The 55,814-nt window shown below is 60.1% G+C and carries 57 protein-coding genes; 26 read left to right on the forward strand and 31 right to left on the reverse strand.

Annotation, left to right across the window (positions count from 1 at the left end; all coding sequences use genetic code 11):
• Positions 1–391: 391 nt before the first annotated feature.
• Positions 392–1,585 carry a Zn-dependent hydrolase gene (locus ACR0I8_RS18280; RefSeq protein WP_480703478.1) on the reverse strand — a complete coding sequence of 398 codons (1,194 nt, stop codon included), beginning with the start codon at positions 1,583–1,585 and terminating at the stop codon, positions 392–394.
• A 135-nt stretch (positions 1,586–1,720) separates the two neighbouring features.
• Here ACR0I8_RS18280 and ACR0I8_RS18285 point away from each other — a divergent pair, with 135 nt between their 5' ends.
• From ACR0I8_RS18285 to ACR0I8_RS18300, 4 genes are read left to right on the forward strand one after another with little or no spacing between them, the layout of a single operon-like run.
• Positions 1,721–2,371, forward strand: a complete 651-nt coding sequence (locus tag ACR0I8_RS18285) for a histidine phosphatase family protein (protein WP_170643633.1) — start codon at positions 1,721–1,723, stop codon at positions 2,369–2,371.
• Between the two features lie 10 nt (positions 2,372–2,381).
• Entirely contained in the window at positions 2,382–2,996 is a 615-nt protein-coding gene (locus tag ACR0I8_RS18290; protein WP_170643634.1) for a glutathione S-transferase family protein, read from the forward strand.
• Positions 2,997–3,010: 14 nt separating this feature from the next.
• Positions 3,011–4,063 carry a saccharopine dehydrogenase gene (locus ACR0I8_RS18295; RefSeq protein WP_170692045.1) on the forward strand — a complete coding sequence of 351 codons (1,053 nt, stop codon included), beginning with the start codon at positions 3,011–3,013 and terminating at the stop codon, positions 4,061–4,063.
• A 3-nt stretch (positions 4,064–4,066) separates the two neighbouring features.
• Complete coding sequence (locus tag ACR0I8_RS18300) at positions 4,067–5,209, forward strand: saccharopine dehydrogenase C-terminal domain-containing protein (RefSeq protein ID WP_170692046.1); 1,143 nt, start codon at positions 4,067–4,069, stop codon at positions 5,207–5,209.
• A gap of 103 nt (positions 5,210–5,312) precedes the next feature.
• Here the strand turns inward: ACR0I8_RS18300 and ACR0I8_RS18305 are convergent, their stop codons facing one another.
• The 4 genes from ACR0I8_RS18305 to ACR0I8_RS18320 form a co-directional block, all read right to left on the reverse strand.
• Positions 5,313–5,516, reverse strand: coding sequence for a DUF1127 domain-containing protein (locus tag ACR0I8_RS18305; RefSeq protein WP_170473219.1), 204 nt, complete (start codon positions 5,514–5,516; stop codon positions 5,313–5,315).
• Between the two features lie 56 nt (positions 5,517–5,572).
• Complete coding sequence (locus ACR0I8_RS18310; protein ID WP_170692048.1) at positions 5,573–5,800, reverse strand: DUF1127 domain-containing protein; 228 nt, start codon at positions 5,798–5,800, stop codon at positions 5,573–5,575.
• Positions 5,801–5,939: 139 nt separating this feature from the next.
• Positions 5,940–6,257 (reverse strand): DUF3775 domain-containing protein, encoded by a 318-nt coding sequence (locus tag ACR0I8_RS18315; protein WP_170692050.1) that lies wholly within the window; start codon positions 6,255–6,257, stop codon positions 5,940–5,942.
• Between the two features lie 87 nt (positions 6,258–6,344).
• The gene (locus ACR0I8_RS18320; RefSeq protein WP_170692052.1) at positions 6,345–7,115 is read right to left on the reverse strand and encodes a DUF1365 domain-containing protein; all 771 of its coding nucleotides are present in this window, start codon (positions 7,113–7,115) and stop codon (positions 6,345–6,347) included.
• 291 nt (positions 7,116–7,406) lie between these two features.
• Here ACR0I8_RS18320 and ACR0I8_RS18325 point away from each other — a divergent pair, with 291 nt between their 5' ends.
• The 3 genes from ACR0I8_RS18325 to ACR0I8_RS18335 are packed head-to-tail and all read left to right on the forward strand — an operon-like array spanning position 7,407 to position 9,033.
• A complete protein-coding gene (locus ACR0I8_RS18325) occupies positions 7,407–7,922 on the forward strand; it encodes a sigma-70 family RNA polymerase sigma factor (RefSeq protein ID WP_475220036.1) in 516 nt (171 codons plus the stop codon).
• 10 nt (positions 7,923–7,932) lie between these two features.
• Positions 7,933–8,583 (forward strand): ChrR family anti-sigma-E factor, encoded by a 651-nt coding sequence (locus tag ACR0I8_RS18330; protein ID WP_170692054.1) that lies wholly within the window; start codon positions 7,933–7,935, stop codon positions 8,581–8,583.
• A 45-nt stretch (positions 8,584–8,628) separates the two neighbouring features.
• Complete coding sequence (locus tag ACR0I8_RS18335) at positions 8,629–9,033, forward strand: hypothetical protein (protein ID WP_170379296.1); 405 nt, start codon at positions 8,629–8,631, stop codon at positions 9,031–9,033.
• 4 nt (positions 9,034–9,037) lie between these two features.
• On the opposite strand, the gene ACR0I8_RS18340 is transcribed toward ACR0I8_RS18335, so the two are convergent.
• The 7 genes from ACR0I8_RS18340 to ACR0I8_RS18370 form a co-directional block, all read right to left on the reverse strand.
• Positions 9,038–10,363 (reverse strand): adenylate/guanylate cyclase domain-containing protein, encoded by a 1,326-nt coding sequence (locus ACR0I8_RS18340; protein ID WP_170379298.1) that lies wholly within the window; start codon positions 10,361–10,363, stop codon positions 9,038–9,040.
• 28 nt (positions 10,364–10,391) lie between these two features.
• Entirely contained in the window at positions 10,392–11,621 is a 1,230-nt protein-coding gene (locus ACR0I8_RS18345; protein ID WP_170379300.1) for a DNA recombination protein RmuC, read from the reverse strand.
• Positions 11,622–11,678: 57 nt separating this feature from the next.
• Positions 11,679–13,541: a DNA mismatch repair endonuclease MutL gene (gene mutL / locus ACR0I8_RS18350; RefSeq protein ID WP_170692055.1), complete on the reverse strand. Its 1,863-nt coding sequence runs from the start codon at positions 13,539–13,541 to the stop codon at positions 11,679–11,681.
• A gap of 288 nt (positions 13,542–13,829) precedes the next feature.
• Positions 13,830–14,759: a metal ABC transporter permease gene (locus ACR0I8_RS18355; protein ID WP_170692059.1), complete on the reverse strand. Its 930-nt coding sequence runs from the start codon at positions 14,757–14,759 to the stop codon at positions 13,830–13,832.
• Positions 14,756–15,961 carry a metal ABC transporter permease gene (locus tag ACR0I8_RS18360; RefSeq protein WP_480703484.1) on the reverse strand — a complete coding sequence of 402 codons (1,206 nt, stop codon included), beginning with the start codon at positions 15,959–15,961 and terminating at the stop codon, positions 14,756–14,758. Before ACR0I8_RS18360 ends, ACR0I8_RS18355 begins: the two co-directional genes overlap by 4 nt.
• A 3-nt stretch (positions 15,962–15,964) precedes the next feature.
• Positions 15,965–16,768 (reverse strand): metal ABC transporter ATP-binding protein, encoded by an 804-nt coding sequence (locus tag ACR0I8_RS18365; protein ID WP_170692065.1) that lies wholly within the window; start codon positions 16,766–16,768, stop codon positions 15,965–15,967.
• A 3-nt stretch (positions 16,769–16,771) separates the two neighbouring features.
• On the reverse strand, positions 16,772–17,725 hold the full coding sequence (locus ACR0I8_RS18370; RefSeq protein WP_170692068.1) for a metal ABC transporter solute-binding protein, Zn/Mn family: 954 nt from the start codon (positions 17,723–17,725) through the stop codon (positions 16,772–16,774).
• Between the two features lie 202 nt (positions 17,726–17,927).
• Between ACR0I8_RS18370 and deoC the strand changes: the two genes are divergently transcribed.
• Genes deoC through ACR0I8_RS18385 form a run of 3 tightly spaced genes read left to right on the forward strand, consistent with a single transcriptional unit; the run spans position 17,928 to position 22,106 of the window.
• Entirely contained in the window at positions 17,928–18,926 is a 999-nt protein-coding gene (deoC, locus tag ACR0I8_RS18375; protein WP_170667431.1) for a deoxyribose-phosphate aldolase, read from the forward strand.
• A gap of 11 nt (positions 18,927–18,937) precedes the next feature.
• Positions 18,938–21,271, forward strand: coding sequence for an aldehyde dehydrogenase family protein (locus ACR0I8_RS18380; RefSeq protein WP_170692071.1), 2,334 nt, complete (start codon positions 18,938–18,940; stop codon positions 21,269–21,271).
• 25 nt (positions 21,272–21,296) lie between these two features.
• Entirely contained in the window at positions 21,297–22,106 is an 810-nt protein-coding gene (locus tag ACR0I8_RS18385; RefSeq protein ID WP_170692073.1) for an SDR family oxidoreductase, read from the forward strand.
• Between the two features lie 52 nt (positions 22,107–22,158).
• On the opposite strand, the gene ACR0I8_RS18390 is transcribed toward ACR0I8_RS18385, so the two are convergent.
• The 8 genes from ACR0I8_RS18390 to ACR0I8_RS18425 all read right to left on the reverse strand — a co-directional run bounded on the left by ACR0I8_RS18390 (position 22,159) and on the right by ACR0I8_RS18425 (position 30,991).
• On the reverse strand, positions 22,159–22,323 hold the full coding sequence (locus ACR0I8_RS18390) for a hypothetical protein (protein ID WP_170379318.1): 165 nt from the start codon (positions 22,321–22,323) through the stop codon (positions 22,159–22,161).
• A gap of 209 nt (positions 22,324–22,532) precedes the next feature.
• Positions 22,533–23,837, reverse strand: coding sequence for a M16 family metallopeptidase (locus ACR0I8_RS18395; RefSeq protein WP_170692076.1), 1,305 nt, complete (start codon positions 23,835–23,837; stop codon positions 22,533–22,535).
• Positions 23,834–25,174: a M16 family metallopeptidase gene (locus ACR0I8_RS18400; protein WP_170667425.1), complete on the reverse strand. Its 1,341-nt coding sequence runs from the start codon at positions 25,172–25,174 to the stop codon at positions 23,834–23,836. The genes ACR0I8_RS18395 and ACR0I8_RS18400 overlap by 4 nt, the downstream gene beginning before the upstream one ends.
• Before the next feature lie 82 nt (positions 25,175–25,256).
• Entirely contained in the window at positions 25,257–25,772 is a 516-nt protein-coding gene (locus ACR0I8_RS18405) for a DUF3035 domain-containing protein (RefSeq protein WP_170555488.1), read from the reverse strand.
• Positions 25,773–25,822: 50 nt separating this feature from the next.
• The gene (gene lspA, locus ACR0I8_RS18410; RefSeq protein WP_480703488.1) at positions 25,823–26,293 is read right to left on the reverse strand and encodes a signal peptidase II; all 471 of its coding nucleotides are present in this window, start codon (positions 26,291–26,293) and stop codon (positions 25,823–25,825) included.
• The gene (gene purH, locus ACR0I8_RS18415; RefSeq protein ID WP_170692081.1) at positions 26,293–27,882 is read right to left on the reverse strand and encodes a bifunctional phosphoribosylaminoimidazolecarboxamide formyltransferase/IMP cyclohydrolase; all 1,590 of its coding nucleotides are present in this window, start codon (positions 27,880–27,882) and stop codon (positions 26,293–26,295) included. The genes lspA and purH overlap by 1 nt, the downstream gene beginning before the upstream one ends.
• Positions 27,883–27,904: 22 nt before the next feature.
• Positions 27,905–29,644, reverse strand: coding sequence for a heparinase II/III domain-containing protein (locus ACR0I8_RS18420; protein WP_170692084.1), 1,740 nt, complete (start codon positions 29,642–29,644; stop codon positions 27,905–27,907).
• 90 nt (positions 29,645–29,734) lie between these two features.
• Positions 29,735–30,991, reverse strand: a complete 1,257-nt coding sequence (locus tag ACR0I8_RS18425; protein WP_170692086.1) for a transcription antitermination factor NusB — start codon at positions 30,989–30,991, stop codon at positions 29,735–29,737.
• Between the two features lie 90 nt (positions 30,992–31,081).
• Between ACR0I8_RS18425 and ACR0I8_RS18430 the strand changes: the two genes are divergently transcribed.
• Positions 31,082–31,264, forward strand: a complete 183-nt coding sequence (locus ACR0I8_RS18430; RefSeq protein ID WP_170692089.1) for a DUF1674 domain-containing protein — start codon at positions 31,082–31,084, stop codon at positions 31,262–31,264.
• Positions 31,265–31,268: 4 nt separating this feature from the next.
• On the opposite strand, the gene ACR0I8_RS18435 is transcribed toward ACR0I8_RS18430, so the two are convergent.
• Entirely contained in the window at positions 31,269–32,123 is an 855-nt protein-coding gene (locus ACR0I8_RS18435; protein ID WP_170692091.1) for a LysR family transcriptional regulator, read from the reverse strand.
• A gap of 100 nt (positions 32,124–32,223) precedes the next feature.
• On the opposite strand from ACR0I8_RS18435, the gene tmpA reads away from it, so the two are divergent.
• The 3 genes from tmpA to ACR0I8_RS18450 are packed head-to-tail and all read left to right on the forward strand — an operon-like array spanning position 32,224 to position 34,612.
• Positions 32,224–33,360, forward strand: a complete 1,137-nt coding sequence (gene tmpA, locus ACR0I8_RS18440; RefSeq protein WP_170692093.1) for a 2-trimethylaminoethylphosphonate dioxygenase — start codon at positions 32,224–32,226, stop codon at positions 33,358–33,360.
• Positions 33,357–33,947 (forward strand): (R)-1-hydroxy-2-trimethylaminoethylphosphonate oxygenase, encoded by a 591-nt coding sequence (gene tmpB, locus ACR0I8_RS18445; protein ID WP_170692096.1) that lies wholly within the window; start codon positions 33,357–33,359, stop codon positions 33,945–33,947. The genes tmpA and tmpB overlap by 4 nt, the downstream gene beginning before the upstream one ends.
• A complete protein-coding gene (locus ACR0I8_RS18450) occupies positions 33,944–34,612 on the forward strand; it encodes an ureidoglycolate lyase (RefSeq protein ID WP_170692099.1) in 669 nt (222 codons plus the stop codon). Before tmpB ends, ACR0I8_RS18450 begins: the two co-directional genes overlap by 4 nt.
• Positions 34,613–34,615: 3 nt before the next feature.
• On the opposite strand, the gene ACR0I8_RS18455 is transcribed toward ACR0I8_RS18450, so the two are convergent.
• Both ACR0I8_RS18455 and dapB read right to left on the reverse strand, forming a co-directional pair.
• Entirely contained in the window at positions 34,616–35,725 is a 1,110-nt protein-coding gene (locus tag ACR0I8_RS18455) for an NADase-type glycan-binding domain-containing protein (protein ID WP_170692101.1), read from the reverse strand.
• A 94-nt stretch (positions 35,726–35,819) separates the two neighbouring features.
• Positions 35,820–36,629, reverse strand: a complete 810-nt coding sequence (gene dapB / locus ACR0I8_RS18460) for a 4-hydroxy-tetrahydrodipicolinate reductase (protein ID WP_170692104.1) — start codon at positions 36,627–36,629, stop codon at positions 35,820–35,822.
• 92 nt (positions 36,630–36,721) lie between these two features.
• On the opposite strand from dapB, the gene rbfA reads away from it, so the two are divergent.
• From rbfA to rpsO, 6 genes are all read left to right on the forward strand, one after another.
• Positions 36,722–37,117, forward strand: coding sequence for a 30S ribosome-binding factor RbfA (gene rbfA, locus ACR0I8_RS18465; RefSeq protein WP_170379347.1), 396 nt, complete (start codon positions 36,722–36,724; stop codon positions 37,115–37,117).
• Positions 37,114–37,848 carry a phosphodiester glycosidase family protein gene (locus ACR0I8_RS18470; protein ID WP_170692107.1) on the forward strand — a complete coding sequence of 245 codons (735 nt, stop codon included), beginning with the start codon at positions 37,114–37,116 and terminating at the stop codon, positions 37,846–37,848. Before rbfA ends, ACR0I8_RS18470 begins: the two co-directional genes overlap by 4 nt.
• 60 nt (positions 37,849–37,908) lie before the next feature.
• Complete coding sequence (truB, locus tag ACR0I8_RS18475) at positions 37,909–38,814, forward strand: tRNA pseudouridine(55) synthase TruB (RefSeq protein WP_170692108.1); 906 nt, start codon at positions 37,909–37,911, stop codon at positions 38,812–38,814.
• Positions 38,815–38,835: 21 nt separating this feature from the next.
• Positions 38,836–39,339, forward strand: coding sequence for a DUF1643 domain-containing protein (locus tag ACR0I8_RS18480; protein ID WP_170692110.1), 504 nt, complete (start codon positions 38,836–38,838; stop codon positions 39,337–39,339).
• 97 nt (positions 39,340–39,436) lie between these two features.
• Entirely contained in the window at positions 39,437–40,444 is a 1,008-nt protein-coding gene (locus tag ACR0I8_RS18485) for a calcium-binding protein (RefSeq protein ID WP_170692113.1), read from the forward strand.
• A gap of 143 nt (positions 40,445–40,587) precedes the next feature.
• A complete protein-coding gene (gene rpsO, locus ACR0I8_RS18490) occupies positions 40,588–40,857 on the forward strand; it encodes a 30S ribosomal protein S15 (protein WP_170379357.1) in 270 nt (89 codons plus the stop codon).
• A 106-nt stretch (positions 40,858–40,963) separates the two neighbouring features.
• Here the strand turns inward: rpsO and ACR0I8_RS18495 are convergent, their stop codons facing one another.
• A complete protein-coding gene (locus ACR0I8_RS18495; protein WP_170473108.1) occupies positions 40,964–42,565 on the reverse strand; it encodes a BCCT family transporter in 1,602 nt (533 codons plus the stop codon).
• Positions 42,566–42,991: 426 nt separating this feature from the next.
• Here ACR0I8_RS18495 and pnp point away from each other — a divergent pair, with 426 nt between their 5' ends.
• Both pnp and ACR0I8_RS18505 read left to right on the forward strand, forming a co-directional pair.
• Positions 42,992–45,139: a polyribonucleotide nucleotidyltransferase gene (pnp, locus tag ACR0I8_RS18500; RefSeq protein WP_170692116.1), complete on the forward strand. Its 2,148-nt coding sequence runs from the start codon at positions 42,992–42,994 to the stop codon at positions 45,137–45,139.
• Between the two features lie 87 nt (positions 45,140–45,226).
• Positions 45,227–45,616, forward strand: a complete 390-nt coding sequence (locus ACR0I8_RS18505) for a nuclear transport factor 2 family protein (protein WP_170679406.1) — start codon at positions 45,227–45,229, stop codon at positions 45,614–45,616.
• 3 nt (positions 45,617–45,619) lie between these two features.
• Here the strand turns inward: ACR0I8_RS18505 and ACR0I8_RS18510 are convergent, their stop codons facing one another.
• On the reverse strand, positions 45,620–46,255 hold the full coding sequence (locus ACR0I8_RS18510; protein ID WP_170692119.1) for a DUF1326 domain-containing protein: 636 nt from the start codon (positions 46,253–46,255) through the stop codon (positions 45,620–45,622).
• A 137-nt stretch (positions 46,256–46,392) separates the two neighbouring features.
• Here ACR0I8_RS18510 and ACR0I8_RS18515 point away from each other — a divergent pair, with 137 nt between their 5' ends.
• Entirely contained in the window at positions 46,393–47,187 is a 795-nt protein-coding gene (locus ACR0I8_RS18515; RefSeq protein ID WP_480703492.1) for a glycosyltransferase family 25 protein, read from the forward strand.
• A 69-nt stretch (positions 47,188–47,256) separates the two neighbouring features.
• On the opposite strand, the gene ACR0I8_RS18520 is transcribed toward ACR0I8_RS18515, so the two are convergent.
• The gene (locus ACR0I8_RS18520; RefSeq protein WP_170459651.1) at positions 47,257–47,907 is read right to left on the reverse strand and encodes a peroxiredoxin; all 651 of its coding nucleotides are present in this window, start codon (positions 47,905–47,907) and stop codon (positions 47,257–47,259) included.
• A 203-nt stretch (positions 47,908–48,110) separates the two neighbouring features.
• Here ACR0I8_RS18520 and ACR0I8_RS18525 point away from each other — a divergent pair, with 203 nt between their 5' ends.
• Positions 48,111–49,550: an aldehyde dehydrogenase family protein gene (locus ACR0I8_RS18525; protein WP_170692121.1), complete on the forward strand. Its 1,440-nt coding sequence runs from the start codon at positions 48,111–48,113 to the stop codon at positions 49,548–49,550.
• Between the two features lie 55 nt (positions 49,551–49,605).
• Here the strand turns inward: ACR0I8_RS18525 and ACR0I8_RS18530 are convergent, their stop codons facing one another.
• Together ACR0I8_RS18530 and ACR0I8_RS18535 are read right to left on the reverse strand one after the other, a co-directional pair.
• Positions 49,606–50,040 (reverse strand): glyoxalase superfamily protein, encoded by a 435-nt coding sequence (locus ACR0I8_RS18530; RefSeq protein WP_170379371.1) that lies wholly within the window; start codon positions 50,038–50,040, stop codon positions 49,606–49,608.
• A gap of 177 nt (positions 50,041–50,217) precedes the next feature.
• Positions 50,218–51,060 (reverse strand): bifunctional helix-turn-helix domain-containing protein/methylated-DNA--[protein]-cysteine S-methyltransferase, encoded by an 843-nt coding sequence (locus ACR0I8_RS18535; protein WP_170379373.1) that lies wholly within the window; start codon positions 51,058–51,060, stop codon positions 50,218–50,220.
• Positions 51,061–51,178: 118 nt separating this feature from the next.
• Here ACR0I8_RS18535 and nth point away from each other — a divergent pair, with 118 nt between their 5' ends.
• Together nth and ACR0I8_RS18545 are read left to right on the forward strand one after the other, a co-directional pair.
• Positions 51,179–51,823 (forward strand): endonuclease III, encoded by a 645-nt coding sequence (gene nth / locus ACR0I8_RS18540; protein WP_170379832.1) that lies wholly within the window; start codon positions 51,179–51,181, stop codon positions 51,821–51,823.
• Positions 51,820–52,809 carry an adenosine kinase gene (locus tag ACR0I8_RS18545; protein ID WP_170692124.1) on the forward strand — a complete coding sequence of 330 codons (990 nt, stop codon included), beginning with the start codon at positions 51,820–51,822 and terminating at the stop codon, positions 52,807–52,809. The genes nth and ACR0I8_RS18545 overlap by 4 nt, the downstream gene beginning before the upstream one ends.
• 173 nt (positions 52,810–52,982) lie before the next feature.
• Here the strand turns inward: ACR0I8_RS18545 and ACR0I8_RS18550 are convergent, their stop codons facing one another.
• From ACR0I8_RS18550 to ACR0I8_RS18560, 3 genes are all read right to left on the reverse strand, one after another.
• The gene (locus ACR0I8_RS18550) at positions 52,983–53,822 is read right to left on the reverse strand and encodes a DUF547 domain-containing protein (RefSeq protein WP_170692126.1); all 840 of its coding nucleotides are present in this window, start codon (positions 53,820–53,822) and stop codon (positions 52,983–52,985) included.
• The gene (locus tag ACR0I8_RS18555) at positions 53,819–55,192 is read right to left on the reverse strand and encodes a radical SAM protein (RefSeq protein WP_170692128.1); all 1,374 of its coding nucleotides are present in this window, start codon (positions 55,190–55,192) and stop codon (positions 53,819–53,821) included. Before ACR0I8_RS18555 ends, ACR0I8_RS18550 begins: the two co-directional genes overlap by 4 nt.
• A 66-nt stretch (positions 55,193–55,258) precedes the next feature.
• A complete protein-coding gene (locus ACR0I8_RS18560) occupies positions 55,259–55,744 on the reverse strand; it encodes an RNA pyrophosphohydrolase (RefSeq protein WP_170692130.1) in 486 nt (161 codons plus the stop codon).
• Between the last annotated feature and the right edge of the window lie 70 nt (positions 55,745–55,814).

Raw genomic sequence — 55,814 nt, forward strand, 5'->3', positions numbered from 1 at the left:
GGATACTGAACAGGCATCTCCCAGCCCGCAAAATCAACCATCTTTCCACCCAACTCAACGTGAAGAGAGTAAAGTGGAGTGCGATTCGGTGCGTCGGTCATGGCAGATACCTTTTCGTATCGAGTGGTCGGAACGCATACCCGTAAGTTTGCTCCAAGCTGGATCTAATGCAACGATTCAGCCTTGGTGTTTCGGCCCAGAACCGCAGCCAGAGCGGGCATGTATACGAGCGCATGCATCGGTAATGTTCCTATAGGAAACTTTTTTCCGTTAGGCAACAGACGATATTCCCAGCGCTGGTAACTGGCACATTTGCGAAGCTGCACTTTCAACTCGGAGTTTGGCTATGGTCATGCAGACAATTGAGAATTTGCGTATTCGCCACAGCTCACTACAGTTTTGGCTGCAGCCTGTGAACGGCGTGATCCAGCACATGAAGCCCGGCGATCAGGTCACTTTCGGCGGTATCCTCGGCAAAATCGTGACTGATTCCGTCAATAGACGGCACAAACAGCATGGCAACCGGCATCAGGCGCGAGACGTTGGTGGCGTCATGAAGCGCCCCCGAGGGCATCCTGCGCCATTTGCCGGGCGCGACCTGTTCCGCCCCATGCTCCAACGCGGCACGGAGCGAGGAGTCCATGGGCACCGGCTCCAGCCCCAGCATCCGGCCGTAGCTCAAGCCCATGCCCATCTCTGCGGCGATCTCGGCGGCTGTGGCGCGAATGACCTCCTCCATCCTTGCAAGACGGTCGGCATCTCCGTCACGCCATTGCATCGAAAACCGCACCCGCCCCGGTACAATGGACGAAGCGTTGGGGTGCAGATCTACATGCCCAATTGTCCAGACGGTTTGCGGCGTAACCACTTTTCGGAACCGGTCGTTCAGACGGGTGTTGAACACAGACAGAGCCTGAAACGCGTCGCGACGCAGGTGCATCGGGGTGGTTCCGGCGTGGTTCTGCTGACCGTCGAACTGAACCACCATATCGCGTATGCCGACGATGTCGGTGACAACGCCGATTTGCTCTTTCTGGGTATCAAGCGTTTGGCCTTGCTCGATATGCATCTCGACGAAGCCGGTGAAGCGGGTGGGATCGACAAAGCCATCGGTCAAATCGCCCATCGCACCCCGAGCCGCGGCAAAAGGCACGCCCGCGTGGTCGGTCAGCTTGTCCGCCTGATCCAAAGGCAGCCCGCCCGACCAGATGGCCGAACCTGTGGTGACGCCAAACCGTCCCTCTTCATCCTGAAAGCTGACGACCGAGACAGGCTGATCACTGCTGCGCGCAATCTCAAGCGCGGCGATCACGCCTAACGCACCGTCGAGCCAGCCGCCCTCGGGCTGGCTGTCGCTATGTGACCCCATCAACAACGACGGCCCGTCCGCCAAACCAAACAGATTCCCGACCGGATCGAAATGCGGGGTCAGGCCTGCATCCGCCATCCGGTTTGAAAGCCATGTCCGGGCGGCAATGTCGGCCTCGGAATAGGCGGGACGGATGACGCCTTTGCCCACGCCCGAGGCTCCAAATTCGCGCAGCTTGTGCAGATCGGCCAAAAAGCGGTTTTCGTTGATTGCCATGAACTCCCCCCAAACGTCTTGCGCGGCCAACCATAGCGCCCGGGCGGCAACCTGCAATCACCCTTCGATTTTTGCCGAACCCCTCTGGCCCCGGCCCGGAACCTGCCCTAAGACTTGCCAGCAAGAGGGACCGCCATGTCACATATCACATTGGTTCGTCACGGTCAGGCCAACACGGCAGCGCGGGACGAGGTTAACTATGACAAGCTCAGCGATCTGGGTCACCAGCAAGCGCGCTGGCTGGGCGCGCATCTGCGCGACACGCGGGCACATTATCCGCGCGTCTATTGCGGCACGCTGACCCGACATGTTGAAACCGCCGCCAGCATGGGTCTGCCTGAGCCGGTTCGCGATGCACGCCTGAATGAGATCGAGTATTTCACCCTGGCGCAACTGTTTCACGAACAGCACGGGGTGGCGATCCCGACAGATCGCGAAGGGTTTGTTGACCACCTGCCCCGCACATTCGCTGCCTGGGCCGCTGGCGACATCCAGGATGCGCCCGAAAGTTTCGAACAGTTTGAAACTCGCGTCAGTGATGCCCTGCATGAAATTGGAACCGAGGGTGGGCCGGCCATTGTTGTCACCTCAGGTGGGCTGATCTCGATGGTGGTCCGGCAGGCGATGGGTCTGGATATCCCGTCGATGGCGCGGGTGGCGCTTGCCATTATGAACACTTCGATGCACCGGCTGCATCCGATCGGAGCGCAGCTCAGCCCGGTTCTGTTCAACGCGACCCCGCATCTGGAAGCGCCAGACCGTCAGTTCGCCCAAACCCATCTGTAAGGAGGTCTCGATGCAGCTTTACTACGCTCCCCGCACCATCTCGGTCGCTGTCGCCATAGCGCTGGAGGAGGCCGGTCTGGACTATGAGGCGATCCGGTTGGACTTTGCCAATGGCGAACAGACCAAACCCGCCTACAAGCAGATCAACCCCAAGGGCCGGGTTCCGGCGCTGGCGGTGGATGGCGGTATTCTGACCGAAACCGGCGCGTTGCTGGACTATATCGCAACTATCGCCCCGCAGGCCGGGTTGGTCCCCGAAGACCCGGTCATGGCCGCGCGGATGCGCGAGGTGATGTACTACCTCGCCTCGACCATGCATGTGAACCATGCCCACAAAATGCGCGGGCACCGCTGGGCCGACAAGAAATCCAGCTGGAAGGATATGAAGGACAAGGTCGCGCAGACCATGACCGCGTCCTGCAAATACATCTCGTCGAACGGGCTGCGCGGGCCGTTTGTTCTAGGTGAGGCCTTCTCGCTCGCCGATGCCTACCTCTACGTGGTGTGCAGCTGGCTGGAGGGCGACGGCGTTGGCGTCTCGGCCTTCCCCAAAATCCTCGCCTTCCGCCAAGCGATGGAGGCACGCCCTTCGGTTCAGGCGGTCCATGCCGCCGGAATGCTCTGACAAAAGGAAATACGATGACACATCTCTGGGTCCGGGCAGAACAGCGCCCGAACGAGGAACGGGTCGGGTTGACCCCAGAAGGTGCTGCCGCGTTGATCGCGGCTGGCATCCTTGTGACGGTCGAGGAAAGCTCTGTCCGCGCTATCCCGCTGGACGGCTTTAGGGACGCGGGCTGCGAGATCGCGGCTGAAAACAGCTGGCCCGAGGCCCCGCAAGACGCAATCATCTTCGGCCTGAAAGAGCTGCCCGAGGACGGCACCCCCCTGCCGCATCGCCACATTATGTTCGGCCATGCCTACAAGGGCCAGCACTCCGGTCGGGCTTTGCTAGAGCGGTTCAAGGCGGGCGGCGGCACGCTCTATGATCTGGAATATCTGGTCGGTGAAGACGGCCGACGCGTCGCCGCCTTTGGCTATTGGGCTGGCTATGCCGGGGCCGCGGTCACGCTGAAAACATGGGCCGCACAGCAACGCGGACAGGAATGCCCGCCGGTTGGCGTCTATGCCAACAAAGACGCCCTGAACGCCGAATTGCTGGCCGAGTTGGACGCCATCGGCACCCGCCCTCGCGCCATCGTTATCGGCGCGTTGGGCCGGGTCGGCACGGGTGCCGCAGATATGTGCGAAGCCATGGGTGTCAGCGTCACCAAATGGGACATGGCCGAGACCGCCAGCGGAGGCCCATTCCCGGAAATCCTGGATCATGACCTGTTCCTGAACTGCATCTTCGCGCGCCCCGGCACGCCGGTCTTTGTCCCGCGTGAGGCGCTGACCGCACCGCGCAAGCTGACCGCCATCGGCGACGTGGCCTGCGACCCGGACAGCGACTATAACCCGGTCCCGGTCTATGATCGCGCCACCACGTGGGACGTCCCCGCCCTGCGCGTCGCCACCGACCCGGTGATGGACGTGATGGCCATCGACAACCTGCCCTCGATGCTGCCGGTCGAAAGCTCGCAAGACTACGCGGCGCAACTGCTGCCGTCTCTGCTGACGCTCACCGATCTGGACAGCGGCGTCTGGGGTCGGGCAGAAGAAACCTACAAAACGCATATCGAAGGGATCTGAGCGATGACGATTCACTGGTGTGGCACCGGCCTGTCGGCCATCCCCGGCCTGCGCCGCCTGATCGAAGGCGGGCAAAAGGTCACCGTCTGGAACCGAACCATCGAAAAGGCCAAGACCGAGGTCGGTGACCTGACCGACGACATCCGCGCCTTCGACATCGACGCTCTGGATGCGGTGCTGGAGAAGGGCGACGTGATCGTCTCGATGCTGCCGGGCGACTGGCACGTGCCGCTGGCGGAGCTGGCGATCTCGAAAGAGGCCAATTTCGTCTCGTCCTCCTATATCGCACCCGAAATGCGTGCGTTGGACGATAAGGCACGCGAGGCTGGTGTGGCTTTGGTCAATGAGGTCGGGCTGGACCCGGGCATAGACCACCTGATGGCACATGCTTTGGTGGCCGACTACCGCGCCTCGGACGCTTTTGACGCGCAGAACCACCTGAGCTTCATCTCCTATTGCGGTGGTATCCCGAAGAACCCGAACCCGTTCCGCTACAAGTTCAGCTGGTCGCCGCTAGGTGTGCTCAAAGCACTGCGGTCGCCGTCGAAATCCATACGCGACTATGCACCGCTGGACGTCGCCCGCCCATGGGACGCGATCAGCAGCTATATCGCGCCGCTGCCAAACCCCGAAAGCTTCGAGGTCTACCCTAACCGCGACTCGCTGCCCTTCATGGCCGAATACCAATTCGAGGATCACTGGCCGGTCAAAGAATTCGTCCGCGGCACACTGCGCCTGAACGGCTGGACCGATGCATGGGCCGACGTGTTCACCGAAATTGAAACGCTCACGGGGCCCGAAGGTGACGCGCGTCTGAAAGAGATGTCGGACCAGTTCTGGGCCGAGAACGCCTATGACGAAGGCGAGCCCGACCGCGTGGTGCTTTGCGTTGGCCTGAAGGCCGAGAAAGACGGCGTTGAGGTTTGGCACAAAACCTACGTCATGGATGCCTGGGGCGATGAACGCGGCACCGCGATGGCGCGTCTGGTGTCGATCCCGGTTTCGCTGGCGGTTGAAGCCGTCCTGAACCGCGCCATCCCTGCTGGCGTTCACGCGGCACCCAGCGATCCGAAACTGGTGCAAGGCTGGATGGGTGAAATCGACACGCTCGCGCAGCATCTACAAATCGTGGATCACTTGGGTTAACCAGCCGGTAAAAAGAAAAAGGCCATCCCAGCATGTCTGGAATGGCCTTCTATCTCGTATTTTTTTCATCTCTTAGTCTGGCTTTCTTTGCGACGCCCGAGCGTCAGATATATCGATTGATCGTGTCCTCGATATCGCTGCGGTTTATGCCCAACTCGGCCAACTGATTGTCGCTCAGGCCATCCAGATACTGCGCGGCACGCACAATTTCCGGACTTATGGCCTTGATACGCATGGCGCGATCAAACAACAGCAGAGCCGTAGCAGACGGCGTTGGCTGATATACGGGCGGGATGACATCAAACATATTCGTTACCTCACTCATTAAGAAAACAGCGTTTGCGAACGGTCGTGGGCCCTGTTTCAATGTCGAAGCGGGGCGCCGTTGAAAACGCTCTCATAGGCACGCTGTTTGATCTCGCTCCGATCAATCCCGATATCCGCGAGTTGGTGATCCGAAAGTCTTTCCAGATTGCGCACCGTGTTCGAGAAAATGCGTCTCCGATAATACTCGACCTTTGCGTCCGCGTAGTTCGAGAACAAACCGCCAAAGAGGCCAGTCCGGGCTTCTGCAGTATGTGTATGTGCCATTTCTTTTCCTCCTAAATTTGATTTTCAGTGCAGTACTGACATCCAATAAAGGGACGCTGCGTTAACCAAAAAGCAGCGTTCCATTAAAGTTTCTTTAGGAAGATGGAGCGCGATGGCGCGCGCTATCCGGAGCCTTTGGCTACATCAGATCGTTCTCGATATCCTCAGCTGATATGCCCAAGGCATCCAACCCGTTCTCGAGATGGTCCGACAGATGCGGTGTGCCGATCAGATAGTCTGCACAGGGGGTCGAAGCCTCAGACTTGGCGGTGGCAATGGCCTCGGCAAGATCCTCGGCAAAGAAGCTTTCGCGCCCGATCCACATAATGGCGACCAGCTCGGCCTGCTCATCCTCGCTCATCCGGTCGACAAAGGCGCGTAGCTCACCTTCGGCCCGTCCCAGTTCACGCCCCATCATGGCAACTTGAGCCACATTCCTTGCCGAAATTTCCAACATGCCTTCAGCTCCTCTTGTTCGCGGTTTCTACACATCAGACCCCGACACGCGCCCTGAGTCTTTGATCTTACGCAAACAGAGGGGCAACTATCGCCGAACCCGCGACACCGGTTGATCCGGGACAGGAGCCGTGCGGAACGGACGAAACCGGGCTTTTTTGATCCACAGCTTGATTGCCTGCCATACGATCAGCGCAAAGGTGCGCCGCGCACCAAACGGACGCCGCACCAACGACCATAGTATAGAGCGGTTGGTCAGCGGCTGGCGCGGACCCGTCAGCGTGGCAATCAGCCCGCCTCCTTCCCGCCCATAGTCGATCCAAACCCCAACGCGGTCGGGACGATAGTCGAAGCGGAATGTGTAGTTCCCCTCAATCTTCTGGAAGGGCGACACATGCATCAGCTTGTCCGCCACCACCCGGTCCGAGGGGTCGATGACCGCAAAACCCGGCTTGTGGCAGACATAGCTGTGGCGCGTCCCGTAAGTGTTCGTGACCTCAGCGACCACGGCGTAAAGCTGCCCTTCCTGATCGAAACAGAACCAGAAACTGACCGGGTTGAAAACATGGCCCAGAACCCTCGGCTGCGTCAGTAACATGATCTGCGCAGGCTGGGGCACCTCCAGTTCCTCAAACCGGGCGCGCAGCCATGGGGCTCCGATCCCCTGCCCCGGTTCACCGCCGTGATCTGACTTGCGCCAATTGGTGATATTCACTCGGTCAACCGAAAAAAGAAGCGGCGTGAACAGATCGGCTTCGGGGTCCAGCAGGATGTAATCGACCGAATAGCGAAAGGCGTTCTCTATCGCCCCTTTGCGACCGTGATAGGTGTAACCTGCTATGTGGTCGATATTTTTCATTCCGCCGCGCGTCCTGCTTTGCCCGTAATTTGTTCGACTTGCGCCCTTTTCAGAAAAGAGACGTCATTTGAAATACGGAATCCACCCCGGTTTGGACTTTTTTTGCCGCATGAAAGTGATCCGCCTTGGTGCCCCCCGCGTAATCCGGTTATGTTTACCGAGATCAATACCGTGACCTTGGACGAACCTGCGGCTGAACAGGCCGCCCCTCAGCCTTGGCGCGCAAAGAAACGCATCAAGGGTAGACAGGTGAACGGAACGAACGGCAGTTGCGACACCAGGACCGAGTGGGTGGACCATGTCAGGCGCATCCGAGACGCGCAGGACCAGGCGGCTTTTGCCGAGCTGTTCCAGCATTTCGCGCCGCGTATCAAGGCGTTCCTGATGAAGTCAGGATCAGACGCTGCGCTGGCCGAAGAGTGCGCGCAAGAGGTGATGGCGACCTTGTGGCACAAGGCCCATCTGTTCGATCCGTCGCGGGCCACGGTGGCCACTTGGGTGTTCACCATCGCTCGGAACAAGCGCATTGACGTCCTGCGCAAGCAACGTCGCCCTGAACCCGAGGAACTGGGATGGGGCCCCGAGGCTGAGCCGGACCAAGACGATGTCCTTGCGCTGCAACAGGAAACCGCGCAGCTGCGCACCGCCATGCTGGCGTTGCCCGAAGCGCAGAGAGAACTGATCGAGAAGGCGTATTTCGGTGATTTGAGTCACCGAGAGATTGCGTCTCAGACCGGGTTGCCCTTGGGAACGATCAAATCACGTATTAGGTTGGCGCTGGACCGCTTGCGCCACGCGATGAACTGAGATGAGCAAGATGAGCCAGTCGATTAAACATCACCTGACAGATGAGCTGCTGATGGCCTATGCCGCCGGCTCGCTGCCCGAGGCGTTCGACCTGATGGTCGCAACCCATCTGTCGCTTTGCGACCACTGCCGTGCGCGCGCCGAAAGCTATGAGGTCGTGGGCGGACATGTTCTGGATGAACAACCTGATGCAGTCAGCATGAGTGACGCATCCCTTGCCGCGACGATGGCCCTGATCTCTCAAGGCGCACCGACCCCCAAGCCCGCTCGTCCGGGCTGCGCCATCCTGCCGACCCCCCTGCAAGACTACGTCGGTGGGACAGTTGATGACATTCAGTGGAAACCGATTGGCATGGGCGTGAAACAGGCGATCCTGCCGACCAGCAAGGAGGCCACTGCCCGCCTGCTGTTCATCCCTGCAGGTGTCGCCGTCCCGGATCACAGCCACAACGGTACTGAATTGACGATGGTTCTTCAGGGTGCCTTTTCGGATGAGGTTGATCGCTTTGCCCGTGGCGATGTCGAGATTGCAGATGAAGATCTGCATCACACGCCGACGGCCGACATCACCGAGGATTGCATCTGTCTGGCCGTTACGGACGCACCGCTGAAGTTTAGCAAACTGATGCCGCGCCTTTTCCAGCCCTTCCTGCGGATCTGATCGTGTATGGTTCGGATCAGAACTGCCTCTGACAGGAGATATTTCATGAACCGAACAAGCTTGATTGCGCTTGGCTTTGCGTGCTTTGCCACGATTGCGTCTGCCCAGATGAAGGCTGATGTGAAGTTCGAGCCAGGCAACTTTGGCACAATGGTCAACGGTACCGTGACCGGAGATGAGTATTTTGACTACTCGCTCGGCGCGAAAGCCGGGCAAGAGATGTTTGCCGACCTCAAGGTCAGCGATACCAACGGCAATGGTGTGGTCTATTTCAACATCCTGCCCCCCGGTAGCGATGGCGTCGCGATCTATAACGGCTCGATTGACGGCAACACCGCCCGGATCGATCTGCCCGAGGACGGGGACTATACGATCCGCGTGTACTTGATGGGCAATGACCGAGATACAGGCAAAACCGTGGGCTACAATCTGGACCTGTCGATCCAGTAAGGTGCTACATGGCCTCGCTGTCGACTTCGGCGTTTTCAGACCGAATGGGAACCCCCAACAGCTCTAACGCGCCGCTGCGGCCTTTGACCTCGATAGGGGGGATACTGACCAGCCCGTCCAATAGGCCCGGCCCTCCAGCCGCTGTCACAAGGTCGTTCGAGACGATCAGGTCCATTTGCAGATCGCGGGTCAGGCTTTCTAGCCTTGCGGCTGTGTTCACCGCGTCTCCGAACACTGAAAACTCCAGCCTGTCCTGATCGCCTATAACGCCGAGAAAAACCTCACCCCAATGCAAGCCGATTCCGGTGCCAAGTGAAGGAAGGTCCGCCGATTTGCGCTCGGCGGTCCAGCGGGCCATTTCGTCCAACAGTCCTGCGCCGCAGTTCAGGCAGCGTTTTGCGGCCTGCTCTCCGTCAAACACGATCATGACCGCGTCTCCGATGAACTTGTCGATGATACCGTTTTCCCGACGCACAACAGCCGAGACCCGGCGTCTGTAATCTGACACCAGCTCAGAGACCTCATCCGGTTCAAGCTGTTGCGACAGTGTCGTGAATCCGCGCAGATCGATGAAAATCAAACCGGCCTTCTGGCGGCGTCCGTTCTTCAAAGCCGCCAATCCGCTGTCACCAAGGTCCTGCACGACCTGTGAGGGCAGGTAGCGCGTCAGGTTCGCGCGACGCTGCGCCTCAGTTATGGATTGAAACAGCAACTTGTGAACCCGCCTTGCGGCGACGATCAGAACCACCCCGGCCAGGGCGATCATGAAGACTCGGATCAGGTTGGGCGGCGGTGCCAGAAATAGCCAAATAGGACTGTCTGTATGGCCCCGCGCGGATCCTGCATTTATCCCGATCAGGAACAAAAACCCTAGCGACAGCAAGACAACCTGCATCAACATGACCTTGTGGTTGCCGCGCAATACTCCGAAAGCCAGAACCACAGGAACCAGCCAGACGGCAGGCAAAACGAAGACCTCATCACCAACGAGGCCTGTATTGAGCAAACCCAACCAAACCGAGACAATCAGGAACACGGAATCCGCACCCGACACAGGCCACGCCATCCAACCCGAAAAGCGCCCCCTGCGTGCCGCGATCCATGTCACGAAGCCAAGCAAGAAATAGGCAAAGAGGGTTCCGAACGCGAACGCCCATTGGCGCTCCAGAACTGCGTGCCCGCTGTTCGAAACCGGTTGGATCGTGACGAGGAAAAAGACGCCAAGGCCCGCCGCAACACCCATTCGCAACAGGCCAACGATCTGTTCCGCGTCCTGCTCGGCCGTTCTCAGCAGTTGGTCAATTTCTGGCGGGTGCGCCGCATTTTTCATTCTGCAACCTGTCTGTCAGGATGCGCACTCAGCCCTCGTGCCGCGTTAAAGGGACGACCTCCGAGGGGGCCTCTGGCGCAAGTTCCTCAAAATCAAAGTTATCAAGCCGTTGCGCCCTGCGGCCAGCTTTTTCCGCGCTGATCTTGATGTCCGAAATGTCCTTGGCCGCCTGCCCGAAATGGCGATCCAAATTGGCAACGCGGTCGCCCAAACGCTCGACATCCTTGTGCAGCATCCCCAGTTCTTTGCGGATGGCACCCGCCTGTTCCCGCATCCGCGCGTCCTTTAGGATCGCGCGCATCGTGTTCAGCGTCGCCATGCAGGTGGTCGGTGACACGATCCAAACACGTTTGGTGAAACTCTCCTGCACCAATTCGGGGAACTTGGCGTGCAACTCGGCATAGACCGCCTCAGACGGCAGGAACATTAGCGCGCCATCGGCGGTTTCGCCATCCAGAATGTATTTCTCAGCGATATCGTTGATATGTTTGCGCACCGTGCCGCGGAACATCTGAACCGCCGCCTTTAGTTCGGCGTCATTGGTCGAGCCAATCAGCGCCTCATAGGCCTCCAACGGGAATTTGCTGTCGATCACAATGGGTCCCGGAGGGTTCGGCAGATGGATCAGACAATCCGCCCTGCGTCCGTTCGAGAGGGTCGCCTGCAACTGGAAACTGTCATGCGGCAGCGCTTTGGAGACTATGTCATTCAGCTGAATCTCACCAAACGCGCCCCGAGTCTGTTTGTTCGACAGGATATCCTGCAGCGACAACACATCGCCGGACAGCTTGGTGATGTTGTCCTGCGCCTTGTCGATGGCGGCCAACCGCTCCTGCAGCTGAGTCAGCGAGGTCGCGGTCTGCTTAGAGGACCCGTGCAGAGATTCCTTCATCCGCTCCTGCATCTCAGCCAGCGCGCGGGCTGATTTCATGGCATTGTCGGCCAGCCGGTCATTCATCTGCTGCTGTACCGAGGACAAGCGGGATTCGACCGTTTGGATCACCTGCACCTGCGCATTGGCCTGAGTGTCCGAGACGTGCTGCAGCCCGCCGCGCAATTGCTCCTGCCCCTGCCCCAATGCCTGCACATGTTGCCCCAGATGTGCCATCTGTCGCGCGAGGGGCTCTGCCATCCGCGCGGAACGTTGCGACGCCCGCAGCGACAGAAACAGCAACAAAAGAACCAGCGCCAGAACGCCACCCGCAACGAGGATTACGGGGTCATTCAGTGCATATTGGGTGCCTGCAATCTCAATCATATGAACCTGTACGTTCTCGTTTTGTTTCTATCTTCTTAAACGCTTCGCGATGCCGGATCAACTGCGCCCGAACAGACGCTCGATATCGCTGAGTTTCAGTTCAACATAAGTGGGTCGCCCGTGGTTGCATTGACCGGAATGCGGGGTGGCTTCCATCTCGCGCAGCAAGGCGTTCATTTCCTCGGCGCGCATCCGGCGGCCAGAGCGGATCGAGCCATGGCAGGCAACGCGACTGAGGATCGCCTCAATCCGCGCCTGCACCATCTGACTGTCGCCCTGATCGGCCAGCTCATCGAGGATATCCAGAATCATCGCGCGGGCATCGACCTCACCCAGAATGGCCGGGGTTTCGCGCACGGCGATGGCACCGCCGCCGAAAGGCTCGAGCGTCAAACCAAAGCGCGCAAGGTCATCGGCCACCGCCATCAACCGCGCGCAATCGCCTTCTGATAGCTCGACGATCTCGGGGATCAGCAAAGCCTGCGCTGCGACACCGTTCTCGGCCATTTGCGTTTTGAGTTTTTCATAAACCAACCGCTCATGCGCGGCGTGCTGGTCGACGATGACCATCCCGTCGGCGGTTTGCGCGATGATGTAATTCTCATGCACCTGCCCACGAGCTGCCCCCAAGGGCAGGTCCTGAGGCGCGGGTTCTTCAGCGGTCACTGGGGCCACAACCGGGGTCGGCTCAACGATGCTGCCGCTATAGTCCCTTGCCAATTCAGCAAAGCCGGGGGATTGCGCCCGATATGCCGCTTGCCGGGCCGCCTGAGACGGGCGGTCCATCTGGTAGACCCGCGCAGGGATGGGCTGAGGTGCCTCGGGCCGCATCGCGCCCAAAGTCGCGTTGGCTACGGTCGAGGACGCCCGATGCCCGGCCTCGGCCAGCGCGTGCCGCAGGGCGGAAACGATCAATCCGCGCGCAACGCCGGGATCACGGAACCGAACCTCGGATTTAGCAGGGTGCACATTGACGTCCACCAGCGTCGGATCGCAGTCGATAAACAGCGCCGCAGCCGGGTGGCGGTCGCGGCTGAGGAAGTCGAAATACGCCGCCCGAAGTGCTCCGGTTAGCATCTTGTCACGGACTGGACGGCCATTGACGAACAGATATTGCGCGACTGCAGCCCCGCGCGAATAGGTCGGAAGGGCAGCATAGCCGTACAACCGAATACCTTCGCGGGTCGCGTCAATCTGCAGGGCGTTATCGGCGAACTCGCGACCGATCACGCGGGCCAGACGGGCGTGGAGGGCATCGAAAAGATCGCCGTACTCGCGGTCGGCGCGGAAGGTCACGCGACCCTCACCTCCGTCCGAAACATCGCGCAAGGTGAACGTGACGGAAGGCTCAGCCATGGCGAGGCGTTTGACCGTATCGCCAATGGCCTGAGCCTCGGCCCGATCGGTACGCATAAACTTGAGCCGCGCGGGCGTGGCGAAGAACAGATCGCGCAGCTCGACCACTGTGCCTGCGCGAAGGGCGGCAGGCTTAACCGCCTCCATCTTGCCGCCCGAAACCGCAATCGACGCAGCATCCTCCCCCGGAACGCGGCTGGTGATCGACAAACGACCTACCGCGCCGAGCGAGGGCAAAGCCTCACCCCGAAAGCCGAAGGTGTGAATGTTCAACAGATCCGACCCGTCGATTTTCGATGTCGCATGACGCGACAAGGCCAGCGGCAGATCCCCGGGCGCGATACCACAGCCATCATCGGTGACACGAATCAAGGTCTTGCCCCCATCCGATATATCTATGGCGATGCGGGTGGCTCCGGCGTCGATGGAATTCTCGACCAGTTCCTTGACGGCCGAGGCCGGACGTTCGACCACTTCACCGGCGGCGATGCGGTTGATCGCAGCATCGTCAAGCTGCCGGATAACGGGTCGTGTTTCGCTGATATTGGGGGTCGTCTGCGCCATACCACCAGACCTAGCACATCACGGCCCGATTCTGCCACCGGATTGAACCGTAATATCGGCTGATCTTTCAGATCAAGAAGGGAGGGGGGCCGGACAGTGTTCGGGGGCTGGCTGTGCCGCCCTCACCGAACCCTGCCCGGACTTACCGAAGTGAGTGGTAGTTGTTAGCCGGTAATGTAATTGACGTAACATGCAATTAGTTAAATTGCTTATTAAGAGTCATCTTTATTTACTCTGGGCAAAGTTCAGCCGATGACCTGCGGGAACCAGTGGCAGGAAAGTGCCGCTTCACGCAGGTGTGTGCGCACCCACTCGGGTGCGGCACGGGCCGAAAATGGCGGTCAGGGCCAGGATCGCGCCGGACATGGTGGCGATCATCCCTGCCGCGCTGACGGCGTCCGCCGCGCCCAGCCAAAGCGGGCCATACCCGGCCAGCACATATCCCGAAACAGATGAGAGGATGGCGAAACCCACGCTCCACGCGATTTGCGTCTCCAACCGGTTGGTCATCATGCGTGCCGCAGCCGGGGGGCAGATGAACATGGCGATCACGATGATCGAGCCGACCGCATCAAAGGCGGCAACAGCGGCGATCGCGGCGACGATAACCAACGCCAGACCAAGCACACCGGTGCGGATGCCCATGGTACGCGCGAACCCTTCATCAAAAGTCGAAATCTTCAGCGGCCGCCAGAAGAGCCATGTGAACAGCAGAACCCCCAGCATCGTCACTGCAATCCGAGGCAGTTCCGGCGGCAGCCCGGCCAAGGCCTGCAGGTCCCAAAGCGAGGACCAGCCCGTCGCATCCAGCCAGATCAGGCTTTCCAGATTTCCATAAAGCGCATGTTCCACATCCAGATGTACGGTTGAGGTATCCGTCTGCTCCAACAGCAGCACACCTGCCGCAAACATCGTGGTAAAGACCACACCCATCGCCGCACCCGGCTCGATTTGACCCAGCCTCCGGATCGCCTCGATCAGAACAACGGCAACGATCGCCGCTCCCGCCGCGCCCAGCATCATGGGCCAGGTGGAGATCGCTCCGGTCAGCAGAAAGGCCACAACGATGCCGGGCAGGACCACATGGCTGATCGCATCCCCGATCAGCGCCTGTTTGCGCAGCACGAGGAAATTGCCGGGCAAGGCGCAGGCTATCGCCGCGAAGGTGCCGATCAGCAGTGGCGTCAGCGACAGGGGAACGAATTCTTCACCGCTCATGTCGGAACCCCCTGTGGTCCGCCGATGCGATTGTCTATTTCCGCGATCTGATCCTTGGTCAGTACGGTTTCGATGTCACGCAGGCCATCGTATAGCGCGGCAGTCGCCTCATGCGCCTGATCCGCGCGCACGACCTCCCACCGCTTTTCATCGCGCAACGCTTTTGCAGCGCGAGCTTTGCCAGCCTCGGTCGCCACGCCATCGGCGCGCACAAGATCAGCGTGGCGCAACAGGCGCAGGGTTAGAGGTTCGTAGATCTTCTGGCCTTGTGCCAAAGCCAACAGCCCTTGCCGGATATGCACCCGACGTTGGAACCTCAGATGGCGCAGAACGGCGGCCAGAATCCCGCGGACCGGGGCGAGGAACAGGGACAGGACGAAGAAGGCGAAGCTGACCAGAACGATGATAGGCCCAGTCGGCAGATTCGGCGCAGTGGCCGACAAGGCGGCGCCGATATAGCCCGCCAAACCACCCGCGAGACCGGCCAGCAAGACGACGCGACCCGACCGCTCGGACCAGAACCGCGCGGTGACTGGAGGGATGATCAGCAAAGCCACGATCAGGATCAGGCCGACGATTTTCAGGCCGACCACAGTGACCGCCATCACCAACCCCATCATCGCGAGGTCAATGCGATGCACGGGCAAGCCCCGGGCGGCGGCATATTCGGGGTCAAACGCCACCAAAGTCATCGGGCGGCGCAGGATCATCACAAGCACCAGAGCCGCCGCACCTCCGATCGCGATGATCAAGGCATCCGCCCACAGCATCCCGGCGGTTGAGCCCAGAAGGAATCCCTCCAACCCCGCTTGCCGACCAACGCCCATGGTCTGAATGACGGTCAGCAGAACGATTCCGAAGCCGAAGAACACTGACAGAACCGCGCCGATGGCGGCATCCTCGGCCAGTCGGGTGTGACGTGTTAGCCAGTTCAGGCAGAGCAGACCCACCCAGGCCGACGCTGCCGATCCGGCCAGCAGCCCCAGCAGGTTACGCCCGTCCCCACCCAAAGCCACAAGCAACATGAAGGCCAGACAGACCCCCGGCAAAGTCGCATGGCTGATCGCGTCACTGACCAGCGCGCGTTTGCGCAAAAACAGAAAGGTACCGGTCACGGCGGCCGCGACTCCAAGCAAACTCGCACCGATAGCGACCAGCGTGGCGTTGTAACCAAGCTGCAGGCTGAGCGCATCCCAGAGCATTCTTTACCCCAGCGCGCGCGAAATCTGGTCGATTTGGGCGGTGGCCAAGCGGCCTCCGTATGCGGATTGCAGGGTTTCAGCGGTAAAGGCCTGCGCCACCGAGCCTTCGGCGATCTTGCGCGTGTTGATCAGGAAGACATGATCAAAGTAGTCCGTGACCGTGGCCAGATCGTGATGGACGACTACAACGGTCTTGCCCGCCTCTTTCAGCGATTTCAGCACTGCGATGATGGCTTTTTCGGTGGCCGCATCGACACCAGCGAAGGGCTCGTCCAGCAGATACAGATCGGCGTCTTGCGCCAAAGCACGGGCTAGGAACACGCGCTGTTGTTGGCCGCCGGACAGCTGGCCGATCTGACGAACTGCAAAATCGCGCATGCCAACGCGGTTCAGGCAATCCATTGCTGCCGCTTTGTGCCGCGCGCGAACACGGCCCAACAGGCCCAACTGCCTCGACAGGCCCATGAGAACCACATCAATCACGCGGGTCGGAAAATCCCAATCGACACTGGCCCGCTGCGGGACATAGGCAATCCGGGCACGCTGTGCCTCGAGCGGTTTTCCGAATACCGTCACCTGACCGGACAAGGGCGTCACGATCCCAAGCGCCGCCTTTAGGAGTGTCGATTTCCCTGCCCCGTTCGGGCCGATAATCGCGGTCATCGCTCCCGGCTGAACCGTCATATCTACAGAGAATACAGCAGGCTTCTGACCGTATGAGACAGTTAGACCACGCACAGCCAGCGGGCTGGCCTCAATCCCTTGGTCTTCGACGGAAACACCCTGAACCGCTGCAAGCTCTAGCATCACTCAAAACCCCGCAGACAGTTTGCCGTTCAGACCCTGATCTGGAACATCCGCCCCCAAGGCCCCTGCGATCACGGTGATATTGTGATCCAGCATGCCGACATAGGTGCCCTCATAGGTACCTGGCTCGCCCATGGCATCGGAATACAGCTCCCCACCGACCGAGACTTTGTGCCCCTTGGCCGCAGCTCCTTCGATCAGCGAGCGCATCGAGCGATCCGAGACCGAACTTTCTACGAACACGGCGGTCAACTGGCGGTCGACCAGAGTGTTGACCAATTCTCCGATCCGATTCAGACCGGCCTCTGACTGGGTCGAGATGCCCTGCACGCCCATCACCTCATAGCCATAGGCCGCACCGAAATAGCCAAAGGCGTCATGGGCGGTCAGCAGTACGCGGCTGTCTTCGGGCACTGCTGTCAGGGCCTGTTCTGCATAGGCTGTCAGGGCGTCAAGTTCGGCCAGATGCACCTGTGCGTTTGCGGCAAAAATCTCGGCAGCTTCGGGGCGGGCCTCGGTTAATGTCTCTTGGACCTTGGTGACCACATCGGCCCACAGGGTTGGGCTCATCCAGATATGCGGGTCATATTTGTCGGCATAGTCATCATGCGCGCGCAGCTTCGATTTATCGAGGCTTTCGGCCACGGCTACCACGGTCTGCTTACGGCTGAGATCTTCAAAGAAATCTTCCATCTGCGCTTCGAGATAGAGACCGTGCCACAACACCAGATCTGCGCGGGTCATGGCGACGATATCGCTGCGGGTCTGACGGTAAGCATGCGGATCAACGCCGGGACCCATGAGGCCCTTTACCTCAACCTGATCGCCGCCGACCTGTCGCACGGCGTCGGCAATCATGCCGGTCGTAGCCACGACCTTCAGCGGAGCCTGCGCCCATGCAGCAAGCGGCATGGCAGCGGTGATAGCGAGAGCAGCAAGGAAACTGCGACGAATCATGGTTGATCTCCGGAATTCGGACCCTGTTGCGATTAAATATGAGAACGACTCGCAACTAAGTCAATGCTATTGCGAATTAGTCGCAACAAAATCCCAGTTTATTTGTCCAAATGGTCAAAAAAATACCGCAAGGCCGCTCTGCTGCCTTCCATTTACTGCCAAGCCGTGCGATTTTGGCGCAAACCTCCCAAAGGATGTGAGTATGGAAACGCAGAGCTCAGACAGCCCCGTGCGCACCGCGCATCTGCCGCAAGTGACCGAACCCAGAAACCCCGGCATGGAATTGGATCTGGATTGGGTCCGCGCCGTGCAGGCCAACACCTCAGCGATTGAGCGCCGCGCCGCGACCCTGCCCGGTCGGCGGTCCGTCAAGAAAGACTATCAGGCCGCGTGGTTGCTGAAAGCAGTCACCATGATCGACCTGACCACCTTGTCGGGGGATGACACGGTAGGCCGCGTGCGCCGCCTGTGCTCCAAAGCGCGCCAGCCGGTTTCCTCCGCATTGTTGCAGGCGCTGGACATGCCGCCTATCACAACCGGGGCGGTTTGCGTCTATCATGACATGATCGAGACCGCCGTGGACGCGTTGAACGGCACCGGCATTCCGGTGGCGGCGGTGTCGACCGGGTTCCCGGCGGGCCTGTCGCCCTTCCACCTGCGCGTGGCCGAGATTGAGGAAAGCGTCAAAGCAGGCGCCGAAGAAATCGACATCGTGATCTCACGCCGTCACGTGCTGTCGGGCGATTGGCAGGCTTTATATGATGAGATGAAGGCCTTCCGCGCTGCCTGCGGCGATGCCCATGTCAAAGCCATTCTGGCGACCGGAGAGCTGGGCAGCCTGCGCAACGTCGCCCGCGCCTCGTTGGTCTGCATGATGGCGGGGGCGGATTTCATCAAAACCTCGACCGGGAAGGAAAGCGTCAACGCTACTCTGCCCGTATCGCTGGTGATGATCCGCGCGATTCGCGACTACTATGACCGCACCGGGTATCGTGTGGGGTACAAGCCTGCGGGTGGTATCTCGAAGGCCAAGGATGCCTTGGTTTATTTGTCGCTGATCAAGGATGAACTGGGCGACCGCTGGCTGGAGCCGGACCTGTTCCGCTTTGGCGCCTCGTCACTTCTGGGCGATATCGAACGGCAGTTGGAACATTATGTGACGGGCGCGTATTCCGCCGGTTATCGTCACTCCATGGGCTGAGGAAAAGAACAATGACAGTCAAAGAAATCTTCGAGACCATGGACTATGGCCCTGCCCCCGAAAGCGCAGCTGAGGCGTTGGCCTGGCTGGTCGATCAGGGCGATGCGTTCGGTCACTATATCGACGGGAGTTTCACCAAACCGGGCAAAGGGTTCGAAAGCAGCAATCCCGCGACCGGAGAGGTTCTGGCCAAGCTGACCCAGGCCAAGCAGGCGGATGTGGACGCGGCAGTCGTAGCTGCCCGCAAGGCGCAACCCAAGTGGGAGAAACTGGGCGGCGCAGGCCGGGCGCGGTATCTCTATGCCATTGCGCGGCTGTTGCAGAAACATGCGCGCCTGTTCGCCGTGCTTGAGAGCATGGACAACGGCAAGCCGATCCGTGAATCGCGTGACATCGACATCCCTCTGGCGCAACGCCACTTCTACTACCACGCCGGTATGGCGCAATTGATGGAGAGCGAGCTGCCCGATGCTGAGGCCTTGGGCGTGTGTGGGCAGATCATCCCGTGGAACTTCCCGCTGCTGATGCTGGCCTGGAAAATCGCGCCCGCGCTGGCGATGGGGAATACGGTGGTTCTGAAACCGGCCGAATATACCTCGCTGACTGCGCTGCTGTTTGCTGATATCTGCTTACAGGCCGGGCTACCCAAGGGCGTCGTCAATATCGTGACCGGTGACGGTGCGGTGGGCGAGATGATCGTAAACGCGGACGTTGACAAGATCGCGTTTACCGGCTCGACCGTCGTGGGGCGGCGTATCCGCGAGGCGACTGCGGGTTCGGGCAAGGAACTGACCTTGGAGCTGGGAGGCAAGTCCGCCTATATCGTCTTCGACGACGCTGACATCGATTCCGCGATCGAAGGTCTGGTCGATGCGATCTGGTTCAATCAGGGGCAGGTCTGCTGTGCAGGGTCCCGCCTGCTGGTGCAGGAGGGCATTGCCGACCGCTTTCACGACAAGCTGCGCGCCCGGATGGACGGTTTGCGCATCGGTGATCCGCTGGACAAATGCATCGACGTCGGCGCGGTTGTGGACCCGGTTCAGCTACAGACGATCAAAGCCATGGTCGACAGCAACACCGCAGGCCATGTTCACCACGCGGCTTGTGAACTGCCGGAAAACGGCTGCTACTACCCTCCGACGCTGATCTCGGGGCTCGAGGCCTCGGACCCTCTGATGCAGGAGGAGATCTTTGGCCCGGTTCTGGTCTCCTCGACATTCCGCACCCCGGCTGAGGCGGTCGAACTGGCGAACAACACCCGCTACGGCCTAGCCGCAACGGTCTGGACCGAGAATGTGAACCTCGCGCTGGATATCGCGCCAAAGCTGGTTGCGGGTGTGGTCTGGGTCAACGCTACCAACCTGTTCGACGCCGCCGCCGGGTTCGGCGGAGTGCGCGAAAGCGGCTTTGGCCGTGAAGGCGGTTGGGAGGGGCTAACGGCCTACACCAAGCCCAAAGGCAAGGCCAAGCCGCTGGCTAAAGTCGAGGCGACCATGGGCGAAGGTGCTCCGGTCGATCCCATCGACCGCACTGCGAAAATGTATGTGGGTGGCAAGCAGGCGCGGCCCGACGGAGGCTATTCGAAACCCGTCTGGGGCAAGTCGGGCCTGCTGGGTCATGTAGGCCTTGCCAACCGCAAGGACGTCCGCAACGCGGTTGAGGCCGCAGCAGGTGCGAAAGGCTGGTCCAAGACAACCGGTCATCTGCGGGCGCAAATCCTTTACTATATCGGCGAGAACCTCTCGGCCCGCGCGGGTGAATTCGCTGCCCGTATCGACGCCATGACCGGCAAGAAAGACGGCACGAAAGAGGTCGAGGCCTCGATCCAGCGCCTGTTTACCGCAGCTGCCTGGGCCGACAAATATGACGGTCAGGTGCATGGCGTTCCGATCCGGGGCGTAGCAATTGCCATGAAGGAACCCGTCGGCGTGATCGGCGCGCTCTGCGCGGATGAGGCGCCTCTGCTGGGTCTGGTCTCGGCCATGGCGCCTGCGATTGCCATGGGGAACCGGGTGGTCCTGGCGGCGTCGGAGCCGTATCCGCTGGCGGCGACGGATTTCTATCAGATCCTCGAGACCTCGGACGTGCCAGCAGGTGTGGTCAATATCCTGACCGGCAGCCATGCGGAACTGGCGAAACCGCTGGCCTCGCACCTGAACGTGGATGCGGTCTGGTCGTTCTCTTCGACGGATCTGTCGAAAGAGATCGAGGTCGTCTCAGCCGGGAACCTGAAACGGACCTGGGTCAATAACGCGACGGCATGTGATTGGAGCATGGACCATTCCCGTCGCTTCCTTCAGGCTGCGACCGAAGTGAAAAACATCTGGGTGCCCTACGGCGAGTAGGGCCCCCGCATCACGGGAGGCCCACATGGACTTTGCAAACAAAACCGTCATCGTCATTGGCGGCACCAGCGGTATTAACCGGGGCATTGCCGAGGCTTTTGCGGCCTCGGGCGCCAAACTTGCCGTTGCCAGCCGTTCACAAGAGAAAGTGGATGACACGGTCGCGGCGCTGAAAGCGGCAGGCGCGGCAGAGGCCATCGGTGCGGCGTTTGACGTGCGCGATCCGGACGCCGTGGCGGCGGGGTTGAAACAGTTCCACGATGCGTTTGGCGATTTCGACGTGCTGGTGTCAGGTGCGGCGGGGAATTTCCCGGCGCTGATGTCCGAGATGTCGGTCAATGCGTTCAAGACCGTTGTCGACATCGATCTGATGGGCACCGTTCATGTTTTGAAAGGGGCCTACCCTTACCTCAAACGGCCCGGTGGCAGCATCATCAACATCTCAGCCCCGCAATCCTATCTGCCATACGAAGGGCAGGCGCATGTCTGCGCGGCAAAGGCGGGCGTTGATCAGATCACCCGAACCCTGTCCATGGAATGGGGTGTCGAAGGCATCCGTGTGAACTCGGTCGTGCCTGGTTTCATCGAGGGCACCGAAGGAGCCAAACGCCTTGCGCCAACACCCGATGCGGGCGAAGCGCTGCGCAAGGACGTTCCATTGGGCCGTTGGGGCCAACCGCAGGACGTGGCCAACGCGTGTCTGTTCCTCAGCTCTGATATGGCCAGCTATATCAGCGGCACAGTCATGGCGGTTGATGGAGCCTTGTATCAGCGCGGCTCGGGCAAGTTTGGCCAGATGATGGGTCAGATGCTGCGGGCAGCGAAAAAGGGCTAAAGCCTGAAGGCTGAGTGTTCAGTCGTTGGACTTTTTTTCGGCTAAAGCTCGTTCAAGAGCTTCTGAAATAGATCCCTGCGGCAACCAGCAGCGAGGTCAGGACGCCGGCCACAACGTAAAGTGCAAAGGCGCTGAGCAGGGATTGGCCGAGAATCAGAGCGGCCGCAAAGGTCAGCAACCCCGCAACTGTTCCCAATCCCATAATCGCAACTACCATAGCGTCACTATCCATCCCAAGCTGTGACAAGAGAATAGGACCAAAAGAGTCCCATCTCATATTCCGATTATCACAGAATTCTCGACATTTCTGGCTAAAGTATGGCCAAGACGCGTTAACGGTAAGTTAAGGCGGAGAGTTGCCGATCCGGTAAGCGGCGCATCGCTCGTTATCAATAGGTACCATGCCCTCAGCGTGGAGGGACGGCGTCAGCCGTCCACCCCTTCAGGTTTTCCGACGATGGTGAAGTGCAGGCCTTCTGGGTCCAGCAGTTCGGACGCCACGCGGTTGATCTCATCCAGCTTCACCGCATTCACCTTGTCGTTGCGCGTCGCGATATAGTCGATCGGCAGACCCTGCATCTGCATCCCGACCATGATCCCGGCAATACGGCCGTTGCCATCAAACCGCAAAGGATAGGCACCTGTCAGATAGGTCTTGGCGTCGTCCAACTCCTTCTGGGTTACACCCTCGGACGCTGCTCGGGCCCATTCGTCGCGGATCACCTCGACGGCTTCGGCGATGCGGTCGTTGGAGGACGAAACTGAACCCAAATAGACCGAGGCCAGATCCTTCGGAGCCAGATAAGAATAGACGCCGTAGGTCAAGCCGCGCTTTTCGCGCACCTCTTGCATCAGGCGGCTTTCGAAACCGCCGCCGCCAAGGATGTGGTTCAGGACAAAAGCAGCGAAGAAATCAGGATCGTCACGGTCGATCCCTTTCTGCGAGAACAGCGCCACGGATTGTGGCGTGTCGAATTCGACCACGCTTACGCCACCCTCGATCTGAACCTCGGCTCTTTCAGGGATCGGTTTGCCAGTCTCTGGCAGGTCCAGCAGCAAGGTATCAAGAAGCACGCCCAGTTCTTCTGCGGTGATATCGCCGACAGCGCCCACATAGAGACGATCCTTGGCAAATACGCTGTCATAGGCGGTGACTACATCATCGCGTGTCAAGGCTGCCACGGTTTCAAGCGTGCCTTTGCCCTCGGACCCGTAGGGATGGTCGCCATAAGCCATGGCGGCAAAGCTGCGACCGGCTATATCGTTCGGATCAGTCATGTCCGAGCGCAGGCCGGACAGTATCTGCGCCTTCACACGTTCCACCGCGTCTTCATCAAAGCGCGGCTCAAGCAAGGTTGTGCGCAGCAGATCAATCACCTCGTCCCGGTTTTCGGTCAGGAAACGGGCCGAGATCGAAACCGAATCGTCCCCGGCATTATAGGTGAATGAGGCGGCCAGCGACTCCAGCTCGCGCGCATAGGTGCGGGCATCCATATCACCCGCGCCTTCTTCGATCAGGCCGCTCATCAGGTAAACCGCGCCACGCTTGTCCGGGTCATCCAGCGAGGTGCCGCCGCGAAAGCGCAGCTCGAGCGCCGCGAAGGGGATCGAGTGATCCTCGACCAGCCACGCAGTGATGCCACCGGGCGAGGTGACCTCCTCAATATTGATCTCGGCCCATGCGGGCAGCGCGATGACAAAGGCGATCAGGGTTGCGAAGATGCGTTTCATTGGGTCACCTCATCATCCTTCATCAGCCAGCCGGTAACCGAGCTTTCCAGTTGCAGAACCTCACGGGCGGCGGCGATGATTTCATCCCCGGTCACGGCCTGCAGGACGTCCGGCCAGGCCTGCACATCCTCAACCGTCAATCCGCTGGTCAGGGCCCGACCGTAGCGGTTGCCGATGCCGTCCACATTGTCACGGGCATAAGTCTGCGAGGCGCGCAGCTGCATTTTGATCCGGTCAAGATCTTCTTCGTTCACCCCCTCGGCGATGAACTCCGCCACGACCCGATCCATGGCATCCTCGGCCTCTTGCAGCGAGACGCCTTCGGCCGGAACCACCAGCAAGTCAAAGGTGGTGTCATCCAATGAGACCCCCCGGTAGAACGCGCCTGCATAGGTCACGACCTGATCTTCGAATTGCAGTTTCTCGTTCAGATAAGAGGTCGTGCCGCCCCCAAGAAGCTCAGCCAACAGAAACAGGGCTGCCGCTTTCTCCTGTGCGCCCGGATCGCGTTCCGGGGCCAGATAGCTGCGCTGCACATAGGGCTGCGACACACGCGGGTCTTTGTAGGTCAGGCGACGTTCCGCGGTTTGCGGAGGCTCCTGCGAGCGGACGCGTTCCGGCAGGTCCAGATTGGCCGGGATCACACCGTAATACTGATCCGCAAGGCTGCGCACCTCGTCCGGGTCGACATCTCCGGTCACGACAAGGATGGCGTTATTGGGGGCGTAGTGCGTCTGGTAGAAGGAGAGCGCGTCCTCCATATCCAGCGTCTCCATCTCATGCCGCCAGCCGATGATCGGGACGCCGTAGCGGTGGTTGAGGTACTGCGCTGCGTTCATCTGTTCGCCAAACAGTGCGCGCGGGTTGTTGTCAGTGCGCTGGTTACGCTCTTCCAAAATCACGTCGCGTTCGGTGGCAATATCGTCTTCGGACAGACGAATATTGCGCATCCGGTCCGATTCCATCTGCATCATCAGCTCCAGCCGGTCGGCCGCGACGCGCTGGAAATAGGCTGTGTAGTCATAGGAGGTGAAGGCGTTGTCATTGCCACCATTGGCCGCAACCGTGGCCGAGAACTCGCCCGGTGCCAAAGTATCGGTGCCCTTGAACAGAAGATGTTCGAGGAAATGCGCCACGCCGGACGACCCGATTGGCTCATCCGCGGACCCGGCGCGATACCAAACCATGTGCTGCACGACCGGCGCGCGGTGATCCTCGACCACGACAACATCCATGCCGTTGTCCAAAGTGAAGGTTGTGACCGCCTCTTTCCCGTCCTCGGCCAGGACCGGGGTGGCTGCAATCAGGGCGGCAGATAGTGCCAAAGCCCGAACCATGGGGCATCCTCCGTTTCGTTTCTAGACTTCAAACTACGGTGGCGCCCGGCGGGATCAAGGGAGATGACAGAAAGTTAAAGAATTATTCATTCGGAGGTGAAGACGGAGTTTCTACCCCAATGCGACGGGCTGCATCGGTCTCGACAAAGGGATCGATCGACTGACGTTCGTAAACCTGCTGGTAGCGATCGACCGGGAACAGGCGCAGACCGGTCCAACGGCCACGGCGCTTGCGGAAGGCTTCGTCGTCAGCCTCGACCACGGCGCGCGCGTTTGCCGGAACGCCATAACGGCTTGAGGCAGTTACAAGCGCGGCATCCGAGGATGGGATCGCCGCATTAGGGTTCAGCGCCGATGCGTTGCCCCCAAGGGCCACCACGGCGTCTGCGTTCGGGTTCGGATCTGTCAGGTTGCCACCGCCCGGTGTGGGGGCCGGCAGAAACGCATAATCCTTCGGCTGGGTCAGGGGTTTGACCGGCAGCACGGAGAACTCATCTGGCCCTTCCCCCGGAGGGTCAAGATCGCGCAGGCCGGGGTTGTTGCAACCTGCAACGGCTGCACCAAGGATCATGGCAAGTAGGGCGCGCGACAACCGCATCAGAGTCTCCAACCTGTTTCAGGTGCTTTTAACGCATCTCTTCGGGCGCGTCACGAGGCCTTTTTATTGTCGAACAACACAAGTCCGATGGCACCGGCAAAGATGAACACATCGGCCAGATTGAACACGAAGGGATTGTTGATGCCACAACAGGACATGTTCAGGAAATCCAGAACATAGCCATACAGCACCCGATCAACCACATTGCCCAGCGCTCCGCCGATCAGCAGCCCGCCACTCAGCAGCATCACCTTGGTCGGAGCCGACCGCCACAGCCAGATCGCAACCGCGATACAGACGGCCACGGAAATGCCAATCAGAACCCACCGCGCTGCATCTGAGTTGCCTTGGAAAAGGCCAAAATTGATCCCGCGATTCTCGCCGTATTTGAAAACAAGCAGCGGCGGCAGAACGTCGATATTGCCCTCAGCCAAGCGCATCACGTGAACGACCAGATATTTGCTGATCTGGTCGATCAGAAATGCCGTGATTGCGGCCCAGAGCAGAAGACGGCTGCGCATCAGTGGCGGAAGTGGCGCATGCCGGTGAAGACCATGGCCAAACCGGCCTCATCCGCCGCCGCGATCACTTCGTCATCGCGCATCGAGCCGCCGGGTTGAATCACGCAAGTGGCGCCGGCCTCTGCGGCCTCCATCAAACCGTCAGGGAAAGGGAAGAACGCATCCGAGGCTACGGCTGAGCCGATGGTCAGCGGCTGCGGCAATCCCAGCACATCAGCCATACGCTCGGCTTTCTTTGCCGCAATCAGCGCCGAGTCGACGCGGCTCATCTGGCCTGCGCCAACCCCGACGGTCGCCCCGTCCTTGACGTAGACGATAGCGTTGGATTTGACGTGTTTGGCCACTTTCCAAGCAAACAGAAGGTCTCGCATCTGTTCGTCGGTCGGAGCTTTCTTGGTGACCACTCTCAGGTCATCCATGCCGACAAAGCCGTTATCCTTGTCTTGGACCAGAAGGCCACCGGCCACCTGACGCACGGTTTTGCCACCGGCGGTCACATCCGGCAGACCCTCGGTCGTCAACAGGCGCAGGTTCTTCTTGGCGGCAAAGATCGCCTTGGCCTCATCCGAGGCACCGGGAGCGATGACAACCTCGGTGAAGATGCCAGTAATCTCCTGCGCGGTTTCCGCGTCCAGAGGTTGGTTCAGCGCGACAATCCCACCAAAGGCCGAGGTCCGGTCGCAATCGAACGCAGATTTATACGCGTTCAGCAAGGTCGCTCCGGTCGCGACACCGCAGGGGTTGGCGTGTTTGATAATCGCGCAGGCGGCAGTGTCGGCAGGGTTGAACTCGGCAACCAGCTCAAAAGCTGCGTCGGTGTCGTTGATGTTGTTGTAGCTCAGTTCCTTGCCCTGATGCTGCAGGGCGGTCGCCACGCCGGGGCGGTTGGTGCCATCGGTATAAAACGCCGCCTGCTGGTGGCTGTTCTCGCCATAGCGCAGGGTCTGTTTCAGCTCACCGGCAAAGGCACGGCGCTTGGGGGCCTCCAGCTGCAGGGCATCAGCCATCCAGTTCGAAACAGCTGTGTCATAGGCCGCTGTGCGGGCATAGGCCTTTTGCGCCAGCCATTGGCGGAACCCATAGGACGTCTTGCCATAGTTCTCGTCCAACTGGTCAAGCAGCGATGAATAGTCTTCGACATCCACAACCACGTTCACAAAAGTGTGGTTCTTGGACGCCGCGCGGATCATCGCCGGACCGCCGATATCAATATTCTCGATGCAGGTGTCATAGTCGGCCCCTTTGGCCACTGTCGCCTCGAACGGGTAGAGGTTCACGACCAGCAGGTCGATCGCACCAATGCCATGTTCTTCCATGGCCGCCACGTGGCTGTCATTGTCGCGCAGCGCCAAAAGGCCACCATGAACCATCGGGTGCAGGGTTTTGACCCGACCATCCATCATCTCGGGGAAGCCGGTGATCTCGCTGACGTCCCGAACCTCAAGCCCCGCATCGCGCAGGGCCTTGGCGGTCCCCCCGGTGGACAGCAGCTCAACCCCGCGCTCGGCCAGCGCCTTTCCCAGCTCGATCAGCCCGGTCTTGTCGGAAACGGAAAGCAACGCGCGGCGCACGGGGTGAAGGTCGGTCATGGGTCCAAAGGTCCTTTTGGCGTCAGTCGAATTCGGGTTCGTCCCGGTGCATGTCGCGCACTGCATAGGCTGTATCCTGCGCCTTGCTCAACGTCCACTGGATGCGCGTCGCATACTCCATTGCGCGGCCAGATAGAACGATCTGTTTTGTCGCGCGCGGCTTTAAACGCCCTTTTTCAAGGTAAACGCTTGGCTCGACGGACAATTTTCCCACGCCATCATGGCGGAAAACCCAGATCTCACCGCTTTTGAGGGCCATCGACACCGCCGAACCACCCAAATCAACGGCCGCATCCACATCCGGGTGCAGATGAAACCGGATATCAAACCCGACACCTGAAAGACCCGAGGCATCCATCGCCTTGTCAAACTGCCGCTTGGATTTGTCGCTTGTTGTCAGCAGGATATCCTCGCCCGTCAGCTCACGCCCGTCAAAGCGCAGCTCGAACGTGCGCGCGTGGGTCAGGCCGAAAACCTTGGTATAGCCATCATTGCCGACCATGAAGCGGATGCCCTCGAACGCGTCCTCGAAATCCACGGGGACGTCTTGTGGCGCATCCACCAGCGCCTGCCGCTCACTGCCCGTTACAGGTTTAGCGAGACGCGCGCTGGAATATCCATCCAGACAGAGCGTGGAATGAGACGGCGTGGCTCGTCCCGCCCGACGCCAATCCAGTCCAAAACTGGCCCCGGAGCCGCAATTCACGATCAGCGGACGCCGGCCCGAGGTCAGCTCGAACGCCGTGGTTGAGGCATGCGCGTTCAGCGAGGCCGCGCCGACGGGCGGAGGGCTGGCATCAACGATCACGGTCGTGCGGGCGGCAGACAGCCGGGCAAAGCCCATTGGCAATTCGGTTGCCGCCTTGTGCTTGACCCCGCTTTGGGCCAGCGCCTGTTCCAACCGGCCTTCGATCCCGCGTCCGCCGCCATGGAACCGGGCCAGAGCTCCATCCGCATGGCGCAAACTGCGCAGGGTAGGCGCGATCCGCTTGATCGCTGCGGCCTGCGCCACCGGCGTGCCGCGCCCAAGATCGCTGAGGGCGGCGGAGGTCCAGCCGAGTAGCGTAAACACCTCAAGCAACTCTTCGGGGTTGCGCGTCGGGATCCCGCCCTGTTTGTCGACTTGCCGTTCGCATTCGCGCGCCAACGCACGCAGGGCGGGATCGGCCATCCCCTCCAGCCCCTGCAGAGCCAGCGCGGCCTGGACCAGACCAGCCAGTGCCTCGAACCTTGGCAAACCCGGCGTTGCGGCATGGGCGCGTTTAGACAGAAACCATGTTTGTTGCGCGAGAGACCGGAAAAACAGTTTGCTCTGCGCCTCATCTGCGCCCCGCAGCAAAAAGGACGCGTGGTTGATCCAGCGCATGACACGCCGTCCGGTCAGATCGGGAACCCATCCGGGGCCCTGCCCGCGCCCATGCACCTCGATCCAGCCCCAGACCCAGCGCTGCGCCTTGTCTCGCGCCCGCATGTCACCGACAGCCGCCAGATCATCCAGCCAAGCAAAGCCGTGCCTCTCATCATCAAAGCCCAGACTGGGGGCTGTGACCTCCCACAGACCCGTATCCTGTGCCTCGACAAGATATCCCGAGAACAGCAGATTGCCCGCCACCAGCTGACGGCCGCGGGCAAAAGACCCGACGGTGCGCGGTTCGGGCTGCGTGACAAACCCCGTGACCGCCTTTTGCCGCTGGCTCAGGCGCGCATAGAGACGGTTCTGGAACCGCATCCACCGGCTGGTCATGGTGTCCGTATCTGACATGACGCTCGTTACTCTGCCTCTTGCGCTCTGCTGGCGCTTGAGACCCAACGATAGACCGCGCCGATCGTCAAGTCATCGAAAAGCATGCGCTCAGGCGGATTTGTTCAGACAGGCGATGTAGAATCCATCCATCCCGCCGCGATCCGGCCAATAATCGGGCCGCAGACGCAGGCCGCCTTCCTCGGTGATCCACTCCGGCTCGACCCCATCGAGGGTCAGCGCGTCGCGATCCACGGTCATGTCCGGGTACATGTCCAGCGCCTCTTCGACCTGCACCTCGCCCTCGTCAGGCAGCAACGAGCAGGTGCAATAGACCAACCGCCCGCCCGGTTTGAGCAGGCTCCAGGCATGGGCCAGCATCTGGGTCTGCAACTCGATCAGACCGCCGAATTCCGAGCCGTCCTTAGCAAAGGGCAGATCCGGGTGGCGGCGGATCGTACCGGTTGCAGAACAGGGCGCGTCCAACAGGATCGCATCATACTGACCCTGATGGTCCAACGCGTCGCCCGCGATAACGCTTGCCTTCAACCCGGTGCGCGTGAGGTTTTCGCGCACCCGGTCCAACCGCTGCTCCGAGATATCCAGCGCCGTCACCTCGGCCCCAGCAGCGACCAGTTGCAGCGTCTTGCCTCCCGGCGCAGCGCAGAGGTCGAGAATTTTCTCACCGGCCTGCGGGGCCAGCACGCGTACAGGCATCGCCGCCGCCGCATCCTGCACCCACCAATCGCCCGCGTTGTAGCCCGGCAAGGCCGAAACCTGCCCCGCATCCTGCACCCGCATTGACCCGGTCGGCAGGGCCTGACCCGGCGCATCCGCCCCCGGTTTGGCCGTCAGATCCAGTGGGGCGGCTGCGAAATGCGCTTGCTCCATACCAGCAACGGCCTCTGCCCCCCAAGCCATGACTAGCGGATCACGCAACCAGTCCGGCAGACGCGCTACGCGCATCTTGGGCCAAGCGTCTGGCCCTTCGGCGGCTACCTTGCGCAGCACCGCATTCACCAATCCCTTGAGACGCCCATGCTTGCGCGAGCGGCCAACAATCTCCACCATGGAATTCACCACACCATGCGCGGCCTCGCCATGGCACAGTTCGACCGCGCCCAGACGCAACGCGTTGTGGACGGTCAGCGCTGGGGTGCGGTTTAGGTGATTGTCGAGCAGCCGGTCCGCACGCTCGAGCCCGCGCAGGGTTTCCAGCGTCAGGCGTTGCGCCCGCGCCCGGTCTTCCGGGGCCAGACGGTCCAGCGCGCCTGCGGCCAGACATTCGGACAAAAGCCGCCCTTCGCCCAAAATCTGATCCAGCAGGTAGATCGCGCTGCGTCGCGCCGCCGTTGCATTGTCGGACATGGAACCGCCTTTTGATGTGCTTGTGGTCCGCATTGCCTTTGGCGGACGGTGGCGTATATCAAGACCGTGACCGGAAAGGAACCCGATGTCATGAGTGACGATACCAAAGATCTGCCGCCCGCAGCCCAGCGCGCTCTGGCCGAGGCCGCCGAGCGCCGTCGCAAGGCCGAAGCCAATGCAAAAGACATGCCGAAAGAGCTGGGCGGACGTGACGGACCAGACCCAGCGCGTTACGGCGATTGGGAGAAGAAGGGCATCGCCATCGACTTCTGATGGGTTACCCCCGCAGCGCTTGCAGGAAATCATCCAACAACGCGCGTTGCTTTTTCGATTTGGCCCGCTCCTCAGGCCATGTCAGCCAATAGCCATCCTTGGTCTTCAGCTCTGGCAGGTCCAGCCTGCGCAAACGCCCGTTCTGCAAGCTTTCAGCAGCGAGGGGCACTGATCCCAGAACAACCCCCAATCCCTGCCGCGCCGCCTTCATCGCATGCCCGACGGAATCAAAGCTGATCCGACCCTGCGGCAGGTCCTTGATCCCCGCGCCCTGCTCCCAGTCCTGCCAGCCGGGCCGCTCGCCCCGCAGATCAATCACCGGCGCGCCCCACGACACACCTGGCGCAGCCATCGGGACCAGCACCTCGGGCGCGATCAGCTTGGCCTTGCGCCCCGGCCAGACACCGCGACCGTAGCGGATTTGCAGCCATGTCCGCTCTTCCTCCAGCGACGTTCTACGTGTCACCGAATCCGTCATCACCCGCACCTTGGGCCGCATGGTCAGAAAGGCTGGCAAGGCCGGCAGAACCAGCGCATGGATATGGGAAGAAAGCCCCGCGACCCTCAGCTCTCGCGGGGATTTGCCGAACAGGTCTTCGGTGTTGCGCTCCAGCGCTTGCAGGCTGTCTTGCACCAGCGGCAGATAGCTTTCGCCTTCGATGGTCAGCGACACGCCCCGCGCCTCACGCACAAAAAGAGTGCGCCCGAGCCATGCCTCAAGGTTGCCGATCCGCTGGCTGACCGCGGCCTGTGTCAAACCGAACTCACGCGCAGCGGCCGAGAAACCGCCCAGTCGACCAGCCGCCTCGAACACCCGCAGCCAGTCCAGAGGCGGCAACCCGATCTTTTCCTTAGCCATTAGAAAAACCAACCCTCAGACAAAATATGCATTAATTGTGGTAATGGCACGAGGAGCGTATCCCTTTCAAGCAAAGCCCGCGCTGAACAGGAGAGACCCCATGCTGCGCACCGCTACCTTTGACCCTTCGGTTGTGACTGTTGAATTCACCAACGGAACCTCGGCCCGATTTCATGCCATCTGGTTGCGCGACAACGCGCTTGACCCGGACACCCGCGCGCCGGGCAACGGGCAGCGTCTGATCACCATTGGCGACATTCCCGAAAACACCTCGGTCAGCGCGGCCGAGGTGATCGACGGTGACCTGAGCGTCACCTTCCAGCCGGAAGGTAAAACCGTCACCTTCCCCGCCGCATGGCTGGCCGATCACGTCTACGATCATGATCAAAGCGCCCCGTTCGGTCGCATAGCCCCCGGCATCACCACATGGGAAAGCGGCATCGCAGCCCCCAGCGGCGACTGGAGCGCGGTGCACGCCGACCCCAGCGCCAAACGCAACTGGCTGGCGGCTGTGGCCGAACATGGTTTTGCCAAACTGACCGACGGCCCGACCGAGCCCGAATCGCTGCTGAAAGTGGCCGACCTGTTCGGCTATGTGCGCGAAACCAATTATGGCCCATATTTCGAGGTCCGGACCGAGGTGAACCCGACCAACCTCGCCTATACCGGACTGGGATTGCAGGCCCATACCGACAATCCCTACCGCGATCCGGTACCGACGCTGCAAATCCTCTACTGTCTTGAAAACAGCGCCGAGGGCGGTGATTCCATCGTCGTTGACGGGTTCCGCGCCGCCGGAAAACTGCGCGACCAGAATCCCGAGGGCTTTGCCTTGCTGGCAGGCTTCCCGGCGCGGTTCGAATACAAAGGCTCGGACGGGGTTTACCTGCGCTCACGCCGCCCGATGATCGAGCTGTCTCCGGATGGCGAAATCATCGGCATCCGGTTCAACAATCGCTCCTCCGCGCCGTTTGTGGATGTGCCTTTCGACAAGATGGAGGCCTACTACGCCGCCTACCGCCAATTGGGGGACATCATCGACGACCCTGCGATGGGCGTGTCGTTCAAACTTGAACCGGGCGAGAGCTTCATTGTCGACAACACCCGCGTGCTGCATGCGCGACTTGGCTACTCGGGCGCAGGGTCGCGGTGGCTGCAGGGCTGCTACGCCGATAAGGACGGGTTGCTTTCCACTCTGGCCGCTATGGACATGGCACAGCCGGAGGCGGCGGAATGAAACCCGATTTCACGACCCTGAACCGCGACAATATCGTGGCCTTCATCGGCGATATCTTCGACCGCCGCGGTGGCGAGGAATATCTGGGCGAGCCCGTGACCATGGCCGAGCACATGCTGCAAGGGGCCACCATCGCCGAACAGAACAACATGCCCGAAGAGATCATCGTGGGTGCCCTGCTGCATGACATCGGCCACTTCACCTCGGAATTCGGAACTTATCACCCAGATGACACCGAGGACCGCCATCACGAAGATGCAGGCGCCGAAGTGCTGGAGCAGTTCTTTCCGTCGGTCATCACCGATTGCTGCCGCTACCACGTGGCGGCCAAGAGGTATCTTTGCGCCACAAAGCCGGAATATTTCAACCGGCTGTCCGCCGCCTCGGTCCACACGCTGGAACTGCAAGGCGGCCCGATGAGCGCCGAGGAAGTGACCGCGTTCGAGGCCAACCCGAACCTGAAAGAGATCATTCAGGTGCGATATCTCGATGAGGCCGGAAAGCGCGCGGATATGGAGGCCCCTGATTTTGCACATTTCGCCCCGATGGTGCAGCGTATGGTCGACAAGCACATGGGTACGCCATGAACGCCCCTGAATATATTTTTGAAGCCAGCACAAAACCCTCGCTGCCGTGGCAAGAGGTTCCCCTTATCCGCGCCACGGACGCATCGGTCAAAGGTTATGGCTGTCTGGTCGATGACCCTGAAGGCTTCGAGATCGAGATCACTCGCTGGCCGCAGCAAGGCTGGCGGCCCATCGACGAAGGCACCGGAGATGAAGCCGGCTGGGTCGAAGGCACGTTCCATGGGCAGTGGAAAGGTGATGTCCTCTATGGTCGAAACGAAGCCGTGGGCGGCCACTACGTTCTGGGTTGGTCAACTGATCCTCAGCAGGCACAGGTCGAGCGGCAGAGCGCACCGCGCGATCAGGTCCTTTTGTGGCACATGAACTACCACCCGGATGGCGGGCAAATGTTCTGGCCGCTGGACAACAAGCACTTCATCGTCCCCGCCGCCCTGCCGGGCGACAATCTGACACCGGAAAAGGTGGTGGCGTTCTGGTGCGATGGTTCAAAGGGCCTCTATATCCATCCCGGTATCTGGCATGAGGGGATTTTCCCGGTCGAAGACAACCAGCGCTTTCTCGACCGGCAGGGTGCGGTTCACGCCCGCGTCAGCGCGGATATCGGCAAGGAATTCGGCGTCTATCTCGCCTGCCCGCTGCGCGCGGACAAGGTTAAGGATCTTTGAGGATCACTCGAAGACAAGCTCGGTAATCGCCGTGTCCTGATAATGCGTGCCGGGGTAGACATCGGTGATCTCGAACACGACCCAGGATACGGCACCATAGTTGGCCAAAGCGCTGGTCTCTTGCCAGTCTGATGTGTCGTCGATGGTGAAAGATGTCGTGGAACCATTCGAAAAGCTCAACTTCAGTTCGCGCACACGACTGTTGCGGACGAAAGTCCGTTCCGATTTGGCATAGCCGTTCCGAATTGCCCAGCGGTTGATCTGCGTGGGTGAATCAAAAGCCAGAACGAATGCTTCACCGTACCCATGCCCCGGCGCGCCTTCCACCCAAGCGGTGCGGTGATCCTGGTCCGTCACATTTCGAGGGCCATAGTTGTTGCTGCCCTGAGCCTTCAAAACTGAACTGAAACACAAATCCGCCCACTGCCCGGCAACAGAAATACCGGTGCAGCTGTTCATAAGCCAACCCGGCGGCGGCGGCACTTCGGGTGCAGGCGGCTCAGCCGTTGGTGTCGCCGTGGATTGCGCCTGCCCATTGCGTCGCAGCCATCCGCGCTCAACCGCTGCAAGGCGCTGATGGCGGGGCGGATGGGTCGCTGAACCTTGTGCAGGCAAAGTCTCCCACAGGGATTGAGCCTGCGTCAGGTTGGCCCCAAGTGCAGCGAGAACGAATCCGGCATATTCATCTGCCTCCAATTCGGTGGGCGGGCGCGACCCTCCTTCGATGATCGTATGTCCCTGAAGATGATGACCGACCTCATGGGCTATCACACCATATAGCTGCCAATAGGCGTTCGGGTCCGACTCGTACTGCGCCAGCCAGTTCGGGTTGAATGCCAGATACCGTTGTTCTTTGAAGATTACAGCCGCTGCGTTATCGACCTCTGTGGTTTCAAGCACCTCGAAATTCGGCAACAGGCCGGACACGGCCAGGATGCTGTCCACCACACCCCAAACTTGCTGCACCGAAAACGCGCTAGATTCGCTGAAGCGGGGCTTTTGCAACGTGATTTCCTTGCAGCCCTCGACCGTGCAAACAACCTGTTGGTCCTCGGCCAAAACGCTGCCAGCGGCCAGCGAAAGCAGAAACGCCCCTGCAACAGACTTGACCAAAGCACTCTTCCCCCTTGCCTTACGAAGCAAGCATGGATCGAGTCCCGGCGTCAGGTAAAGCCCATGTTCAAAAAATCTCATTGGTTGTGTTGGTTTAGAGCCCCAACACATCCACCATGTCATATTGACCCGGTGCCTTGCCCTGCCCCCACAGCGCCGCCTTCAGCGCGCCGCGGGCAAAGATGGCGCGATCAGTGGCCAGGTGACGCAGGACGATGCGCTCTCCCGGCGCGGCGAACAGGACGTCATGTTCGCCTACGATGTCTCCGCCCCGAATGGCGTGAAAGCCTATATCTCCGCGCTTTCGCGCGCCGGTGATACCATCGCGGCCCCGGTCGGCCACGTCCGACAGCTTTACGCCACGCCCTTCAGCGGCAGCTTCACCCAGCATAAGCGCCGTGCCCGAAGGCGCATCGACCTTGTGGTGGTGATGGCCTTCGATCACCTCGATGTCGAAATCCTCATCCAGCGCAGCTGCAACTTTTTTGGACAGTTGCACCAACAGATTCACGCCAAGGCTCATATTTCCGGCTCGCACAATCACGGCATGGCGCGATGCTGGTTCCAGCGCGGCGATCTGTTCATCGCTCATGCCTGTGGTGCCGATCACATGAACGCAGCGCGCCTGCGCTGCAAGTGCCGCAAACTCCAGCGTCGCTTCGGGCGCGGTGAAGTCGATCACGGCCTGCGCCTGTGCGAACGCCTCCAGCGGATCGTCCGTCACAGTCACGCCCAGCGCGGGGCCGCCCATGGCGGTGCCCACGTCCTGACCGATCCAGTCATGGCCCGCGCGTTCGACCACACCGACAAGACGGGCCTGATCGCTGTCAGTCACGGTCTTGATCAGCATCTGCCCCATACGGCCCGAAGCCCCTGTGATGACGATCCCCGGAATATGGGTCATTGCTTTCTTCCCCTAGATATAGTCGGCTCAAAGCCTCCTACCCGGTTCGCGCCCGCTTGGCAAAGCCCTGCTTTGCGCTTAGATCGGGGTTTATGGCAAAGAACAAATTCCACGATGGCCCCGGCCCGTCCCAACGGCAACTGCGTGTCGGCGAACTGATCCGCCGCACCCTGTCCGAAGTTCTGGCGCGCGGAGATGTCCACGACCCCGACCTGAACCGTATGTCGATCACCGTGGGTGAGGTCCGCACCTCGCCCGATCTGAAGATCGCCACCGCCTATGTGCTGCCGCTGGGCGGCAAAGGCCAAGAAGATGTGATCGACCTGCTCGCCCGCAACAAAGGCGAACTACGGCGCATGATCGGCAAAAAGCTGAACCTGAAATTCTCGCCCGATCTGCGGTTCCGTCTGGATGACACGTTTGACCGTCTGGACGACACCCGCCGTATGTTCGAACAGGACGCGGTGCGCCGCGATCTGGACGAGTGATCCGGGCATTCGTAACAATAGGCGCGGTTCTCTGGGCCGCGCAGGCCCATGCGGTCACCTGTGAAAAGCTGACCCATGAGGACAGACGGTATACGGTCTGCGAGGTCGATGCCTCGGAAGACATACGCCTGTTTCTGAACGATGACGAAGGCGATTTGCTTGGGCATTTCTCATCAGTGAACGACACGCTTGCGCCCGAAGGCAAACGGCTGGCCTTTGCGATGAATGCGGGCATGTATCACGACGACCGCTCGCCCGTCGGCCACTATGTCGAAAACGGGCAAGAGAAGATGCGAGTGATCCCGAATGCCGGGCCCGGCAATTTCGGATTGTTGCCCAACGGGGTGTTCTGCATCCGTGAGGACCGCGCTGACGTGTTCGAAACGCTCACTTTCGTGGAACAGGCCCCACAGTGCCGATTTGCAACCCAATCGGGCCCGATGCTGGTGATCGATGGCGAACTTCACCCCCGGTTCCTGCCCGATTCGACCTCGCGCTTCATTCGCAACGGCGTGGGCACCAGTGCCGATGGCACGCGCACGGTCTTTGCGATCTCTGAGGATTACGTGACCTTCCATGAGTTCGGCAGGCTGTTCCGCGACGTGCTGGAAACGCCGAATGCGCTGTTCCTCGATGGAAATATCTCGCGCATGTATGAACGCGCCAGCAACCGGTCGGATATTGGGTTCTCACTGGGGCCAATCGTAGGCGTTGTCGAAGACGCGCCCTGAGTTTGACAGCGGCAAAACGATCCGCTAACCCGCGCGCCTTAGCAAAAGGCAAGGTGCAAGATGGGACGCAAACGCAAGGGCCGCGACATTTCCGGTTGGCTGGTGGTGGACAAGCCTGCGGGCATGACCTCGACCGCGGTGGTCAACAAGGTGCGTTGGGCGATGGACGCCAAGAAAGCGGGCCATGCGGGTACTCTGGACCCTGAGGCGACCGGCGTTCTGGCCGTGGCTTTGGGGGAGGCGACCAAGACCGTTCCCTACATTACCGATGCGCTGAAAGCCTACACTTTCACTGTGCGTCTGGGTCAAGCCACCAACACGGACGATGCCGAGGGCGAAGTGATTGCGCAAAGCGATGCGCGCCCGTCGGATGACGATATCAAACAGGCACTCGCCCCGTTTTTGGGGGATATCATGCAGGTCCCACCCAAGTTCTCGGCCGTGAAGATCGACGGGCAACGCGCCTATAAGCTAGCCCGCGACGGCGAAGAGGTGGAGCTGTCCGCCCGCCCCCTTTGGGTCGAGGAACTGATCCTCGTCGACCGTCCCGACGAAGATCACGTGGTGCTAGAGATGACCTGCGGCAAAGGCGGATACGTCCGCTCGATCGCGCGGGATCTGGGTGAGACGTTGGGCTGCCACGGCCACGTCAAGGAACTCCGCCGCATCTGGTCCGGCCCGTTTGAGGCCGAGGATGGCCTGTCCATCGAACAGATCGACGAGATGGCCAAGACCGAGGCGCTGGACGACTACCTGCATCCGCTGGAAATTGGCCTCTCCGACCTGCCCGAGCTGAAATGCACACCCGAAGGCGCCACTCGTCTGCGCAACGGCAATCCGGGCATGGTACTGGCCTCGGACGTGGAATATGGCGATGAGGCATGGGCCTCGCTCGACGGCAAGGCCGTGGCGGTGGGCATCTACAAATCCGGCGAGCTGCACCCAAGCCGGGTGTTCGTCACCTGAACTCCGTGTTAGGCGAAGGGCATGATTACCCGAACGCATATCAAGGGCGACGCGCCCTCGACCGCCGTCTACTCGGATTGCGAGAAATACCGCTATAGCCTGACCCGTGTTTGGGATCCGGCGGGGCGCAAGGCACTGTTTGTGATGTTGAACCCGTCAACCGCGACCGAGGTGCAGAACGACCCGACCGTCGAGCGCTGCGAACGCCGCGCACGGGCACTGGGGTTCGGAGCGTTTCAGGTGACCAACATCTTTGCCTGGCGCGACACCGATCCGCGCAAGATGCGCGCCGCCGCTGATCCGGTCGGTCCGGCAAACGACGCGGCCATTCTGGAGGGCGTCCAATGGGCCGATCAGGTCATTACCGCTTGGGGCACCCACGGCGCGCATCTGAACCGCGGCCCGGCGGTTGAGGCGCTGCTGCGCGGCACCGGGCAACCTCTGTTTCATCTGGGCCTGTCCAAAGCCGGGCACCCCAAACATCCGCTTTACATTGCGTATACCCAGCAGCCCGAACCCTGGTGACGAAGGGTTAACCACTCGGCCAGCTATGCTTTGACCGATGAACCGTTCGAATGGGACAGTACTGCCAAGGCGTCTCATTTCTTTCGGAGGGTTCGATATGTTTCTGGCCGGGTTGATCGGATTGGCCGCCGTCGGCGGCGCGGCATACGCCATTGGGGATGCGTTCATCGAAGCAGAAGATGAGCAGGACGAGGGCGCGGAGGACGAAAGCCAGACCGAAATCAGCGAAGGTGAGTTCCTTGACGTAGGCGAAAGCGTCGAGCCTCCGCAGGGTGATGACGACACGACCACCGGCGGCACGGTGATCTCGGAACACGAAGGCGATCTGGTGATCGCCGGAAGCGACAACGCCGATGTCATAGCCGGGCAGGACGGCACGGACCAGATCAACGGCTATGGCGGTGATGACCACATCATGGGTGGCGATGGCGACGACGTGATGCACGGAGCCGAAGGTGAGGACACACTGTACGGCGGTCAAGGCGATGACCTACTGCGTGGCGAGGCAGACGATGACACCCTGTTCGGGGACGAGGGCGATGACAGGCTATATGGTCATTTCGGCGAGGACCATTTGCAGGGTGGAGAAGGCAACGACGCGCTGTATGGCGGTCAGGGTGACGATGATCTGAACGGCGGAGAAGGCAATGATGCCCTGCATGGCGGCTATGGTGATGACACACTGACCGGCGGCGCGGGCGAGGATACACTCTTCGGCGGCGATGGCGACGACCTGTTGCTGGGTGATGAGGATAAGGGCGAGACGGATTATCTGAACGGCGGCGCGGGAGAAGACACGATCCTGGCCAAAGACGGCGATGTCGCGACCGGAGGCGCAGGCGCGGATGAAATCATCGCCGACACGGAGAAATCCGAAGTCACCGTGATGGGCTTTCAACCCGGTGAGGACCGCCTGCTGATCACCTGGGAAGATCAGGACCCACCCGAGATCGAAATCGAACAGGACCCCGAGAATGAGAACCTGACCCGCGTCAGCCTCAACGGCCACGAGGTCGCGCATCTGTTCGGGGCCGACGGGTTGACGGTGGACGATATCCAGTTACTGACCGAGGCCGAGTTGGCGGAATACCTACCCGCTGGCTGAGCCGTCAGAATCCCTTTGCCATTCGCGCCAAAAGCGCCTATACGCGCCCATCCGCATCGGAATCAGTGCGGTTTTCTCCATGGGCCTGTGCTGGACGACATCCCGGCCTGCGCCATTAACTCTAACCTTTGAAGGAGACCCCGATGTCGATTACTGCCGCTGAAAAAGCACGCGTCATGAAAGAATTCGGCACCAAAGAGGGCGACACCGGTTCGCCTGAAGTCCAGGTTGCCATCCTGACCTCGCGCATCACCACCCTGACCGAGCACTTCAAGACCCACAAGAAAGACAACCACGGTCGTCGCGGTCTGCTGAAAATGGTCGCCCAGCGCCGTAAGCTGCTGGACTACCTGAAGGGTAAGGAAGAAGCACGCTATCAGGACCTGATCAAAAAGCTGGGCATCCGCCGCTAAGATCAGAACTGATCAAACTGATATCAAACGCCCGCCGAAACAGCGGGCGTTTTTTTGGCATTGCCATGTAGCTAAGGCTGGAAAGCCCTGCATGTCTGATACTTGGCTACATCTTGGCTTTTTCCGATTTAAGCGCCAGCCACAGGCAGTAGCACATCATCAGAACCACCAATGTGAACGGGATGCCCGTTGACACCGCTGCGCCTTGTAGAGCCGCAAGACCGCCGCCCAAGAGCAAAGCGATCGCGACCAAACCCTCAAGCGTGCACCAGAACACCCGTTGGATCACCGGTGCATCCATCTTGCCTCCGGCGGTAATCGTATCAATCACCAACGAGCCTGAATCCGACGAGGTCACAAAGAACACGACGATCAATATCAGGGCGATCGGCGCGATGATGCCATAGAGCGGCAGTTCCTTAAGGAAGCCGAACAGGGCGCCCTCGGGGGCATAGCTGTCAATCACGGTGGCGCGCACGCCTTCGGCTCCGCCTGCGTTCAGCATGTCGATCGCCGCGCCGCCGAAGGTCGACATCCACAGGGCGCAGACTGCCGTGGGGGCCAGTAGCGCACAGAGGATGAACTCACGCACCGTGCGACCCTTGGAAATGCGGGCGATGAACATGCCCACAAAGGGCGACCACGCGATCCACCAGGCCCAGTAGAAAGTTGTCCAGCCGTGGAAGTAACTGGTGTCTTCTCGCCCGAACGGATTGGAGAGTGCCGGCAGATGGGTCACGTAATCCACCATAACGTTGAAATACCGCGAAATAGCTGTACCCACACCGGTGACAATGATGACGAAAAGGAACAGACCAACAGCCATGATCATGTTGATCTCACTCAACCGTTTCACTCCCGCATCCATACCCAGCAAGACTGAGCCCAGCGCGATCAGCGTGATGCCGATGATCAGCAGGACGGTGACGGTTGGGCTAGGCTCGATGCCAAAGACCTCGTTCAACCCAGCAGCAACTTGCTGCGCCCCAAGACCCAGAGAGGTGGTAAGACCGAACAGCGTGGCAAACACCGCCAGCGTGTCGATCAGGTGACCCCACCAGCCCCACACACGCTCACCCAGAAGCGGATAGAAGGCCGAGCGCAAAGTCAGAGGCAGGTCAAGGTTGTAGGCAAAGATCGCAAGGCTCAGACCAACGGCGGCATATACCGCCCAGCCTTCAAGACCCCAATGGTGGATCGTGCCAACGATACCAATATACTCATTGCCGGGCACTGCGATGTCGATACCCAGGGGCCGGGCGTTCCCACCTTCGGCAAAGTTGTAGTAAACCGGTTCCATGACGCCGAAAAACAGCAGACCGATACCAATACCGGCGGCGAACATCATCGCGATCCATCCGGCATAGGAATAGTCAGGCTTGGCGTCCTTACCGCCGATCCTGACTTTGCCGACAGGCAGAACGATCAGAACCAGACAGAACAGGGTGATGGCGTTCACTGACAGGACCAGGAACCAGTCAAAAGTGCTGGTGAGCCATGGTCTGAGCCAGCCAAAAAAGGCGGCAGCAGCCTCTTGGTTGGCCAATGCGATCAAAACGAACGCAAAGATCAAAATACTCGAGATCAGGAAGACCGGGTTGTGGATATCCAAACCGAATGGCCGGACATTGTCCTGACCTAGTTCATACTCGGTTTCGAAATCGTAGATCCGCGGATCCGGATCCAGCATTTTCTTGGTTTGAGCCATACTTTGCCCCTTTGCTCGCAAGCTGCAAACGCCAAGGTAGTCGGCCGGCTGACGGTTATGAGTATGTTACCCCCTTGGCGTATTCCCGTCTCTTCGACCGTGGGTTCAGTGTTAACAGTCTACACTGCATACAGTTTTTTCAAAACTCATTCATTTTTTTGAATCTTACGCCCCTTGGGAACTGACGTCTCACAGCCTCAAAAATGGTGCTGCGGAGGGTGCTCAAATACCAGTCTGCACGTTTCTGCCAATCGCAGCGGTTCCCCTTTCCTTTCAAAGCATTCTCATGTATGCGCGCGGGTATCTGAGACGTTGTGCCCTGACCCCGGCACTCGAATGGAAGATAAAGTGGGGTCGGCGGCAATGGGGCCGCCATGCAAACCGGAGACCCGCAGGGGCGGGAGTGCTCCGTTCTAGGATACGCATATGTTTGATGTAACTAAGAAATCTATGCAGTGGGGCGAAGAGACGCTTACACTGGAAACCGGCAAGGTTGCCCGTCAGGCGGACGGCACCGTGATCGCTACGCTGGGCGAAACCAGCGTCATGGCCAACGTGACCTTTGCCAAGAGCCAAAAGCCCGGTCAGGATTTTTTCCCGCTGACGGTCCACTATCAAGAGAAATACTATGCCGCCGGCAAAGTTCCGGGTGGCTTCTTCAAGCGCGAGGCGCGCCCGACCGAGAAAGAGACGCTGACCGCGCGTCTGATCGACCGTCCGATCCGCCCGCTGTTCGTTGATGGCTTCAAAAACGAAGTTCTGGTGATGTGCACCGTGCTGAGCCATGATCTGGTCAACGACCCCGACATCGTTGCAATGATCGCGGCGTCGGCTGCTCTGACCATTTCCGGCGCGCCGTTCATGGGCCCGATCGCCGGTGCCCGTGTTGGTTTCGTGGATGGTGAATACGTCCTGAACCCGACCGTGGACGACATGCAGGACCTGCGCCTGAACCCCGAACAGCGTCTGGACCTGGTTGTTGCCGGTACTAAAAACGCCGTGATGATGGTGGAATCGGAAGCCTACGAACTGTCCGAGGCTGAAATGCTGGGTGCCGTGAACTTCGCGCACGAGCAAATCCAGCCGGTTCTGGACCTGATCATTGATCTGGCCGAAGAAACCGCAAAAGAGCCGTTTGAATTCGCAGCCCCCGATTACTCGGACCTCTACGCCGCTGTTTCCGCAGCCGGTGAAGAGCAGATGCGCGCCGCATTCGCGATCACCGACAAGCAAGAGCGCACTGCCGCTGTTGCCGCGGCCCGCGAAGCGATCAAAGAAGCGCTGACCGAGGAACAGCTGGAAGACGCGAACCTCGGCTCGGCAATGAAAAAGCTGGAAGCTGGCATCCTGCGCGGTGACGTCGTCAAAGGCGGCAAGCGCATCGACGGTCGTTCGACCACCGATGTTCGTGCCATCGAAGCCGAAACCTCGCTGCTGCCGCGTACACACGGTTCCGCCCTGTTCACCCGTGGTGAAACGCAGGCGCTGGCCGTGACCACGCTGGGCACCGGCGACGATGAGCAGTTCATCGACGCACTGCACGGCAACTTCAAATCGAACTTCCTGCTGCACTACAACTTCCCTCCCTATTCGGTGGGTGAAGTAGGCCGCGTTGGTTCGCCCGGTCGTCGTGAGATCGGTCACGGCAAGCTGGCATGGCGCGCGCTTCAGGCGGTTCTGCCTGCGCCGACCGACTTCCCCTACACCGTTCGCGTGGTGTCGGAGATCACCGAATCCAACGGCTCGTCCTCGATGGCTTCCGTCTGCGGCGGTTCGCTGTCGATGATGGACGCGGGTGTTCCGCTGAAAGCACCGGTTGCCGGTGTGGCCATGGGTCTGATCCTGGAAGATGACGGCGAATATGCTGTTCTGACCGACATCCTGGGTGACGAAGATCACCTGGGCGACATGGACTTCAAAGTGGCAGGTACCGAAAACGGCATCACCTCACTGCAGATGGACATCAAGGTCGCGGGCATCACACCGCAGATCATGGAAACCGCTCTGGCGCAGGCCAAAGAAGGCCGGATGCACATTCTGGGCGAGATGGGCAAAGCCCTGTCCGAGACCAACGAATTCTCGGTCCACGCTCCGCGCATCGAGACCATGAACATCCCAACCGACAAGATCCGCGAAGTGATCGGCTCGGGCGGTAAGGTCATCCGCGAAATCGTTGAGGTTTCGGGTGCCAAGGTCGACATCAACGACGACGGCGTCATCAAGATCGCCTCGCCGGATGGTGAATCGATCCAGAAGGCCTATGACATGATCTATTCGATCGTGGCCGAGCCGGAAGAAGGTCAGATCTACACCGGTAAAGTGGTCAAGATCGTCGACTTCGGTGCCTTCGTGAACTTCTTTGGCAAGCGCGATGGCCTGGTCCACGTGTCCCAGATCGAAAACCGCCGCCTGAACCATCCGTCGGATGTCCTGAAAGAAGGTCAGGAAGTTAAGGTCAAGCTGCTGGGCTTTGACGATCGCGGCAAAGTCCGCTTGTCGATGAAAGTCGTCGATCAGGAAACCGGCGAAGAGATCGTTCCCGAGAAGAAAGAAAAGAAAGAAGACGCAGAGTAATCTGTTCTACTTTCAAATGATGAAGGCCCCGGTGAAACCACCGGGGCCTTTTTTGTGGTACAGTGCCGCCCAGCAGGAGGGTTGGCGATGTCTAACAAGGAGCAGATGGATGAACTGGCGCGGCTGTACCTACAAGCCATCGAAAGCGGTGACCTAACCGCGATGCTAAACCTGTTTGCCGAGGACGCGACGGCAACCTCTCCGATATCGGGCAAGCAACCGGCGCGTGACTTCTATACCAACGTTATGAACATCACGAGCGACCGGTCCACCCTTCACAAGAACACCTTTGCCGATACATCCGGTGCGCCGCAGATGGCGGTTCATTTCAACTACACCCGCACCATCCGAAACGGGCACCCTGAAACGATTGAATGCGTAGACCTGTTTGAACTGACCGAGGATCAAACCCGATTCCAATCGGTGCGGATCATCTACGACACCGCACCGGTTCTTGTGGATTTTGGAGAAGCCTGATCCTTAGTGCGCCACCCCCGACGGCCCGTGCTTCATAAGATGCCACTGCCCGTAACTGTCGTTCAGGTCCAGCTTGATCGCCGCGTCGGCCTTGGTCGAGGCACTGCCGATCTCGGCTAAAGTGAATTCAATCCCGCCGGGAATGTCGATCCGCACGCGATGTGGGCCACCACCATGCGGCGCTTCAATAGGACGGCCAGTCGAATTCAGCACATCACCGATAGACACCTTGGCCGCACGCTCCTCCATATCCATCTCGAAATCTATCGGCAGAAACAGAGTCTCATGCACGGTATTGCACATCGCGCGGAAGACGAACCAATGGGTCGCCATCTCTTCGGTCTCTTCCCCGTGAAAGACCTTTTCTAGTGCGGCCCTCTGAGCATCTGAGGCGCTTGGATCGATGATCACCTGCATTTCGCCTCCGCCCTCAAAGATCGGACCCGGCCAGGCATAGATCAATGCAGCCTTGGCACCCGCTAAGTCGGTATCTCCAAAATGGCCTTTCGAGACTTCAAGCACTTCGAACCCACGGCAATTGCCCTGTGTTGGAACTTCCTCGAACTGGCAAGGGCACGCGTAACCGCAATTACAGTTCCCAAAAGCATCACCTTCAACATACCAATCTGTAAAAGCCATCGTCTTCTCCTGTATTTCACAGTGTGATCGCCCGATGGTGCGGATGCCTGGTTCGTCTGCCTATCGCACCCTAGCATATTTCTGCCCTTTCAAGAACCGGTCGCCGACACCGCTCGCACTGGTTCGGCTTGCAGAAAATGAACGCCCATTTCTCTCGCGTTGCTCTTCCCCCTCACGCGCCCGTGTTCTATTCACGCATCATGCGATCCTTTGTCATCCATATGTCTTCCAGCACGGCTCGCCGCGCCAACGCAGACCAGCTGTGCAAGGACCTGCCGAATGCCGAACTGTTCGAGGCGACCAATGGGCGCGACCCGGACCAGATCGCAGATGTGCGCCTGCATCCCGGTATTTTGCACAAACCGCACTACCCGTTCGACCTGCGCCCGGCAGAAATCGGCGTATTCCAAAGCCACCGACGTCTCTGGCAGAAACTGGTGGATGAAGAGATCGACCTGGCCATCATCACCGAGGATGACCTGCGCGTCGCTCCTGACAAAATGGCCCAAGCCATCAAACTGCTGCACGCCATCGCCACCCCGGATCACTATATCCGCATCCCCGTCAAACAACGCGAAGTCGCGACCCAAACATTGGCAGAAGAGAACGGCCTGAGCCTGATCCTACCCAAAGTGATCGGCCTGCAATGCGTCTGCCAGATGGTCGGCCGCAATGCCGCCAAACGGCTCCTGAAAGCGACCGATCAAATCGATCGCCCCGTGGATACATTCCTGCAAATGCACTGGATCACCGGTCAGCCAATCCATGCCCTTCTGGGCAGCGGCAACCGCGAAGTAGCCCGCGATATCGGCGGCTCGACCATCCAGACGAAACCACCCTTCTCAGACAAATTGACCCGCGAAGTCAAACGCGCCGCTTACCGGGCACAGCTTCACCTGCACCCGCAGCGCCCGCCTGCTTCATCTGGCTGAAAATATCCTCGGGGGGAATTGCTCCTCAGGCGCGATGGGGGGCAGACAGCCCCCCTGACCCGGCCTAAATCAGGACGGAGCCTTGGTCTTCCGCAGATAAGGGAAGATCGTCTCGAACTCACCAAACTTCGCCTTGGCATCTTCGTTCGAAACGGTCGGCGGGATGATCACATCCTCACCCGGTACCCAGTTGGCGGGAGTCGCAACACCCTTCGACGACATCTGCAATCCGTCCAGAGCCCGCAGTATCTCGGCAAAGTTCCGGCCCACGGTCATCGGATAGGTCATCGACAGCTTCAACTGCTTGTCGGGTCCGATAATGAACACCGAACGCACGGTGGCGCTATCCGCAGGGGTGCGGCCGTCGGGCAGGTAGGCCTCGGCGGGCAGCATGTCAAAGGCCTTGGACACCGCCAGCCCGTCATCTGCAATGATCGGGAAACCGGGGTTTGCCTTACCATAGGCTTCGATGTCTTTCTTCCACTTCTTGTGGTCCTCGACCCCGTCGACCGAAACACCGATCACCTTGGTATTGCGCGCCGCCCATTCGTCGTTCAGCTGAGCAACAGCCGAAAACTCAGTGGTGCAGACCGGGGTGAAGTCCTTGGGATGCGAGAACAGGATCGCCCAGCTGTCACCAATCCAATCGTGAAACTGAATGGTGCCCTGATCCGTCTCTGCGGTGAAATTCGGGACCGTGTCGTTGATACGCAAACCCATGGTGCAACTCCTTCTTTGGCTACTGACCGAGTCGAATGCTGTGAACCTAACCACTTTGCGCCAGAGTTAAACCTTCCGCAAAAGTCTTTTTCCGAGGCATCGCCAAACAAATTTGATCAAATTACCCCCTTGCCGCGCCTCAGAGCGAATGACAGACTGCGCGACAAAACCAGTCTTTGACATCACGGCCCGGAGGATACGCCATGATCGAAAAACGCGATTTCTACATTAACGGTCAATGGGTTGCCCCGTCTCAGACGAATGATTTCGAGGTTATCAACCCCTCGACCGAGGAACCCTGCGCGGTGATCTCCCTCGGCGCGCATGCCGACACTGACGCTGCTGTTGCCGCGGCCAAGGCGGCTTTGCCCGGCTGGATGGCCACGCCGGTCCAAGAGCGTATCGCCATGGTTGAAAAGCTGGCCGACCTCTACATGACCCGGTCCGAGGACCTAGCGCAGGCCATGTCGCTTGAGATGGGCGCGCCGATCGACATGTCGCGCACGGCTCAATCCGGTGCCGGGATCTATCACCTGAAGAACTTCATCCGCGCCGCCAAGGCGTTTGAATTCGAGCGTCCCTTGGGCGATCACGCCCCCAATGATCGCATCATCTATGAGGCCGTGGGGGTAGCCGGTCTGATCACGCCGTGGAACTGGCCGATGAACCAGATCACCCTCAAAGTCGGCGCGGCGGCCATCGCGGGTTGTACCATGGTTCTGAAACCGTCCGAGCAGAGCCCGCTGAATGCGATGATCTTTGCCGAACTGATGGACGAGGCTGGTTTCCCACCCGGAGTATTCAACCTGGTGAACGGTGATGGCGTGGGTGTCGGTTCGCAACTCTCTGCGCATCCGGATTTGGACATGATCAGCTTCACCGGCTCGACCCGCGCGGGCACTGCGATTTCGAAAAGCGCTGCAGATACGCTGAAGAAGGTGCATCTGGAACTGGGCGGCAAAGGCGCCAACGTGATCTTTGAGGATGCGGATGAGAAAGCCGTGAAACGCGGTGTGCTGCACATGATGAACAACACCGGCCAAAGCTGTAACGCCCCCAGCCGGATGCTGGTGCAGCGCCCGATTTATGACAAGGCGGTGGAGACCGCAGCCGAAGTGGCCAACGCTGTCACGGTCGGCCCGGCCACGGAGGAAGGCCGCCATATCGGGCCCGTTGTGAATGAGCTTCAGTGGACCAGGATTCAGGACCTGATCCAAGTTGGTATCGATGAAGGCGCGCGGCTGGTCGCAGGTGGCACCGGGCGGCCCGAGGGGCTGAACAAGGGCTACTATGTGCGCCCCACGGTGTTTGCCGATGCCAATAACCAGATGACCATTGCGCGGCAAGAGATCTTTGGCCCGGTCCTGACCATAATCCCCTTCGACACCGAAGAAGAAGCCGTCGAGATCGCCAATGACACGCCCTATGGCCTGACCAACTATGTCCAGACACAGGACGGCGCGCGCGCCAACCGTATGGCGCGGGTATTGCGGTCCGGGATGGTTGAGATGAACGGTCAGTCGCGCAGCGCGGGTTCTCCGTTCGGCGGCATGAAGCAGTCCGGCAATGGTCGCGAGGGCGGCGTATTCGGTCTGGAAGACTTCCTTGAGATCAAAGCCGTCGGCGGCTGGGCCGCAGAATAGCCATATGGCCTGATCCAGAAAGATTGGTGAGGCTAGGGCAGAGCCTCACCCTTTTTTAGGCTGGACGCACAACCAGCTGGGGTTGCCCGTCCGATGTCTTTTGCGCTGAGCGTCCATCCCAACCGATCACCCCGGTTACACGTTGGCGGTACGAGGAAAAGCTCTCGAACTGCACCACATCAACTGGCGTTTCAAAATGCAGGGTAACCCTGCGGTTGGATCCGTCACCCAACAGGGTCATGCCGCGTATTTCGGCTGAGAACGGCTGCCCCAGATATCGCCCTTCAACCCGATCTCCGACACGCAAGTGCATGCGGTTTTCAGCTTTGGCGTGCAGTGTATTCCAATCCCGAACGCCATATTGATGGGCCAGCATCTCCAACGCGTCGCTATGTGACAGGGTCATCTCTCTGGCGCGTAAATCTTCACGCAAGCGCTTGGCCTGCGCTTTCAACTCGTCCACAGGTGGGATCGTCTTTTGTATCGTCATCATGTGCCTCGTTTCCTTAAACGGGCGCGAAATCAGGACGGGGTTCGCATTGCCATCCTCGCGCCGTTAAAGTGGCAACAGATGTTCATATTCAGGGTTTCACCAAAGCCAAAGCCCGCGAACGGCAGGGGACCCAAACCTTGCGCGTCCTTTTGCACTAGTTGGTTGCAGAGTCAATCAGGCATCCGCTTGCGCGGCCTCATAGGCCAGCATCGCGCGCTTCACCGGCAGACCCCAATGGTATCCGCCCAGACCGCCCGACTTGCGCAAGGCCCGGTGACAGGGGATCAGCCAGCTAACCGGATTGCGCCCAACCGCTGTCCCCACCGCGCGCACCGCCTGAGGCGACCCCACCCGCTGCGCGATCTCTGAATAGGTTGTGACCTGACCCGAGGGGATGTGCATCAGCGCCTCCCAAACCTTGATCTGCAGGGGCGAGCCGATCAGATGCAGTGGTGTCTCGGACCGGTCCGCGCCAAAGGAGGCCTCGACCCAAGGACGCAGCTTTTCGGTATCCTCGACGAAATTGGCCTTGGGCCAACGCGCGGTCATATCCTTCATCGCGGCGGCCTCGCCGGTTTCGGCACCGAAGGCAATTCCGCAAATGCCCTTGTCAGTCCCCATGACCAAGGCTGGTCCAAAGGGACAATCGAACCACCCCCAGTAGACCGCCAGCCCCGCGCCTTTTCGGGCGTATTCACCGGGGCTCATGGATTCCCATTTCAGGAACAAATCATGCAGCCGGCCACTGCCGGACAGGCCGACATTATGGGCAGTCTCCAACGTGGTGAATCGTTCCCGCAGCAGCGCCTTGGCATGGCCCAGCGTCAGGTATTGCTGGTAGCGCTTCGGCGATACCCCAGTCCAGCGCGAGAACAGGCGCTGGAAATGGGCGGGGCTCATGCCCATCTGACCAGCCAGCTCTTCAAGGCTGAGGGTTTCGCCGCCCTGATCAATCAGCTCGATCGCGCGGCGCATGACGTTGTAGTGGTATCCGCTTTCGGGGGTCTGGACGTTCATGGCTTTCACCTCATCTGTTGATCTGAACCATAACGCGCAGGTCACGCCCCCGCGACCCGGAACTTGCGCATTGGCTTTGGGCTTGTGTCATTGGCCCTTGGGCGGCATTAAGGCTCGGATGGCAAAGCAACTCGATTACCACACGATCCGCGAGATCTTTACGCGCTTTCAAGAGGCCGACCCGGAACCCAAGGGCGAGCTGGAGCATGTGAACGTCTACACTCTGGTCGTCGCCGTGGCGCTTTCAGCGCAGGCAACCGATGCGGGCGTCAACAAAGCCACGCGCGCGCTGTTCAAGATCGCGGACACCCCGCAAAAGATGCTGGATCTGGGCGAAGAGGGCCTGATCGAGCATATCAAAACCATCGGACTGTTCCGCCAGAAGGCGAAGAACGTCATCAAGCTCAGCCGTATTCTGGTCGAGGACTACGATGGCGAGGTTCCCAATTCCCGCGCGGCGCTGCAATCTCTGCCCGGTGTGGGTCGTAAGACGGCCAATGTGGTTCTGAACATGTGGTGGCGGCAACCGGCGCAAGCGGTAGACACGCATATCTTCCGTGTCGGCAACCGCACTGGTATCTGCCCCGGCAAGGACGTAGATGCCGTCGAACGCGCCATCGAGGACAATATTCCAGCCGACTTTCAACTCCATGCACATCACTGGCTGATCCTGCACGGGCGCTATCACTGCAAAGCGCGCAAGCCGCAATGCCCGACCTGCATCATCCGTGATCTCTGTCAATTCGAGGACAAGACCCTATGAAAACCTACCAACTGACCGGCATCGGAAATGCCGTTGTGGATGTCATTTCCCAAGCCGATGACAGTTTCCTGGAACTGATGGGCATTGAAAAAGGCATCATGCAACTGATCGAGCAAGAGCGCGGCGAAGTGCTCTATGCCTCGATGGAGGGTCGGGTGCAGACACCGGGCGGCTCGGTCGCAAACACCATTGCGGGCGCGGGTGCGCTGGGTCTGGATGCTGCCTTTATTGGCCGTGTACATGACGACGCGCTGGGTCGCTTCTACGCCGATGCGATGAACGAAGACGGCGTGGATTTCGTGAACCCACCTGTGCCGGGCGGCGAGCTGCCGACCTCACGCTCGATGATCTTTGTCTCGCCCGATGGCGAGCGGTCGATGAATACATATCTGGGGATTTCCTCGGAACTATCGTCTCAGGATGTCTCGGACGAGGTTGCCGGAAACAGCCAGATCATGTTCCTCGAGGGGTATTTGTTCGACAAGGAAAAGGGCAAAGCTGCGTTTCTTGAGGCCGCGCGTGCCTGTCACAGAGGCGGCGGCAAGGCCGGTATCGCCATTTCCGATCCTTTCTGCGTGGAGCGTCACCGGGTCGATTTCCTGCTGCTGATCGAGAACGAACTGGACTTCTTGATCGGCAATGAGGCTGAGATCAAATCGCTGTTCGAAACCGATGATCTTGAGGACGCACTGGCCAAAACCGCCGCAATCTGCCCTCTGGTCGTCTGCACCCGTTCGGGCGACGGCGTGACGGTTCTGAACGGCGATACCCGTCACGATGTTGCCGTCGAAAAAGTAGTGCCCGTGGATGCGACCGGCGCAGGCGATCAGTTCGCCGCCGGGTTCCTGTTCGGCATGGCCACCGGCCGCGACTATGAGACCTGCGCCAGGATCGGCAACGTCTGCGCGCGCGAAGTGATCAGCCATATCGGTCCGCGCCCCGAAGCCAACTTGCAAGAATTGCTGCGGGAAGAAGGCCTGCTGTAAAGCGCTGAGCCGAGACAGCGCCGACCCGCGGGAAGGCGCACCCGGCCTCGGATGTAAAGAGCTTTATGGCAACCAGATACTGATAGGTTCGGTAAACACCCAACGCTGCAAAAGCGCCGCCCCGAGGGGGGGTCGGCGCTGGCGCGGCGGCCTACGGCCTTTGCTCCGCGCCGTTAGAAACCGACCCCTGCATCGTTCAACGCCCAATCATACTCATAGGCATTCACCCGTCGCGCCTGTTTGAGGCGCTGTTGCAACTCCGGGTCAGCTGCTGTTTCAAGATAGGCGATCACAGCCTGTTCATTCGGCCCGAAATCCTCGCGGAACCAGATGTAGATTTTCGACACGATCAGACGCCCCTGATCATCGAACTGCACTCCGCGCGGATCGTTGACATAGGCGCGCTCGGCTGCGGCGAGATCGCGTTCCAGCGTCGTGGCCTCCCAGGCGCGGGCCATCAGGTTCGGGCACCCGACCGCGGCACAATTCAGCGCGTAGTGAATGCGCGGCTCATTGAAAGTCGGTCGGATGATGCGGTGTTCGATGTCGTTGAGGGTCAGGCTCTGACCCGACACCACGGCCAAGGGGCGACCCCACGGGCCGATCGACAACAGCCCATCCTTGATGTCCCGGATCGAGGCGACCGGATAGGCCTCGAGCACCACATCCACCGTCAGCGCGTTATAGAGGTTGATCCAATAGGCCAGCTGCTGATCACGGGTCAGATTGGCCGGATCCACGGCCTGCAACTCGGTCAGATAGGCATCCAACACCGCGTTGTCTGCCGCGCTCACCTGTCCATAAGCCACCCGGTTCACGCCGCGCGCACCGGGGGCCACGTAGCGGGTCAGAAAGCGGGTCCAATCGCCATGATCTACCTTCTCACCCGGAGGGGGCGCGGCGCGGGTCAGGGCCGTGTCGGGCAACGGCGTCGCGGCAGGCAAGGCCAGCCTCTCGACGCTGGCGCAGGCGGCCAGAAGCGGCAGCAGCATCAGGATCAGAACCTGTCTCATGAAGCGTCCTTTCGGCTTTGACGAGCAGCGCGCAACTGCCCTTTGAGGCGTTTCAGCGGAGCCGCCTCGGGATCTTTCAACGCCGGCAAGTCCGGACGAGTTGACAGGCCGCGCGTCGCCGAGTTCCACCAATAGGTGCCCATCGGACGGTCCACCCGATCCGGCGCGGCCAGATGCTGATCGCGCTGTGCGTTGTGGACGCACATGGAGAGCGGCCCATTGGCTGTCGCAACCATGAACACGCAAGAGGCGCAGCGGTCTTCCTCTAACGCATCCGCAGCCATGAAATTGTGGATGAACACGGCCTGCCGCCGTACCGGGCCGCGCAGCACCCCCGACCCCAGCCGCAGAAGGCAGCCCACCAGATGGCCAAGCGCCCAAAGGGCTAGCAGTGGATGGCGGCGGATCAGGCGTCCCACGCTGGGGCGGATGCGGATATGAGCGTCCTGTCCGGTATCCACATTTTCCAGCGCCGCTATCACCCGCTGAACCAAGCGCTGGTTCGACAGCAACGACACGGCCTTGCCCCCCGCAGAAACAACGCTGCCATACCGGTTGCAACTGGAATGCCCGACGGCCGCCGAGTCGAAATGCAAAGACGTGCCATAGCCTTGCTCGACCGCGCGGATGACGCTGTCTTGCGTGATTGCATCGGGTCGCGCCCGCAACACACCGCGCCCGGTATCCGCTTGCATCTGGAACGAGACAAAACCGACCTCGGGTTGATCCCGCAGAAACCGGGCCAAAGAAGGGATTTCAGCAAAGTTGCCGCCAAAAACGGTCGTGTTGAAGAGGATACGCAGCCCCAAACCACGCGCCCGGTCGATATAGGTTTTGCGCACGCGGTTGAGCTCCACCTCGGAGGCGAACCCTTTGCGCTCTTGCGTCATGTCCACGTGAAAGGCCACGTCATCCAGCCCCGCTGCCGCCAATCGCGTCAGCATCGCCCGGCTGGCGCGGATACCGTTGGTCATCAGGCAGGAGCGCATGCCCAGCCGCCTGATCTCGCGGCAGAGCGCCTCAAGATCGTCAACCTTACGCAGGGTCGGGTCGCCGCCGGTCAATTGAACGGAAATACCCCGGCCATAGTGGCTGCGGATCGTGGCAATCCGCGCAAACAGGACCGAAAGCGGAGGATCATAGGTCATCTCGGCCCGGTCCGAGAGGTAGCAGAGCGTGCAGTCCAGATTGCAGCGCTGCGTCACCTCAAGCGCGACACAGGCCATCGGGTAGAACCGCCCTGCCGTCTGAGAGGGACCGAACTCTCCGCAACCGCGTAATCCCTCACGCAGAGGCGCGCGCCGGTCCAAGCCCTGAAATCGCCGTCCGGCGGGTTTGATTGTGATGGGGTCTGGCAGGGTGTCTTTCATGCCCACAAGCTAGAGGCACGCCTTGACCCGAACCACGCCCCCTCACGGCAACGTGCAGGCTGGTGATCAGCTCAGATGATCCGCAAAACCCGCAATCACCTGCTCGTAGACCGCGCGCTTGAACGGCACGATTTCTTCGACCAGTTGATCCGGGGCCTGCCATTTCCAGCTGGTGAATTCGGGATGATCCGTTGCAATATTGATCTGGTCGTCATGGCCGTTGAAGCGCAGCAGAAACCATTTCTGCTCTTGCCCGCGATAACGGCCTTTCCAGATTTTTGGGACGATGTCGTGGGGCAGATCATAGGGCAACCAGCCGTCAGTCTCGGCCACGACCTCGACCAGATCAGCAGTCACGCCGGTTTCTTCCCATAGTTCGCGCAGCGCCGCATCTTGGGGGTCTTCGCCCTTGTCCACCCCGCCCTGAGGCATCTGCCACGCGTCCTTGTGGCGGTCATTGCGCTGCCCCACGAAAATCTTGCCCTCGGCATTCATCAGCATCAGCCCCACACAGGGTCGATAGGGCAGTTTGGCGATCTCTTCCTGGGTCATGCGAGGCCTCTTGGACATGGTTCGCCATCTCTCTATCAAGCCTCACGACGCGCGCAAAGGGGATGACGTT

Source organism: Ruegeria sp. BG9, assembly GCF_056538305.1.

Coding starts and splice junctions, on each gene's coding strand:
- ACR0I8_RS18400 (WP_170667425.1), bottom strand. CDS start 25,174: ATGGTTCGGGCTTTGGCACTATCTGCCGCCCTGATTGCAGCCACCCCG.
- ACR0I8_RS18345 (WP_170379300.1), bottom strand. CDS start 11,621: ATGATTGAGATTGCAGGCACCCAATATGCACTGAATGACCCCGTAATC.
- ACR0I8_RS18430 (WP_170692089.1), top strand. CDS start 31,082: ATGAGTGACGATACCAAAGATCTGCCGCCCGCAGCCCAGCGCGCTCTG.
- ACR0I8_RS18370 (WP_170692068.1), bottom strand. CDS start 17,725: ATGATTCGTCGCAGTTTCCTTGCTGCTCTCGCTATCACCGCTGCCATG.
- ACR0I8_RS18405 (WP_170555488.1), bottom strand. CDS start 25,772: ATGCGGTTGTCGCGCGCCCTACTTGCCATGATCCTTGGTGCAGCCGTT.
- ACR0I8_RS18315 (WP_170692050.1), bottom strand. CDS start 6,257: ATGTTGGAAATTTCGGCAAGGAATGTGGCTCAAGTTGCCATGATGGGG.
- lspA (WP_480703488.1), bottom strand. CDS start 26,293: ATGCGCAGCCGTCTTCTGCTCTGGGCCGCAATCACGGCATTTCTGATC.
- ACR0I8_RS18535 (WP_170379373.1), bottom strand. CDS start 51,060: ATGAACGTCCAGACCCCCGAAAGCGGATACCACTACAACGTCATGCGC.
- ACR0I8_RS18550 (WP_170692126.1), bottom strand. CDS start 53,822: ATGAGACAGGTTCTGATCCTGATGCTGCTGCCGCTTCTGGCCGCCTGC.
- ACR0I8_RS18480 (WP_170692110.1), top strand. CDS start 38,836: ATGATTACCCGAACGCATATCAAGGGCGACGCGCCCTCGACCGCCGTC.
- ACR0I8_RS18505 (WP_170679406.1), top strand. CDS start 45,227: ATGTCTAACAAGGAGCAGATGGATGAACTGGCGCGGCTGTACCTACAA.
- ACR0I8_RS18530 (WP_170379371.1), bottom strand. CDS start 50,040: ATGACGATACAAAAGACGATCCCACCTGTGGACGAGTTGAAAGCGCAG.
- ACR0I8_RS18310 (WP_170692048.1), bottom strand. CDS start 5,800: ATGGCACATACACATACTGCAGAAGCCCGGACTGGCCTCTTTGGCGGT.
- truB (WP_170692108.1), top strand. CDS start 37,909: ATGGGACGCAAACGCAAGGGCCGCGACATTTCCGGTTGGCTGGTGGTG.
- ACR0I8_RS18330 (WP_170692054.1), top strand. CDS start 7,933: ATGAGCCAGTCGATTAAACATCACCTGACAGATGAGCTGCTGATGGCC.
- ACR0I8_RS18355 (WP_170692059.1), bottom strand. CDS start 14,759: ATGAGCGGTGAAGAATTCGTTCCCCTGTCGCTGACGCCACTGCTGATC.
- ACR0I8_RS18450 (WP_170692099.1), top strand. CDS start 33,944: ATGAACGCCCCTGAATATATTTTTGAAGCCAGCACAAAACCCTCGCTG.
- ACR0I8_RS18420 (WP_170692084.1), bottom strand. CDS start 29,644: ATGTCAGATACGGACACCATGACCAGCCGGTGGATGCGGTTCCAGAAC.
- tmpB (WP_170692096.1), top strand. CDS start 33,357: ATGAAACCCGATTTCACGACCCTGAACCGCGACAATATCGTGGCCTTC.
- ACR0I8_RS18280 (WP_480703478.1), bottom strand. CDS start 1,585: ATGGCAATCAACGAAAACCGCTTTTTGGCCGATCTGCACAAGCTGCGC.
- rbfA (WP_170379347.1), top strand. CDS start 36,722: ATGGCAAAGAACAAATTCCACGATGGCCCCGGCCCGTCCCAACGGCAA.
- nth (WP_170379832.1), top strand. CDS start 51,179: ATGGCAAAGCAACTCGATTACCACACGATCCGCGAGATCTTTACGCGC.
- ACR0I8_RS18290 (WP_170643634.1), top strand. CDS start 2,382: ATGCAGCTTTACTACGCTCCCCGCACCATCTCGGTCGCTGTCGCCATA.
- ACR0I8_RS18335 (WP_170379296.1), top strand. CDS start 8,629: ATGAACCGAACAAGCTTGATTGCGCTTGGCTTTGCGTGCTTTGCCACG.
- tmpA (WP_170692093.1), top strand. CDS start 32,224: ATGCTGCGCACCGCTACCTTTGACCCTTCGGTTGTGACTGTTGAATTC.
- ACR0I8_RS18360 (WP_480703484.1), bottom strand. CDS start 15,961: ATGCTCTGGGATGCGCTCAGCCTGCAGCTTGGTTACAACGCCACGCTG.
- ACR0I8_RS18320 (WP_170692052.1), bottom strand. CDS start 7,115: ATGAAAAATATCGACCACATAGCAGGTTACACCTATCACGGTCGCAAA.
- ACR0I8_RS18365 (WP_170692065.1), bottom strand. CDS start 16,768: ATGCTAGAGCTTGCAGCGGTTCAGGGTGTTTCCGTCGAAGACCAAGGG.
- pnp (WP_170692116.1), top strand. CDS start 42,992: ATGTTTGATGTAACTAAGAAATCTATGCAGTGGGGCGAAGAGACGCTT.
- ACR0I8_RS18380 (WP_170692071.1), top strand. CDS start 18,938: ATGACAGTCAAAGAAATCTTCGAGACCATGGACTATGGCCCTGCCCCC.
- ACR0I8_RS18390 (WP_170379318.1), bottom strand. CDS start 22,323: ATGGTAGTTGCGATTATGGGATTGGGAACAGTTGCGGGGTTGCTGACC.
- ACR0I8_RS18525 (WP_170692121.1), top strand. CDS start 48,111: ATGATCGAAAAACGCGATTTCTACATTAACGGTCAATGGGTTGCCCCG.
- mutL (WP_170692055.1), bottom strand. CDS start 13,541: ATGGCGCAGACGACCCCCAATATCAGCGAAACACGACCCGTTATCCGG.
- ACR0I8_RS18300 (WP_170692046.1), top strand. CDS start 4,067: ATGACGATTCACTGGTGTGGCACCGGCCTGTCGGCCATCCCCGGCCTG.
- ACR0I8_RS18485 (WP_170692113.1), top strand. CDS start 39,437: ATGTTTCTGGCCGGGTTGATCGGATTGGCCGCCGTCGGCGGCGCGGCA.
- purH (WP_170692081.1), bottom strand. CDS start 27,882: ATGACCGACCTTCACCCCGTGCGCCGCGCGTTGCTTTCCGTTTCCGAC.
- ACR0I8_RS18385 (WP_170692073.1), top strand. CDS start 21,297: ATGGACTTTGCAAACAAAACCGTCATCGTCATTGGCGGCACCAGCGGT.
- ACR0I8_RS18555 (WP_170692128.1), bottom strand. CDS start 55,192: ATGAAAGACACCCTGCCAGACCCCATCACAATCAAACCCGCCGGACGG.
- ACR0I8_RS18285 (WP_170643633.1), top strand. CDS start 1,721: ATGTCACATATCACATTGGTTCGTCACGGTCAGGCCAACACGGCAGCG.
- ACR0I8_RS18495 (WP_170473108.1), bottom strand. CDS start 42,565: ATGGCTCAAACCAAGAAAATGCTGGATCCGGATCCGCGGATCTACGAT.
- deoC (WP_170667431.1), top strand. CDS start 17,928: ATGGAAACGCAGAGCTCAGACAGCCCCGTGCGCACCGCGCATCTGCCG.
- ACR0I8_RS18425 (WP_170692086.1), bottom strand. CDS start 30,991: ATGTCCGACAATGCAACGGCGGCGCGACGCAGCGCGATCTACCTGCTG.
- ACR0I8_RS18395 (WP_170692076.1), bottom strand. CDS start 23,837: ATGAAACGCATCTTCGCAACCCTGATCGCCTTTGTCATCGCGCTGCCC.
- ACR0I8_RS18515 (WP_480703492.1), top strand. CDS start 46,393: ATGAACGCCCATTTCTCTCGCGTTGCTCTTCCCCCTCACGCGCCCGTG.
- rpsO (WP_170379357.1), top strand. CDS start 40,588: ATGTCGATTACTGCCGCTGAAAAAGCACGCGTCATGAAAGAATTCGGC.
- ACR0I8_RS18560 (WP_170692130.1), bottom strand. CDS start 55,744: ATGACCCAGGAAGAGATCGCCAAACTGCCCTATCGACCCTGTGTGGGG.
- dapB (WP_170692104.1), bottom strand. CDS start 36,629: ATGACCCATATTCCGGGGATCGTCATCACAGGGGCTTCGGGCCGTATG.
- ACR0I8_RS18305 (WP_170473219.1), bottom strand. CDS start 5,516: ATGTTTGATGTCATCCCGCCCGTATATCAGCCAACGCCGTCTGCTACG.
- ACR0I8_RS18510 (WP_170692119.1), bottom strand. CDS start 46,255: ATGGCTTTTACAGATTGGTATGTTGAAGGTGATGCTTTTGGGAACTGT.
- ACR0I8_RS18340 (WP_170379298.1), bottom strand. CDS start 10,363: ATGAAAAATGCGGCGCACCCGCCAGAAATTGACCAACTGCTGAGAACG.
- ACR0I8_RS18295 (WP_170692045.1), top strand. CDS start 3,011: ATGACACATCTCTGGGTCCGGGCAGAACAGCGCCCGAACGAGGAACGG.
- ACR0I8_RS18520 (WP_170459651.1), bottom strand. CDS start 47,907: ATGGGTTTGCGTATCAACGACACGGTCCCGAATTTCACCGCAGAGACG.
- ACR0I8_RS18435 (WP_170692091.1), bottom strand. CDS start 32,123: ATGGCTAAGGAAAAGATCGGGTTGCCGCCTCTGGACTGGCTGCGGGTG.
- ACR0I8_RS18545 (WP_170692124.1), top strand. CDS start 51,820: ATGAAAACCTACCAACTGACCGGCATCGGAAATGCCGTTGTGGATGTC.